This window comes from Pseudomonas sp. 05N433, assembly GCF_056396925.1.
This window is the reverse complement of record NZ_JBFTML010000031.1, coordinates 57,672-101,954: the sequence shown is the minus strand read 5'-3', so window position 1 is coordinate 101,954 and position 44,283 is coordinate 57,672. Positions and strand designations below refer to the sequence as shown.

The following is a 44,283-nucleotide window of genomic DNA, read 5'->3' as shown; positions in this document are numbered from 1 at the left end:
GCGTTAGTCGCTGCTGTCAACACCTCTTTTTCTCCGCTTTCGACCGAGAAGATCGAATCGTCAATAAGGCGACAATACCCTGCCCTACCAACTCCTTCTGGCTTCGATGAACTGAAGCGTAACCGCTGTCGAAAACTGCGTAACTCGTTGTTTACCAAGGAGTTTTCCGTTTCGACTGCGCCGGAAGTGGGGCGAATTATAGACGTCCAGGATCTGCCGTCAACCCCTGATTTCAGCTTTATTCGGATTTGAGCGTAATACGCGCAAATGCCTTCTTCCCCGCCTGGCAAACGTGGGTCGCGCCCAGCGCATATATAAAGGTGCGATCGACAACTTCACCATCTATACGCACACCACCGGAACCCAGAAGATCACGCGCCACGGCAGAGTTCTTCACCAGGCCCGCCTTATTAAGGACAGCAGCGATCGGCATGTCTTCGGTAGCGGTCAATTCGATCTCTGGCAAATCATCCGGCAGCTCGCCATCTTTCATACGGTTGCCTGCTGCACGGTGAGCATTGGCCGCAGCCTCCTCACCATGGAAACGCGCAACGATCTCTTCGGCCAACTTGATCTTGATGTCACGCGGATTCGCACCCGCCTCGACGTCAGCCCGCAAAGCATCGATCTCTTCCATGGAGCGGAAGCTGAGCAATTCGAAGTAGCGCCACATCAGCACATCAGGAATAGAGACCAACTTGCCGTACATGACACCCGGCGCCTCCTGGATACCGACATAGTTGCCCAACGACTTGGACATCTTCTTCACGCCATCCAGCCCTTCGAGCAACGGCATAGTCAGAATGCATTGAGCCTCCTGACCATAACCACGCTGCAGTTCACGCCCCATCAGCAGGTTGAACTTCTGATCGGTACCGCCCAGCTCGACGTCCGCGCGCAAAGCGACCGAGTCGTAACCCTGAACCAGCGGATAGAGGAATTCGTGAATGGCGATTGGCTGATTGGTCGTGTAGCGCTTGTCGAAGTCATCGCGCTCGAGCATGCGTGCCACGGTGTATTGCGAAGTCAGACGTATGAAGTCAGCAGGCCCCATCTGATCCATCCAGGTGGAGTTGAACGCCACTTCGGTTTTGGCCGGATCAAGAATCTTGAAGACCTGAGTCTTGTAGGTCTCGGCATTCTCGAGAACCTGTTCACGAGTGAGCGGTGGACGTGTCGCGCTCTTGCCACTCGGATCACCGATCATCCCGGTGAAGTCACCGATAAGGAAGATCACCTGATGGCCCAGATCCTGGAACTGGCGCAGCTTATTAATAAGCACGGTGTGACCCAGGTGCAAATCCGGCGCGGTCGGATCGAAGCCTGCCTTAATACGTAGCGGCTGGCCACGTTTGAGCTTTTCGATCAGCTCGGACTCGACCAACAGTTCTTCTGCACCACGTTTGATCAGCGCTAGCTGCTCTTCAACCGACTTCATAACAGACCTGCAAGACTCGAATTCAAAGGGGACCAACCATACAAGATCGGGCGTCAAATACAAGTTTTGCCCGGCGCACGGACGCCAATCCACGGACAGAGCGTCCGCAGGCTTGCTTCAGAGATGATTTGGTTATATTTTATACAGTTATTTCGTCTTCATCATGTCATTCATCTTTTCCAATTCATTTTTTCAAAGTCAAAATTACTTATGACCAAAGAATCGTCTAAAGCGCCACCGCTTTACCCGAAGACCCACCTGCTCGCAGCAAGCGGTATCGCCGCCCTTCTGAGCCTGGCGCTTCTGGTATTTCCTTCCAGTGATGTTGAAGCCAAAAAGACGACCCTGAGTCTTGAACTGGAAAGCCCTGTAGAACAACTGACACAAGATCAAGACGCCGCCGACGTCGTCCAAGCCACAAATGAGCCGGCAGCCTCCCCTTTCGCGCAGATCGAAAACAGCGCCGAAAACACTCAGGAAGCCGCCCAGGCCGCCCCCGCGCCAGTCGTCGAAGAAAAGTAGGCGCCAGGCCACAGGGAAGTGATCGTTGCCAAAGGCGACACTCTCTCGACCTTGTTTGAGAAAGTCGGCCTTCCGGCCACTTCGGTGCATGAAGTGCTGGCCAGCGACAAGCAGGCCAAGCAGTTCAGCCAGCTCAAACATGGCCAGAAGCTCGAGTTCGAACTCGGCCCGAACGGCCAACTGACCAATTTGCACAGCAAAGTCAGCGACACGGAAAGCATCAGCCTGACCAAGAACGGCAAGGGTTATACATTCAACCGCATTACCGCCAAGCCCACTGTTCGCACCGCCTACGTACATGGCGTGATCAACAGTTCGCTGTCGCAATCCGCAGCCCGTGCCGGTTTGTCCCATAGCCTGACCATGGATATGGCCAGCGTGTTTGGCTATGACGTCGACTTCGCCCAGGATATTCGCCAAGGTGACGAGTTCGATGTGATCTATGAACAGAAAGTCGTCAACGGTAAAGCCGTCGGTAACGGCCCCATTCTTTCCGCGCGCTTCACCAACCGTGGCAAGACTTACACCGCTGTGCGCTACACCAACAAACAAGGCAACAGCAGCTACTACACGGCTGACGGCAACAGCATGCGCAAGGCGTTCATCCGTACTCCGGTAGACTTCGCCCGCATCAGCTCGAAATTCTCCATGGGCCGCAAGCACCCGATCCTGAACAAGATCCGCGCCCACAAGGGTGTCGATTACGCAGCACCGCGCGGCACACCGATCAAGGCTGCCGGCGACGGCCAGGTATTGTTGGCCGGTCGCCGCGGCGGTTACGGCAATACCGTGATTATCCAGCACGGCAGTACTTACCGTACGCTGTACGGCCACATGCAGGGCTTCGCCAAAGGCATCAAGACTGGCGGCAGCGTCAAGCAAGGTCAGGTGATCGGCTACATCGGCACCACCGGCCTCTCCACCGGCCCGCACCTGCACTACGAGTTCCAGGTCAATGGTGTGCACGTCGACCCGCTGGGTCAGAAGGTAGCGATGGCCGATCCGATCTCCAAAGCTGAACGCTCACGCTTCCTTGCGCAAAGCCAACCGCTGATGGCGCGTATGGACCAAGAGAAAGCCACCCTGTTGGCTTCGAGCAAACGCTAAGCCATGGCGCTCTATATAGGTGTGATGTCCGGGACTAGCCTTGATGGCCTGGACATTGCGCTGATCGAGCAAGCCCCGGCGATCAAGCTGATCGCCACGCATTACATCCCCATGCCCGAATCCCTGCGCGCCGAGCTGCTTGGCTTGTGCGCCAGCGGTCCGGACGAGATTGCCCGCTCCGCCATTGCCCAGCAAAACTGGGTAAAACTGGCCGCACAGGGCATTCACACCCTCCTCGACCAACAAAACCTCAAGCCCGACGACATTCGCGCGATTGGCAGCCACGGCCAGACCATTCGCCACGAACCGGCACGCGGGTTCACGGTGCAGATCGGCAACCCTGCGCTGCTCACCGAGCTGACCGGCATCACCGTGGTCAGCGATTTCCGCAGCCGCGACGTAGCCGCTGGCGGACAAGGCGCCCCATTGGTTCCGGCCTTTCACGAAGCCTTGTTTGAACAGCAGCCCGGTAACCGCGCGGTGCTGAACGTCGGCGGGTTCAGTAACCTCAGCCTGATCGAACCCGGCAAGCCTGTCGCGGGTTTTGACTGCGGCCCGGGGAATGTCCTGCTGGATGCCTGGATTCACCGGCAACGCGGCGACAACTTCGATCGCGATGGCCAATGGGCCGCCAGCGGCAAGGTTGAACCGGCTCTGTTGAATGAGCTGCTCAGTGATCCGTTCTTTGTAACTCAAGGCCCGAAGAGCACTGGCCGCGAAGTGTTCAATCTGCCATGGCTGATGCAGCATCTGTCACAACTGCCAACCTTCGCAGCCGAAAACGTACAGGCCACACTGCTTGAGCTGACCGCCCTGACCATCGTCGAGTCATTGCAAAGCGCTCAATCGGATACCCGGGAGCTGCTGGTCTGCGGCGGTGGCGCACACAACGCCACGTTGATGAAACGGTTGGCCAGCCTGTTGCCGAACGCGAAAGTCAGCAGCACTGCCGCTTATGGTGTAGACCCGGACTGGGTTGAAGCCATGGCCTTTGCCTGGCTGGCTCATTGCTGCCTGGAAGGTATCGCGACCAACCGCCCAAGCGTCACCGGCGCCCGTGGCCTGCGCATTCTCGGCGCCATCTACCCCGCCTGAACCTTAACTCCAGACAGCAAAACGCCGCAGAGTCCTGAGACCCTGCGGCGCTTGTTGATGCGGTGAGTTGCGATCAGATCGAGAACGAAGAGCCGCAGCCACACGTGGTGGTGGCGTTCGGGTTTTTGATCACGAAACGCGAACCTTCCAGACCTTCCTGGTAATCCACCTCGGCACCTGCCAGGTACTGGAAGCTCATCGGATCGACCACCAGGCTGACGCCTTCGCGCTCGACAATGGTGTCGTCATCGGCCACTTCTTCATCGAAGGTGAAGCCGTACTGAAACCCTGAACAACCGCCGCCCGTAACGAATACGCGCAGCTTCAAGCGATCATTCCCCTCTTCATCGACCAGGCTCTTCACCTTGTGCGCAGCACCGTGGGTGAATTGCAAAGCCGTGGGGGTGAAGGATTCGACGCTCATGCTGACTATCTCCCGGCGTTACGCCGCCATAATGCGTGATGACGCGCATTATCCGCTTCTCCCAGAAAATCGGTCAACTATTGTTACGGTATATCAATCAACCCAATTGTCAGACCAGAATGCAAAAAGGCCCGTTCAACGGGCCTTTTTGCATTGCGGATAAAGCCTTACGGCAGCATGCCCGCATGGGAAAGGCCCAGGCGCTCATCCAGACCGAAGAGGATATTCAGGTTCTGCACAGCCTGACCCGACGCGCCTTTGACCAGGTTGTCGATGACCGACAACACCACCACCAGATCACCATCCTGCGGACGATGCACGGCGATACGACAAACGTTGGCACCACGCACGCTGCGGGTTTCCGGATGGCTGCCGGCTGGCATTACGTCGACGAACGGTTCGTTGGCATAACGCTTTTCGAACAGAGCCTGCAGATCCACCGAGCGGTCCACGACAGTCGCGTAGAGCGTCGAATGAATACCGCGAATCATCGGCGTCAGGTGCGGAACGAAGGTCAGACCAACATCCTTGCCCGCGGCACGACGCAGCCCCTGACGGATTTCCGGCAAGTGACGGTGACCTTTTACGGCGTAGGCCTTCATGCTTTCCGACGTCTCGGAGTACAGCGAACCTACCGAAGCGCCACGACCCGCACCGCTGACACCGGATTTGCAGTCAGCGATCAAACGTGTGGTATCGGCCAGACCGGCTTCGAGCAATGGCAGGAAACCCAATTGCGTCGCGGTCGGGTAGCAACCCGGTACAGCAATCAGGCGTGCCTGCTTGATCTGCTCGCGATTGACTTCCGGCAAGCCGTAGACCGCTTCCTCCAGCAGTTCCGGCGCACCATGCGGCTGGCCGTACCACTTGGCCCATTCATCGGCGTCTTGCAAACGGAAGTCTGCCGACAGGTCGATGACCTTGGTTCCGGCAGCCAGCAATTCACCCGCCAGGGCATGGGCGACACCGTGCGGCGTGGCGAAGAACACCACGTCGCAAGCCCCGAGGGTCTTGATGTCCGGAACGCTGAACGCCAGGCCGTCGTAATGGCCACGCAGGTTCGGGTACATGTCGGCCACGGCCAGGCCGGCCTCGGATCGGGAAGTGATCACCACCACTTCTGCCTGCGGATGCTGTGCCAACAGACGCAGCAGTTCGACACCGGTGTAACCCGTGCCGCCGACGATACCGACCTTGACCATAAACCTGCCCTCAACGAACCCACTGGAAAGCCGTCGATAATAGGGGCCGCGCGGCCCTGCGACAACCGTCAAGGTGACGTGCGGGCGCTCTACCCCCTACTATCTTCACTACCGTGAACCTGGGAATAACCAAAAATGCTTTATCTGTGGCTCAAAGCGCTTCACATCATCAGCATGGTCTGCTGGTTTGCCGGCCTGTTTTACCTGCCGCGCCTGTTCGTCTATCACGCGCAAAGCGAAGACACCGTCAGCAAGGAACGCTTCAGCATCATGGAGCGCAAGCTGTACCGAGGCATCATGGGGCCAGCGATGATCGCCACCCTGGTGTTCGGCATTTGGCTAATCAGCCTCAACCCGAGCGCCTATTTCGGCCAGGGCGCGTGGATGCACGCCAAGCTGACCCTGGTGGTGATCCTGATCGGCTACCACCACATGTGCGGCGCACAGGTAAAACGTTTTGCCCGTGGCGAAAACACCCGCAGCCATGTCTTTTATCGCTGGTTCAATGAAGTGCCGGTTCTGATATTGCTGGCTATCGTAATTCTGGTCGTCGTCCGGCCGTTTTAAATCCAACAGACACGCTCACCCGGGGTACTTCCAATGTCGCTGCCCGCTCTGCTCGAACAACGCTTGCGACTGCCGGTGGTGGCGGCACCGATGTTCCTGATCTCCAACCCTGAGCTGGTGCTCGCCTGCTGCCGTAATGGCGTGGTGGGCAGTTTCCCTGCGCTGAACCAGCGTGAGAGCAGTGGGTTCAAGGCCTGGCTGGAAGAAATCGAAGCAGGGTTGGCGACACTGGAAAACCCCGCGCCTTACGCGGTGAACCTGATCGTCCACCACAGCAATCCGCGATTGCAGGCGGATCTGGCGATCTGCATCGAACACAAAGTACCGATCGTGATCACCAGCCTCGGCGCCGTGAAGGAAGTGGTCGATGCCGTGCACAGCTACGGTGGCCTGGTGTTTCACGACGTGACGACCCGTCGCCACGCAGAAAAAGCCGCCGAAGCCGGTGTCGACGGTTTGATTGCCGTTGCCGCGGGGGCCGGTGGTCACGCCGGGACCTGGAGCCCGTTTTCGCTGATCGCCGAGATTCGCCAGTTTTTCGACAAGACCCTGCTGCTGGCTGGCTGCCTGAACCATGGCCACGAGATTCTTGCCGCGCAATTGCTCGGTGCGGATCTGGCCTACTTCGGTACGCGATTTATCGGCACCACCGAAAGTCATGCGCCTGACGCCTACAAGGAGATGCTCCTGACTGCCAGAGCCGCGGACATCGTCCATACTCCAGCGGTGTCTGGGGTTCCGGCAAGCTTCATGCGTCAGAGCCTGGAGGCCGCCGGTTTCGACATGGCGGCGCTGCAAAGCAAGGGCGAGGTGGACTTCGGCTCCAAGCTCAAGCCGTTGAACGATGAAGCCAAAGCCTGGAAAACCGTGTGGTCTGCGGGCCAGGGTGTCGGGGAGATCGAGGATCTGCCGAGTGTCGATCAACTGGTCGAACGTCTCGGCACCGAATACCGCAAGGCGCTGGAACTGGCGGCAGCACTGCCCAAGCGCTGGCCGCGCTGACAGGAAAGTTTGGCCAGCCCAACCCGGCCGGCCTTAAACTCCCTCTTGTTACACTTTCCATTACAACTCTCGCGACAAGGATGCCTCGGCCATGAGCGAAAACCGTTTCAAGATCGTCTTCGATGGTGCTTTGCTGCCCGGTGTTGATGCCACCACCGCCAAGCTCAATCTCGCCGAGCTGTTCAAAAGCGATGTCGCAGCCATCGAACGCCTGTTCAGTGGCCGGACGGTTGCGCTCAAACGCGAACTGTCACACGCCGACGCGCAAACTTATCTTCAGGCGCTGACGAAAACCGGCATCGATGCCCGAATCGAAGCCGAACCCTCGATCGAGCTGAACCTGTCCGACGTTCACGTCAGCCCACCGCCATCGGCAGAGCCCGATTCCCCCTACGCTCCGCCACGCGCCACGGTCGGCGAAGCGCTGCCGGAGTTCGCCACACTCAAGGCATTCAGTTTCAGTGGCCGCATCGGCCGACTGCGCTTTCTGGCCTGGACAATGGCTCTGACGCTGGTGACGTTGGGCATTGGCTCGGTGCTGGCCATTTTCGGCTTCGGCCTCATCAGCACCAACTCGACTGCCGGCCTGATTGTCGCGGGTCTGCTGGCCGTTATTCTGATCGTGATACTCGCGTTCATCAGCATTCAGTTCAGTGTGCAGCGCCTGCACGATATCGGCTGGTCTGGATGGCTCTGGCTGTTGAACCTTGTGCCGTTCGTGGGGGGCGCTTTCCCGTTCGTGATAATGATCGTGCCGGGTAACAACACTGCCAATCGATATGGCGCACCGCCGCCGCCCAACAGCAATGCAGTCAGGGTACTGGCTTCATTGTGGCTGGTGTTTATTGCGATCATGTTCGTTGGCGGGCTGACCGGAGGTCTCACGGCAATTCAGGATGAGTACGAAAGCGCCACTGATAGCGCCTATCAAAGCAGCTCCGTGACCACCGATGAAGTCGAAGCTGCGCCCGTCGAAGTCGACTCGGCAGCAGATTCAACCGACGATGCAGCCGAAGCGGCCCAGCCCCCTGTAGACTCTGCAAAAGAATGAACAGCGCTCCCCGCCCGTGACACCTGCGTCGCTGGCGCGGAGCTGTTGCGATGGAGAACTGCATGACCCGTTACGCTCTGATCACTGGCGCTTCCAGCGGCATCGGCCTGGCAATGGCCGAAGCGCTGGCCCGGCGCGGCCGCAGCCTGCTATTGGTGGCCCGACAGCGTGATCAGCTGGAAAGTATTGCGATTGAACTGACTCAACGTTTTGGCGTGGAAGTTTTGTTTCGTGCCTGTGACCTGGGTGAACCGTTGCGCCTGTCCGGATTTCTACTGGAGCTGGAGGAAGGTGAGCGGCAAATCGATCTGCTGGTCAACTGCGCCGGCATCGGTACCTGTGGCCCATTCCTGGCCCAGGACTGGATGACCGAGCAGGACCTGATCGAAGTGAACATCCTGGCCCTCACTCGCTTGTGTCATGCCATTGGTAACAGCATGGCCTTGCAGGGCGGCGGGCAGATTCTGAACGTCGCCTCGGTTGCGGCGTTCCATCCCGGCCCCTGGATGAGCACTTATTACGCCAGCAAGGCTTATGTGCTGAATTTCTCCGAAGGCTTGCGCGTCGAACTGAAAAAATGCGCGGTCAAGGTGTCGGTGCTCTGCCCCGGCCCGACCCGCACGGCGTTTTTTCGCACCGCGCAACTGAACACCGACAAGCTGGGCGAGAGCAAATTGCTGATGAGCCCAGAGGAAGTCGCGCTCTACACCGTGCGCGCCCTGGAGAAAAATCGCGCCATTATCATCCCCGGTCGCCTGAATCGCTGGTTCGCCTTCTTGCCACGGCTCGGCTCGCGCTGGCTGACCCGGACAATCGCGGGCATGGTCAATAAGGCGTACTGCCCGCGCTGACCAGCCTTCAAGGTAAAAAACTGGGCTCAGGCAGGGCCCATGCGTACACTCAAGCCAGCCAAACAACGGAGAAAACAGCTGTGGATACTCTGTTCACCAAGATCATCAACCGGGAAATCCCGGCGAAGATCATTTACGAGGACGACCAGGTACTGGCCTTCCACGACATCGCCCCACAGGCCCCCGTGCATTTCCTGGTGGTCCCGAAGAAACCGGTGCGCACCCTTAACGATCTCACCGAGGACGATAAGGCTCTGGCCGGGCATATTCTGTTCACCGCGCAGCGTCTGGCTCTGGAACTGGGCTGTGAAGAAGGTTTCCGGGTGGTCATGAACTGCAATGAATTGGGCGGGCAGACCGTTTATCACATTCATATGCACGTGCTGGGTCAGCGCCAGATGCACTGGCCTCCGGGCTAATTGCAAGCAGTACCGGTTTATGTGGCGAGGGCGCTTGCTCCCTCGCCACAGATGACCCAGCGCAAACCCTCCCCGGCCGATTGGGTTAAACTGGCCGCCGAGATTCTTCCCGGAGGTCAGCATGACTACCCAACGTCACTATTCGCCAATTGACCGTCTTCTGCTGCAAGCCGATGCCGCGATGCGTACTTTGTTGCCCTTCAGCGGTCAGCCCTACCGTCCGTCGCCTGCCATCGTGCAGCCGGATGCGCAAATGAACGACGAGGACACCCGGCACGTCGCCGGTTTGATGCGCATCAACCATACCGGCGAAGTCTGTGCCCAGGCGCTGTATCAAGGTCAAGCCCTGACCGCCAAGTTGCCGCAAGTGCGCGCTGCCATGGAACATGCCGCCGAAGAAGAAATCGATCATCTGGTCTGGTGCGAACAGCGCATCCACCAGTTGGGCAGCCACACCAGCATTCTCAATCCGCTGTTCTACGGAATGTCGTTCGGGATTGGCGCGGTGGCCGGGTTGATCAGCGACAAAGTCAGCCTGGGTTTCGTTGCCGCCACCGAGCATCAGGTTTGCAAACACCTGAACGAACACCTTGAACAACTGCCCGCCGAGGACGAAAAATCCCGGGCGATCCTTGAGCAGATGCGCATTGATGAAGAACATCATGCCGAAAGTGCGCTGGATGCTGGAGGGTTTCGTTTTCCTGCGCCGGTGAAGTTCGGGATGAGTCTGCTGGCCAAGGTGATGACCAAGAGCACATATCGGATCTGACGGTTGCGTTGTTTGATCGGGACTCTTCGCGGACAACAGCAATGAAAAAGGCGACTACCTTGCGGTAGTCGCCTTTTTTTGTACTCGGAACTCTCAGCTCGGCATGTTGCGCGCGTAGAAGATTTCAAGCATTTCGTGTTTTACACGCTCAGTCACCTGGGCACGCTGCTCAGAGGACAGGTTGCTGGTGGCGTCGCCGAACAGGTAGTTATCCAGTTCGAAGTTCTTCAACAGCATTTTGGTGTGGAACAGGTTTTCCTGATACACGTTCACGTCGGTCATCTGGTACGCGTCGCGGGTGTCTTCGGAGAGATAGTTCTGGATCGAGTTGATCTCGTGGTCGATGAAGTGTTTCTTGCCTTCAACGTCACGGGTGAAGCCGCGCACGCGGTAATCCACAGTCACGATATCCGAATCGAACTGGTGAATCAGAAAATTGAGCGCCTTGAGCGGTGAAATGACGCCACAGGTCGACACGTCGATGTCCACACGGAACGTCGCGATACCGTCCACCGGATGGATTTCCGGGTAGGTGTGCACCGTGATGTGGCTCTTGTCGAGGTGGGCCAGGATGATTTCGGGCAACGGGCCCGGAGACTCTTCAATCTGACTGTCGGTGGGGGTTACCGGCTCTTCAGAGATCAGAATCGTGACGCTGGCGCCCTGGGGTTCATAGTCCTGACTGGCGATGTTCAGGATATTGGCACCAATGATATCGACAACTTCTGTGAGGATCTGCGTCAGGCGCTTGGCGTTGTACTCTTTATTGATGTACTCGACGTAAGCCTGCTGGTCTTGCGGGGTTTCCGCGTAGCAGATGTCATAGATGTTGAAGCTCAAGGTCTTTGTCAGGTTATTGAACCCGTGGAGCTTGAGTTTGCTTTTCACCGTTAAAAACTCTCTATGTATTGCGGGCTGGCCGCGTGATCAAGCATGCCCGTCAGATGCGAACGACGCACCTGCGTAGGACGGTTAACACCTCTTCGCGATGGCGATTTTGGTTGTCTGTTCAGGCAAGCGACCTGTCGGGTGACCGATCACTGCCCTGAAAAAAGTGGCGCATTATGCAGACGTCAGCTATGGATCACCAGAGTCTGCACCGCTTTTATGATAGTTGAATGTCGATTCAACCGAGCTCGATAATCTCGTAGTCGTGGGTAATCGCCACGCCAGCCGCGCCGAGCATGATCGAGGCCGAGCAGTACTTCTCGGCCGACAGCTCGATGGCGCGCTTGACCTGGGCTTCTTTCAGCCCGCGTCCCTTGACCACGAAGTGCATGTGGATCTTGGTGAACACCTTCGGATCTTCGGTCGCACGCTCGGCTTCGAGGAAGGCTTCGCAGCTTTCGACGGCCTGACGCGACTTCTTGAGGATGCTGACCACATCGAAATTGCTGCAACCGCCAACACCCAGCAGGAGCATTTCCATCGGGCGGACACCCAGGTTGCGACCGCCGGCATCGGGCGGACCGTCCATGACCACGACATGACCGCTGCCGGATTCACCGAGGAACATGGCTTCGCCTGCCCATTGGATGCGTGCCTTCATCGCCAAGACTCCACTGTATAAAAAAGGGTCGCCAGCTTAGCACAGGGCCCTTGATTGGCAGCGCTTCGCCTTCCTAGGACATAACCGTATGGGTCGTAGGTAAATTCTCGAATCTTGAAGGAATGTGTCTGTTAAGCTGACGCCAATTCACTGGCGCTTAGCCAGCCTTGTAGCGAACAAAAAAATCCAGGCTTCACCAGCCCCCTACAAAAAACAAACACACCGTGCAGTCTTTTCGGGATACAACCATGGTTGCTATTACCCCCATATCCAAAATCAAGAACCTCGACAAACTGTTGATGCACTGCCAGCGCCGTCGCTATGCCGCCAAGAGCAACATCATTTGTGCCGGCGACCGCTCGGACACGTTGTTCTTCATCATCAAGGGTTCGGTGACCATCCTGATCGAGGATGACGACGGCCGTGAAATGATCATTGCCTACCTCAACTCCGGCGACTTCTTCGGTGAACTGGGTCTGTTCGAGCAAGCAGGACTGGAACAGGAGCGCAGCGCCTGGGTTCGCGCCAAAGTCGAATGCGAAGTCGCGGAAATCAGCTACGCGAAATTCCGCGAGTTGTCTCAACAGGATCCAGACATTCTTTACGTGCTCAGCGGACAAATCGCACAACGCCTGCGCAATACCACGCGCAAGGTCGGCGACCTTGCATTCTTCGACGTGACCGGCCGCGTGGCGCGCTGCCTGCTGGAGCTGTGCAAGCAGCCAGACGCCATGACCCACCCGGATGGCATGCAGATCAAGGTGACCCGCCAGGAGATCGGCCGGATTGTCGGTTGTTCCCGTGAGATGGTCGGCCGCGTGCTCAAGGATCTGGAAGAACGCAACCTGGTCGACGTCAAAGGCAAGACCATGGTGGTCTTCGGTACGCGCTAGGCTCTGAAAACCGAAGCCTGGAACACTTAAGCCCCGAGCACTTCTGCCAGTATTTGGCGATACAACGCATCGAGCCGTTCCAGTGCATCAGGAGCGGCAAATTTTTCATGCAGGGCAATGTGGCTTTCTGCGCGAACCCGCTGTTCCAGACCGCAGGCTTCGTTGAAACGATTGACCGCCGCGACCATTGACTCTCGCTCGTTATCGATCAGCATCGCCCCGTGCACCAGCCCGACCGGACGCTGACCGCCCTTGCTCTGCCGCCAGCGCTGAGCGGTACCGACCATCTTGCGACCATCGAGGTTGACGTTGAAACGGCCATCGCAGAACGCGCCTTCAATTTCGCCCAGGGACGACACACCACCCAACTCGTCAAGCAGCTGGCAAATCGGGTCACAGAGTCGGCGATAGGCGGTTTCGATCCGGTTCTGGTCGCCCTCGCTACGCGGTGGCGCGTAGACCAGCGCGATGTTGAGGGTCGATGCCGATTGCGGCACCGGCTCGCCGCCGGTTTCGCGCAGCAGTACCGGCCAACCGGCAGCGGCTGATATCTCGCACGCTGCCTCGAAACCCGGCAAGCGATTCAAGCGGCGCGGCATGACCAATGCCTGGTCTGTGGGTTGCCAGAACAGCAAGCCGAACTCCGAATCACCGGTGCACACATGGGCCAACAGGTCCTGTTCGGCGAGCAGGCCGGCTTCGATGGTCAGAGAGGTTGGCTGGGACATGGACGACTCCGTAAGACATGAAGTCTTTGGGGGGCTTGATGACCTACTCGCGGGCAAACCCGCTCCCACAGGGGATCGGGTTGCCTGCGAAAATGTGTTCAGTCGAGCGTAGAGCCGCTCACTGGAACACCGCGCTCAGGAAAGAACAGGCGCTGCAGTTCAGTACCCGGGCTTTCGGCGCGCATGAACGCTTCGCCGACCAGGAACGCATACACGTCGCTGATTTCCATCAGCTCGACATCGGCGCGGTTAAGAATGCCACTCTCGGTGACCACCAGACGATTACGCGGAATACGCGGCAACAAGTCGAGGGTGGTTTCCAGGCTGACCTCGAAGGTGTGCAGGTTGCGGTTGTTCACGCCCACCAGCGGCGTGTCGAGGGTTTTCAAGGCCCGCTCCAGCTCGTCGCCATCGTGGACTTCCACCAGCACATCGAGGCCGACACTTTTGGCCACGGCCGCCAGCTCGGCCATTTTCACGTCATCCAGTGCGGAGACGATCAACAGCACGCAATCAGCGCCCAGGGCGCGGGACTCGATGATCTGGTACGGATCGATCATGAAGTCTTTGCGGATCACCGGCAGCTTGCACGCCGCCCGGGCTTGTTGCAGATACGCATCCGCACCCTGGAAGTAGTCGATGTCGGTGAGCACCGACAGGCAAGTAGCCCCGCCCTTCTCGTAACTCCTGGCAATGTCCGCAGGCACGAAGTTCTCGCGAATCACGCCCTTGCTTGGCGAAGCTTTCTTGATTTCAGCAATCACCGCCGGCTGTTTCTTCTTGGCCTGATCGATCAATGCCTTGGCGAAACCACGGGGTGCATCGGCCGCCTTGGCCAGGTTTTCCAGCTCTGCCAGGCTCACACGAGCGCTACGCTCGGCGACTTCCTGGACTTTGCGGGCCAGAATTTTTTCCAGAACCGTCGGTACACTCATCCCTCATTCTCCACTTTGAATACCGCGGTAAATGCACCCAACTCCTCAAGTTTTTCCCGAGCGAGGCCTGTGTGCAGCGCATCGTGCGCCAGGGCAACGCCTTCTTTCAAACTGCTGGCATGGTCGGCGGCGTACAGCGCGGCGCCGGCATTGAGCACGATCATCTCGGCGGCTTTCTGACCGTTCTCGGTCTTGCGCTTGCCCAAGGCATCGCGAATCAGTTCCAGGGAAGCCGCCGGGCTTTCCACCGACAGACCGTGCAGGCTCTGGCTCTTCATCCCCAGATCTTCGGGCTCGACCCAATACTCGGTGATCTGGTCATTCTTCAACTCCGCGACAAAGGTCGGGGCCGCCAGGCTGAACTCGTCCAGGCCATCCTTGGAGTGCACCACCAGCACGTGCTTACTGCCCAAGCGCTGCAAGACTTCGGCCAATGGCCGGCACAACGCCTGACTGAACACACCCACCACCTGGTGTTTCACACCGGCCGGATTCGTAAGCGGGCCGAGCATGTTGAACAAGGTGCGCAAGCCCAGCTCGCGGCGCGGACCGGCGGCGTGCTTCATGGCGCTGTGATGAGTCTGGGCAAACATGAAACCGATACCGACGTTGTCGATGCAGCGTGCAACCTGAACCGGGGTCAGGTTCAGGTAGATACCGGCTGCTTCCAGCAAATCGGCGCTGCCGCTTTTGCCCGACACTGCACGGTTACCGTGCTTGGCCACGGTGCAACCAGCCGCTGCGACCACGAATGAGGAAGCAGTCGAGACGTTGAAGATATTGGCCCCGTCGCCGCCGGTGCCGACCACATCGACCACGCCGTCGAGGGTGTTGAGTTCGACCTTGTCCGCCAACTCGCGCATCGCCGTCACGGCGCCGACGATCTCGTCGATGCTTTCGCTCTTCATGCGCATGGCCATCATGAACGCACCAATCTGTGCGTCCGTGCATTGCCCGGTCATGATTTCGCGCATGACATCACGCATTTCATCGGTACTGAGGTCGAGGTGGCCGACGATACGGCTCAGGGCTGTCTTGATATCCATGGAAAGTCCTTAGCGCGTGCCGCCAGTTTGTTTGAGGAAGTTGGCGAACAGCTCGTGCCCCTGTTCGGTGAGGATAGACTCGGGGTGGAATTGCACACCCTCGATGTTCAGCGTCTTGTGACGCAGGCCCATGATCTCATCCACCGAGCCGTCTTCGAGCTGGGTCCAGGCAGTCAGCTCCAGGCAATCGGGCAGGGTTTCGCGCTTGACGATCAGCGAATGGTAGCGGGTGACCGTCAACGGGCGATTCAGACCTTCGAATACGCCCTTGTCCTCGTGAAATACCGGGCTGGTCTTTCCGTGCATGACCTGACGGGCACGGACCACATCGCCGCCAAACGCCTGGCCGATGGATTGGTGCCCGAGGCAAACGCCGAGAATCGGCAGCTTGCCGGCGAAGTATTTGATCGCTTCGATGGAAATACCGGCTTCGGTCGGGGTGCAAGGACCGGGAGACACGACGATGCGCTCAGGCTTGAGGGCTTCGATTTCGGCAATGGTGAGTTCATCGTTGCGCACGACTTTGACCTCGGAGCCTAGCTCGCCGAGGTATTGCACAACGTTGTAAGTAAAAGAGTCGTAGTTATCGATCATCAGCAACATGGCGTTAAGAACCTCTTGAATTCACTGACTTTTAATACGGCCTTCGAATGATTTACCCGCAGTGCGCTGCGCTTTGACGGGTGCTGGAGTGGCACCAGCAAAGCGGCATTTCGTACAGGTAAAGAAGGCAAAGCGGTACAGGTCCGGCCAGGCCGGCAGAAAAGATTCAGGCGCGCCAACGCCAACGGGCGTGTGCCTTGATGACTTGATCCAGGAGTTTGCTGACGATCAACACGGGAAAGGTCTCATTCATACGTCTGGGCACAGTAACGTAGCTGGGCAGAGCGTGCAATATGGCCGGAGCGACAGCTCGCGAAACAATCGAAGGGTTAGCGACAGATGGCAAAAAGCTGGAAGTTTTTTGGCGGTGTCGAGAGCGGCCGAAGCACAAGATCAAAAGATTAAAAGGGGAATGACAGGCATAAAAAAACGCGGCGCCCTCGCAGGCACCGCGTTTTCTATGTGGATCAGTTTTCCGGGGTTTGTTCGGCCAGGGCCACGGCGCGGAACATCGCGCGACGCTTGTTCAGGGTTTCTTCCCATTCCAGCGCCGGTACCGAGTCGGCGACGATGCCGCCACCGGCCTGCACATGCAGTTCACCGTTCTTGATCACGGCGGTGCGAATCGCAATCGCGGTGTCCATGTTGCCGTTCCAGGCGAAGTAACCGACCGCGCCGCCATAGACGCCCCGCTTGACCGGTTCCAGCTCGTCGATGATTTCCATCGCGCGAATCTTCGGTGCGCCGGACAAGGTGCCGGCCGGCAGGATCGCCCGCAGTGCGTCCATCGCTGTCAGCCCGGCCTTCAATTGGCCGGTGACGTTAGACACGATGTGCATCACGTTGGAATAACGCTCGATGACCATCTTCTCGGTGAGCTTCACCGAGCCGATTTCCGAGACGCGCCCAGTATCGTTGCGGCCCAGATCGATCAGCATCAAGTGCTCGGCGATTTCCTTGTCGTCCGACAGCAGGTCTTTTTCCAGCGCCAGGTCCGCCTCTTCGTTGGCCCCGCGTGGGCGAGTGCCAGCAATCGGGCGCACGGTGATCAGGTTGTCTTCGACCCGCACCAGCACTTCCGGCGAACTGCCGACGACGTGGAAGTCGCCGAAGTTGAAGAAGTACATATACGGCGTCGGGTTGAAGCAACGCAGCGCCCGGTAAAGATCGATAGGCGCAGCCTTGAAGTCGATCGACATGCGCTGGGACGGCACGACCTGCATGCAGTCACCGGCCAGGATGTATTCCTTGATGGTGTCGACGGCTTTCTCGTAATCGTCCTGGGTGAAACTCGAACGAAACACTGGATCGGCCGATTGCTGCTTGCTGAAGTCCAGGCCACGGCGCGGAGTGATTGGCTGACGGAGTTGTTCCAGCAGCGCTTGCAGACGCGCCTGACCTTGTTCGAAGGCATCTTCCTGCGACGGATCGGCCAGGACAATCGCGTGCATCTTGCCGGCGAGGTTGTCGAACACCACCACCGCATCGGACACCATCAGCAGAATGTCCGGCACGCCCAGCGGATCCGGGTTCGGGCATTTGCCCAGACGCTTCTCCACATAACGCACGCAGTCGTAACCGAAGTAACCGACCAGACCGCCGTTGAAGCGCGGCAGACCGGCAATGGTCGGCACGTTATAGCGCGCCTTGAAGGCTTCGACGAAGGCCAGTGGGTCTTCAACGTCGTGGCTTTCGATCTCGACGCCGTCGTGGGTCACGCTGACGTGGTGATCGTGAACCCGCAATACGGTGCGGCACGGCAGGCCGATGATCGAGTAGCGGCCCCACTTCTCGCCGCCCTGCACCGATTCCAGCAGATAGGAGTTCGGCTCGTCGGCCAGTTTCAGGTAGATCGACAGCGGCGTGTCGAAGTCGGCCAGGGTTTCGCAGGCAAGCGGGATGCGGTTGTAGCCGGCAGCGGCCAAACGCAGGAATTCTTCGCGGATCATGAGGTGCCTCGTGGCTTGAGGGTCTAACGGTCAGGTATGCAAACGCGCCGGTACGCCGGCCAGGAACAAGTCAGGCGCGCCAACGCCAGCGGGCCAGGGCCTTGATGACTTTCATCCAGAGTTTGCGAGTGACCACCACGATGGCGTTTCCAGCAGGGGGTTGAACAGCGTCGGGCAACGTTATCTCAGCGGCCGGATCCAGGCAACCGGGAATTAGTTTGCGCAGATCATCGATCACCAGCGCCGGCGACTCTTCGGCAATCGGCCGACCGTGGTTATAACCGTAACTGAGGGCCACGCATTTGACCCCCGCCGCTTTCGCCGCCAGCACATCGCTACGCGAGTCGCCGACGAACAATGATTGCGACGCCGGAATGTTGGCCATTTTCATCACAAAAAACAGCGCAGCCGGATCAGGTTTCTGTTGTGGCAGGGTGTCGCCACCGATGATCCATTTGAAGTAACGGCCGATCTTCATCTGATCCAGCAACGGCGCGACGAAGCGCTCCGGCTTGTTGGTGATCAGCGCCATCGCCACGCCCTGCTTGTGCAGCCATTTCAGGGTGTCGCGCACACCGGGATAGACCACGGTCAGCTCATGCCCCTCACCGTAGGCCTCCATGAAAATCTGCAATGCACCCTCGGCTTCGCCATCATCGACCGATGAATGATCGATGCCGCCGGCCAGTGCACGGCGCACCAGCACCGGCGCGCCGTTGCCGACCCACTCACGCACCGGTTCGATGCCGACCGGGTCACGCCCGAGTTTGAGCAGCATGTTATCCACAGCCGCTGCGAGGTCAGGGACCGAATCGACCAGCGTGCCATCCAGATCGAACATCACCAGCCGCGGCAGACGCCCCGGGAACAGCTGCTCAAAACCGCTCATGGGCGAGCCAGCGCCAGTTCGGAGCGCATTTTTTCAATCACTTCCTGGTAGTTCGGCGCATTGAAGATCGCCGAGCCGGCCACGAAAGTGTCGGCGCCCGCAGCGGCGATTTCGCGAATGTTGTTCACGTTCACCCCGCCGTCGATTTCCAGGCGAATGTCACGTCCGGAAGCATCGATCAGCGCCCGAGCCTCACGCAGCTTGTCGAGGGTGGCTGGAATGAACTTCTGCCCGCCGAAGCCCGGGTTGACGCTCATCAGCAGGATCATGTCGACCTTGTCCATCACGTACTTGAGCACGTCCAGCGGGGTCGCCGGGTTGAACACCAGGCCCGCCTTGCAGCCGCCTTCGCGGATCAGTTGCAGGGAACGGTCGACGTGCAGCGTGGCTTCCGGGTGGAAGGTGATGTAGGTCGCACCGGCTTCGATGAAGTCACCGACGATGCGGTCCACCGGGCTGACCATCAGGTGCGCGTCGATCGGCGCGGTCACGCCGTACTTGCGCAGCGCGGAGCAGACCATCGGGCCGATGGTCAGGTTCGGCACGTAGTGGTTGTCCATGACATCGAAGTGCACGAAGTCGGCGCCGGCGGCCAGGACGTTGTCCACTTCCTCGCCCAGGCGGGCGAAGTCGGCGGAGAGAATCGACGGAGCAATAACGAAGGGCTGCATGACGCACCTTTTCTGAGCAGAATCACGATGGCGCGCATTGTATACCTCATGCTTTGACGCGCGCACCGTGCTGCGATGATTGGGGCAAGTCCTAGTAGGCCGCTCGGTAGATCTTCTCGATATCGGTGGCGCTCAACTTGCGCGGATTGTTGCGCATCAGGCGTTCGGTGCCAGCGGCTTCCACGGCCATGGCCGGGATCGCCTCCTCGGGCACCCCGAAACTGCGCAGACCTCGCGGGATCTCCACGGCGGCGCACAGCTCGGTCATCGCCTCCACGGCTTTATCCGCCGCCTCACTGGCGCTCAGATGAGCGGTCTTCACCCCCATGGCCTCGGCAATATCCTGCATGCGTTCCACGCAGGCCATCTTGTTCCAGGTCATGACATACGGCAGCAGCAAGGCATTGCTGACACCATGGGCAATGTTGAAACGCCCACCCAGCGGATACGCCAACGCATGCACCGCACCGACCCCGGCATTGCCGAACGCCATGCCGGCCATCAGGCTGGCGGTGGCCATGTCTTCGCGGGCTTGCAGGTGGGCGGGATTGGCGTAAGCCTTGGGCAGCGCCTTGGTAATCAGCTTGATCGCGCCAATGGCCAAGGCATCGGTGATGGGCGAGGCGTTGAGCGACAGGTAGGACTCGATGGCGTGCACCAGCGCATCGACGCCACTGGCGGCGGTGACACTGCGCGGGCAGGTCAGGGTCATTTGCGGGCTGACCAGCGCCACGTCCGGCAACAGGTAATCGCTGATGATGCCCATCTTCAGCTGCGCGACCTTGTCGGAGAGGATGGCCACGTTGGTCACTTCCGAACCGGTGCCGGCGGTGGTCGGGATGGCGATCAGCGGCGGGCCTTTGCGCGGCACCTGATCGATGCCGAACAAATCCTCCAGCGCACCGTGATAACCGGCATAGGCGGCAACACTCTTGGCGATATCGATGGCACTGCCGCCGCCGAGGCCGATCAGCCCGTCATGCCCACCCTCACGGTAAACCCGCATGCAATCTTCGACGATGGCGATTTCCGGGTCCGGCAACACCCGGTCGAAAATCTCATAACTGCGCTCGCCCAGCTGCGCCAGCGCCAGCTCCACCGTGCCGGACTTGACCAGCGCGGCATCGGTGACGATCAGCGGGTTGTCGATGTCCAGACGTGTGAGCTCGGCCGCCAGTTGCTCGATGGCACCTGCGCCGGTGATCAGTTTGTGAGCGATTTTGAAAGAGGAAAGACTCATGTGCGCAGCCTCTTATAGATAGGGGAGCTGGGCACAATAGTAGCTGGGGATTGGGGTTTGTCTGCTATTAAGTTGGTGAATGATCGAGGTGCTTCTGTCGATCGTTCCCACGCTCGCGCGGGAACGATCACAGTTGGCGTCAGGCTTGGGCGGTGCGCAGTTTTTCGCTGCGCCCACGCAGCCATTCCAGGGTCAGCAACAGGATCACCGAGAATGCGATCAGCAGCGTCGCGGCAGCGGCGATTGTCGGGCTGAGGTTTTCGCGGATGCCGCTGAACATCTGCCGAGGCAAGGTCGCTTGTTCGGGACCGGCGAGGAACAGCGTCACCACCACTTCATCGAACGAGGTAGCGAAGGCAAACAGCGCACCGGAAATCACCCCCGGCGCAATCAACGGCAAGGTCACCCGGCGGAACGTCGTCAGCGGCGAAGCTCCCAGGCTGGCCGCGGCCCGCACCAGGTTCTGGTTGAACCCCTGCAAGGTCGCCGATACCGTGATGATCACGAACGGCACGCCCAGCACGGCGTGCACCACGATCAACGAGGTATAGCTGTTGCCGAACCCCAGTGGCGCGAAGGTCAGGTAACTGGCCACACCAATGATCACCACCGGCACCACCATCGGCGAAATCACCAGCGCCATCACCAGCGCCTTGCCCGGGAAGTCGCCACGGGTCAGGCCGATCGCCGCCAGCGTACCGAAGATCATCGCCAGCACGGTCGCTGCCGGAGCCACGATCATGCTGTTCTTCAACGAACGCATCCATTCCGCCGAGGCAAAGAAGTCCTGATACCAGTGCAGCGAGAAGCCTTGCAGCGGGTAGACCAGAAAACTCCCTGAGTTGAACGACAGCGGAATGATCACCAGCACCGGCAAGATCAGGAACAACAAAATCAAGCCGCAGAGAATCCGCAAGCTGTAGAACCACACCCGTTCGATGGGCGACATATAAGGACTCAGCATTTCACTCTCCCCTTAGCTCAGGCGCAGGCGACTGGCGCCCACCAGCCAGCTGTAAATCAGATAAAGCACCACGGTCGCCAGCAGCAACAGTCCACCGAGCGCGGTCGCCATGCCCCAGTTGATGCTGGTGTTGGTGTAGAAGGCGACGAAGTAACTGACCATCTGATCGTTCGGGCTGCCCAGCAACGCCGGGGTGATGTAGTAGCCGATGGCGAGGATGAACACCAACAGGCAACCGGCGCCAACACCGGCATAGGTCTGCGGGAAGTACACCCGCCAGAAACTGGCGAACGGGTGGCAGCCCAGGGAAATCGCCGCACGCATGTAAGTCGGCGAGATACCTTTCATCACGCTGTAGATCGGCAGAATCATGAACGGCAGCAGGATGTGCACCATCGAGATGTAGACCCCGGTGCGGTTGAACACCAGTTCCAGCGGCTTATCGATGACGCCCATGGCCATCAGGCCGCTGTTGATCAAGCCGCCCGATTGCAGCAACACGATCCACGCCGCGACCCGCACCAGAATCGAGGTCCAGAACGGCAACAGCACCAGAATCATCAGCAGGTTGCTTTGGCGCGAGGGCAGGTTCGCCAGCAGGTAGGCCAGCGGATAAGCAAGCACCAGGCAGATCATGGTGATGATCAGGCCCATCCAGAACGTACGGGCAAAGATGTCGAGGTAGATCGCCTGATCGGGAGTGGCCCGGGCCAGTTCGCCGAGGTCGTCGATACGGTGATCGACGGCGGCCAGCAGGTAATAAGGCGTCACGCCACTGGTGTTGCGGCGCACCACCTGCCAATAGGCCGGATCGCCCCAGCGTTCGTCGAGTCCTTCCAGCGCTTCTTTATAAGAAGCAGGCTCCGTGGCGAACGGCAAGGCGCGCGCGGTTTTGGTCAGCAGGCTGCGGTAGCCGGCCAACTCCATGTTCAAGCGCTTGGACAAATCACCCAAGGTCTGATTCTTGCGGGCTTCGGCGAGGTCTTCGCTGGCGGCCTTGTACACAGGCTCTGCCGGCAGGCCTCGGCCATCCCAACTGGCGATGGCTGCCACAGTGCGCGGCATCACGCCGACCACTTCCGGGTTACCGACGCTTTTGTAGAGCAGCGCCACGATCGGCACCAGGAACACCAGCAACAGAAACAGCACCAACGGCGCGATCAAGGCTTGTGCTTTCCAGCGGTTGATTCGCTCGGCGTGCTTTAGCCGCTGCTTCAAGGTGGGGTCGGTGCCCGCGTTCACGGGAACGGCGATAGCCATGGCGTACTCCGGAAATCTTTGATCGTTACAGAGGGTGGCACTCCATAACTGGGAGGCCACCTCTGTTCTTGTTAGCTACACATCAGCCCCTGTAGGAGAGGCAAGCCCACAGTGTTGTGGTTACTTGGCAGCCCAGGAATTGAAGCGCTGCTCCAGTTGCTCGCCGTTGTCAGCCCAGAAGCTGACGTCGATCTGCACCTGGTTGGCGATGTTTTCCGGGGTGGTCGGCATGTCTTTCAGGACATCCTTGGACAGCAATGGCACTGCCTGGGTGTTGGCCGGGCCGTAGGCGATGTTTTCCGAGTAGGTCTTCTGCTGTTGCGGCTGTACCGAGAAGGCGATGAATTTCTTCGCAGCTTCGGCACGGGTCTTGTCCAGACCTTTTGGAATCGCCCACGCGTCGAAGTCGTAGATGCCGCCGTTCCACACCACTTTCAGGTTGCTTTCTTTTTGTACCGCGGCGATCCGGCCGTTGTAGGCCGAGCTCATGACCACGTCACCGGAGGCGAGGTATTGCGGCGGTTGTGCGCCGGCTTCCCACCACTGGATGCTTGGCTTGAGTTCATCGAGTTTCTTGAACGCGCGGTCCTGGCCATCTTTGCCGGCCAGCACTTTGTAGACGTCTTTCGGCGCAACGCCGTCAGCCATCAGTGCGAATTCCAGGGTGTACTTGGCGCCTTTACGCAGGCCGCGCTTGCCCGGGAATTTCTTGGTGTCCCAGAAATCAGCCCAACTGGTCGGAGCGGTTTTCAGCTTGTCGGCGTTGTAGGCCAGCACGGTCGACCACACGAAGAAGCCCACGCCGCAAGGCTGGATAGCGCCTTTGACGTAGTCTTCAGACTTGCCGAACAGCTTCGGATCAAGCTGCTCGAACATGTCTTCGTCGCAACCACGGGACAGTTCCGGCGATTCAACTTCCACCAGGTCCCAGGACACGCTCTTGGTGTCGACCATGGCTTTGACCTTGGCCATTTCGCCGTTGTATTCGCCAGCGACGATTTTGCCGTGGCCCGCCGCTTCCCATGGTGCGTAGAAGGCTTTGACCTGCGCCGCCTTGTTCGCCCCGCCAAAGGACACCACGGTCAGGTCCGGGCCAGCCGCCATCGCGTGCGCCGCGCCGATCATGCCGACGACCAGGGCGGTGAATTTCAGGGATCTCAACATTTATTGTTCTCTCCACGTGCAGGGTTGGTGTTGGTGAAGCAGGGGGCGATCAATGCGCCTCTAGAAGTGGGTCGAGCGCGCGAACGTGTTCGACCTGCCAGCCAAGCGGTACCACGTCGCCGACAGCCAGCGCAGGATCGAGCTCGGCAATCGGTTGTTTCACGAAGAAGTCGGTCTTGCCGCAGACTTCCAGGCGAACCCGGACGTGGTCGCCCAGATAGATGAATTCCGCCACCCTTCCCGAGAAGCGGTTGACACAGGACTCGCTCGAGCCATTGAGGCTCACGCGCTCCGGACGAATCGACAGTGTGACGGGTTCGCCGGTCTTGCCGACGTTGACCGCCAGTGCTTCAACCTTTTCACCACGACCGAGCTCGACCACGCAGCGATCACCGGTGTGGCTGTGCAAGCGGCCGTTGAGGCGGTTGTTCTCGCCGATGAAGTTGGCGACGAAAGTATTTTTCGGCTCTTCGTAGAGCGTGCGCGGTGGCGCGATCTGCTGGATCTCGCCCTGGTGGAATACGGCGACGCGGTCGGACATGGTCAGGGCTTCGCCCTGGTCGTGGGTCACGTAGACCACGGTCACGCCGAGGCGCTGGTGCAGGTGTTTGATTTCCATCTGCATGTGTTCACGCAGTTGTTTGTCCAGTGCGCCGAGGGGTTCGTCCATCAGCACCAGTTGCGGTTCGAACACCAGGGCACGGGCCAGGGCCACACGCTGCTGCTGACCGCCGGACAGTTGCGCCGGATAGCGCTGGGCGAAGGTGTCGAGCTGAACCATGCTCAGCACACGCTTGACCCGGTCACTGACGTCGCTTTTGTTCAAGCCGCGCACGGTCAGCGGGAACGCCAGGTTCTCGGACACGGTCATGTGCGGAAACAACGCGTAGTTCTGGAACACCATGCCGATGTCGCGCTTGTGCGGTGGCACGTTGTTGATGGAACGCCCGGCCAGTTGAATCTCCCCGGCGGTCGGGGTTTCGAAGCCGGCGAGCATCATCAGACTGGTGGTTTTGCCGGAACCGGACGGCCCGAGCAAGGTCAGGAATTCGCCTTTGCGAATTTCCAGGTTGAGGTCTTTGACGATCAGGTTCTCGCCGTCGTAGCTCTTTTGCACTCCACGAAAGCTGACCAGAATATCGCTGGCCCCTGCACTTGAATCAACCTGGCTCATACCCACACCTTTGTTATTGATGACTGCTGTGGACTAAGCCTAGTGGACGCTGGGAGCCGCGCAAATCGGGGCGCAGGAGAGAATCGCCTCAGCCGGATGGAAGGTTGGGGGTAGGGATTGCCCTACAAGGATGGCGGGGATGGATATTCTTTCTGTCGGTGCGAGGCTGGCCCGCGACGGCGATCTCACTGGCGCCAAAAGCTTCGCGGGCAAGCCTCGCTCCTACAAAATCCACAGTGAACCCTGGATCACAGGAGTTTGTGTTCCATCGCGTACTTCACCAGTTCGGCCAGGGAGGTGATGTTGAGTTTCTGCATCAGCCGCGCCTTGTGGGTACTGATGGTTTTGCTGCTCAAGGCCAGTTGCTGGGCGATGTCGTTTACGTTGGCGCCCTGGGCCAGGCGTTCGAATACCGAGAATTCACGCTCCGACAGCAGCGAATGCAGCGGCCGCGTGTCGGTCAGGCCGACTTCGAAAACCATGCGGTCGGCCAGGTCCGGATCGATGTAGCGCCCGCCCGCCGCGACCTTGCGAATCGCCGTCAGCAACAATGCCGGATCACTGTCCTTGGTCGCGTAACCCGCAGCGCCGACCTTCAACGCCCGAGCGGCCATCTGCGCTTCGTCGTGCATCGACAGCACCAGAATCGCCGGCGGATTGCTCATGGCGCGAATCCGCGGGATCGCCTCCAGGCCGTTGACCCCGGGCATGGAGATGTCCAGCAACACCACTTCGCAGGGAACATGGCGCAAGGTATCGAGCAACTGCTCGCCATTGCTCGCCTCCCCGACCACCAGCAAGTCCTTGGCCAGGCCGATCAATTGCTTGATGCCTTCGCGAACGATGGTGTGGTCTTCGGCTACCAATACACGGATCACGTTCTTCTCCATTCTTCTTATGTCAGAACCAAGATCTATCGCAGGCTTGCCTGCAAAGGCGCCAGCTCAAACAACACAAAACCATCAGGCTTCATCCAGCGGCACTCGCACCGTCAGGGTCGTGCCCTCCCCCGGCTCACTCTCAAGCGACAATTGCCCGCCCATGATCAACACCCGCTCACGCATGCCAACCACGCCGAAGGATGTCGGCCTGCCAGGCGCAGCGACAAATCCTACGCCATCATCGCTGACAGTCAGACAAAGCTCATCGCCCTCAAGGGCCAGCGTCAGTTCAACAGTATGCGCCTGGGCGTGGCGCATGACATTGGTCAGCGCCTCCTGAAGGATCCGGAACAGGCCGATGGCCTTGGCATCGCTGAGCACCGGCAAGTTATCCGGCACTTGTACCAGACACGGAATATGCGTGCGCGCCTCGAACCGTCGGGCCTGCCACTCGATGGCCGAGGCGATCCCGGCATCGAGAATCGGTGGCCGCAGCGCCGTGGCCACATCACGCACCAGTTGAAACAGCTGCGCGATCAAACGCTTCATGCTGTTCAAGCGCTCGTGCAGGCCCGGATCGAGCTGCGCATACGCCAACTCGCACATGGACGTTTCCAGCTTCAACACCGTCAACATCTGCCCCAGCTCGTCGTGAACTTCCCGGGCAATCCGCGCCTTCTCCTCTTCCCTCACGCTCTCCAGGTGCGCAGACAACTCGCGCAACTGCTCACGGGAGCTGGCCAGCTCCAGCTCGATGCGCTTGCTCTCGGTGATGTCCCAGACGATCCCGTCCCAGACATAGGCGCCGTCTTCCAGTCGGCGGGTAATGGCCTTGATCTCAGCCCAGCGTTGTTCGCCCTGACGGGTCAGAATCCGTCCCTGCCACGACCAGTCGCTGTCGGTGTCCAGTGCATGGTCCTGGGTCTGGTGATAACTGGCCTTGTCATCCGGATGCACCAGGCTGCGCAGGCCTTTGTCCCGTTGGGCCAGGGTGGCCGGCGAGTAGCCCACCAGGCTCTCGCTGCCTTCACTGATGTAGGCAAAGTCGATCTGCCCGGTTACTGGTGCGCGCTCCAGACGAAAGACCAATCCGGGGACGTTGGCGGCGATGCCCTGCAGCCGCGCTTCGCTTTCCTGCAAGGCGGCCAGGGCGCGACGACGCTCGGTGACATCATTGAGGTAAACCACCAGGTATTCGCCCTCGCGAAAACGCAAGAAGCTCAACGAGACATCCGCCGGCAGAATACTGCCATCGGCCCGCACACAATTGGTTTCGAAACTTAGCGGCCCTTCCTCACTGGCCCGGGCGCGTTTCCACAGGCTCAGCCAGCGGTCCATGTGCAAACCGGGCTCGAAATCGATCAAGGGTCGATCAATGATCCCGCCCGCCGGATAGCCGAGCATGCTTTCGGCGGCACGGTTGGCGTAGCGCACATGGCTGTCCCAGTTGACCCAAAGGATGCCGACGGTGCTTTGATCGATGGAAAACTGCGTGAGACGCAAGGCTTCTTCGCTGGCCTCGCGCAGGGCAATGTCTTCGCGCGCCGCCAGCAAACGTTGCTCCAGACTGTGTTGCTGACGACGCTGCCAGAACACAATGGCCATGCTGCTCAGCAATAACACCAGCAACAGCAGGCATAGGTTTTTCCAGAAAACCGGTGAATCGGACAGCCGCGGGTACTTGGGTTGCAGCCATTGATCGTGCAGTCGCTCGAGGTCTTTGGCCGGAATCGCGCGCAGCGCGTTTTCGACGATGCCGGCCAACTCCGGCCAGTCCCGACGCGTGGCCACTCGCAACAGTTGCGGGAAACCGATGTCGCCCACCACGGCCAGCCCGGCAAACTCGGGTTCGGCTGACAGACGCCCGAATTGCGCTTCATCGACCACCGCGTAACCGGCCTGCTGACTCAACAACAGTTGCAGCGCCTGGCGCTCCAGAGGCACGCCCTGCAGGTTCAAATGCGGATAGGTACTACGCAAGAAATCGGCGGTGACGCTGGGCATGCGCACGGCGACGCGGGTCTGACTGTCGAGTTTTTCCAGCTCCACCACCCCCGTACTCTTCTGGTCGCTGACCACCAGTTGCGGCACCCGCATGTACGGATCGGAAAATTGCCAGAGTCGTAAACCGGCGGGAGTCTGGGTCAGTCCCGGCGCGATATCGATATCGCCTTCGCGCGCGGCGGCTTCCAGTTGCGCAAGATCAGGATAATTACGCCAGCTCAGCTCGACCTTGAGCGACTTGGCCAGCCACTTCATCAACTCGATGTTGACCCCGGACAGGCGCTGCAAGCGGCGATCGTATTGGGCATAGGGCACTTGCAATACAACCCCGACCCGCAACTCTTCATGCTGCGCCAGCCATTGCTGTTGCGCCGAAGACAATGACACGACATGCGCCGGTGGCGCGGGAGCCGCCCAGCCCATCAAGGGAAACCACAAACAGCCGATAACCCACAGGCAGCGAAAATGCATCATCGAAGTCTCACACACTGACAAATACTGACCAACCCATTAGGCTGCCGGAATTAACTTCTGGCCTGGAATATCCGATGCCCCCTGTCTACCGCCTGGCACTGCCAGCATTGTGCCTGTCGCTGATCCTGCCGTGCGCCTTTTCCGTCGAGGCGGCCGACCCGGCACCTGCCACTGCGGAAAAGCCCGCCGAAGAAAAACCGGTCGAACGCCAGCCGCTGCTTGAGCGTAGCCAGGAAGAATCGACGGCACTTGAGCGAAAAATTCCTGCGCAGGAACAGCAGCAACTGCAAGCCGGTACCGACAGCTTTCTCGCCTTGTGGAAACCGGCCAATACCGCCGAGCCCAAAGGTGCGGTGATTATCATCCCGGGTGCCGGTGAAACCGTTGACTGGCCGCAAGCAATCAGCCCATTGCGCCGCCAATTGCCGGACGCCGAGTGGAGCAGCCTGAGTATCACCTTGCCGGACCTGCAAAGCGAAGCCATTGCGCCACGTATCGTCGAAGTGGCGCCAGCGCCCAAAGCGCCTGATACCGGCAACAAAGACTCGACCACCGCGGCGCCCATCGAACAGGCCGCCGGCGGCGAAGCGGAGGTGGCCGACAAGGCTATCGCCGAAACCACCGAAGAACACGCCAAAGCCGACGCCGAGCGAATTTTCGCCCGCATCGACGCGGCCATCGCTTATGCCGAACAGCAAAGCGCTCGCAAAGTCGTCGTGCTGGGGCATGGCACCGGCGCTTACTGGGCCGCGCGCTATCTGAGCGAGAAGCAGCCATCGCAAGTCGAGAAGTTCGTGATGGTCGCCGCCCAGACGCCTGTTACGGCGAAGCCTGAGCTTGCCGAGTTGACGCCGACGATCAAGCTGCCGACTGCCGACATCTTCTATATGGACAAACCACTGGATCGCAACGCGGCACTGGAACGCTTGCAGGCCAATAAACGTTTGAAGACATCGGCGTTCAGCCAGGTCTCGCTCAAGGCACTGCCGGGTAATGCCAAGGCTGAGCAAGAGCAGTTGGTTCGCCGGGTGCGGGGATGGTTGAATCCGCAGCCTGCGGCGGACTGATGGATCGCGTCGCCCCATTCGCGGGCGACACAACTCTGCCCTGCTATCGAAAGTCCCGCCGTTCACGAATCAACGTGTAGGCGTTGTGCAATTCACGAGTCTTGTCCGTCGCCTCACGAACCTGCAACGCCGTCGCACCGCTGCCGGCAATCTTGTCCGGATGATGGCGACTGAGCAGGCGTCGATAGGCGCGTTTGATCTGTGCTGGCTCGCTGGTCGCCGACACTCCCAATAACCGCAAGGCGTCCTGATACGTAATCGCGCTGCTGACCAATGGTCGCTTCGGCTCGTAGTCACTCGCCAGTGCCTGTACCTGTTGCGGCGTCCAGCCCAACCATTTGCCCCACTGGGCAATCAGTTCGCGCTCGCTGCTACCGGCGCGGCCATCGGCCCAGACCATCCGCCAACAGGCACGCAACACGCCTTCCGCGGCATGGGGCTGAGCACTCAAGCGTCGCAGATAGCCACGCAACCGATCACGCCCCGACTTGCCGCGGTTGAACGCCGCTATCGCCCGACGTTGCGCCGACTCGGTCATCTCCAGCGCACGCATTTCCTGTCGCGCCTGCTGAATGTGGCCATCCACTACCCGCCCATCACTCTTGGCCAATCGGCCCAGCAACACGAACAGCAGTTCATCGTTGCGCAGCACCGAGCGACCACCGAATTTTTCCCATAAATGCGCCCAGCTCTGCAGGTGCAAGCGCCGATCCAGCGCCTGTCCCAATAAAGCACCGAGCATGGCCCCCGGAATGCTGGCTATGGCAAAGCCCGCTCCGGCTCCAATCAGAGTCCCTGGCCACAACATGTCAGCGTCTCGCTTCTATCAAGGTTTCTACTTCAGCCAGGCGCTCGTGAGTGCCGACATCTACCCAATGTCCATTCAGGCGCTCGCCCGTCACTTGTCCATCGGCCATGGCTTTGCGCAACAATGGCGCAAGCTTGAAGGCCCCGGCCGAGCAACCGTCAAACAGCTGCGGGTGCAGCACGGCGATGCCGCTGTAGGTCAGGGTTGGGGTATCCGGCTGACCGTCCTGCACATGGCCATCGACCAGAGTGAAGTCCCCGCTCGGGTGATGCGCCGGGTTGTCCGCCAGGATCAAATGGGCGAGCCCGACGATGGGCTGGTGCAACACGCTGAAGTCGTAGTCGGTCCAGATGTCGCCGTTGACCACCACAAAAGCCTCATCACCCAACAACGGCAACGCGCGGAAAATACCACCACCGGTTTCCAGCGGTTCACCTTCCGGCGAATATTGAATGCTCACGCCATATTTCGAGCCATCGCCCAGATAATCTTCGATCTGCTGACCGAGCCAGGCATGGTTGATCACGATCTCGGTAAACCCCGCAGCCGCCAGCGCGTGCAGGTGATACTCGATCAAGGGCGCTCCGCCGGCACGAACCAGTGGTTTTGGCGTGGTCAGGGTCAGCGGACGCATGCGCTCGCCTTTACCCGCCGCCAGAATCATTGCCTTCATGCCTTCACTCCAGCACGCAGACTGGCCAGCAACACATCCAGCTCAGCCAGTTCAGGACGACGGGCAATGACCGCGTCTATATAAGCAAAGAAACGCGGCACATCGCCGAGATAGCGTGGCTTGCCGTCGCGATGGCAAATGCGGGCGAAGATGCCGATGACTTTCAAGTGACGCTGCACGCCCATCAGGTCGCTGGCGCGCAGAAAGTCTTCAAAGTCCGGCTGAACCGGGATGTCGAGCGCACCGGCTTGCTGCCAGTAATCCTCCAGCCAGCCGCGTACGCGTTCTTCAGGCCAGCTGAGGAAGGCGTCCTTGAACAGGCAGGTCACGTCATAGGTCACCGGCCCGTAGACTGCGTCCTGGAAATCCAGCACGCCGGGATTCGGCTCGCTGATCATCAGGTTGCGCGGCATGTAGTCGCGATGCACCAGGACTTTAGGCTGAGCCAGAGCGCTGTCGATCAGCAGGTCGCTGACCTGCTGCCAGAGCACCTGCTGCGCAGCATCGAACTCGATACCCAGTTCGCGCTTCACGTACCACTCGGGGAACAGTTCGAGCTCGCGACGCAGCAGCGCGACGTCATAACTCGGCAGCGGCGCCACCATCGGCAATTGCTGGAAAGCCAACAACGCTTGCAGGGCATCCTTGAACAAATCGTCGGCATTTTCGCTGTCGATCACGTCCAGATAAGTCTTGTTGCCCAAGTCATTGAGCAAAAGGAAACCGCGCTCGAGGTCCTCGGCATAAATTTTCGGCACGTTTATGCCGGATTTCGCCAGCAGAAAAGCGATATCCACAAAGGGTTTGCAGTTTTCCTGGGGCGGTGGCGCGTCCATCACGACGAAACTTCTGCCTGCGCCTTCCCAGCGGAAATAGCGCCGAAAACTCGCGTCGCTACTGGCCGCGGTCAACGTGGCCGGGGGCACGGCGCCCCAACCTTGTTCTGCAAAGAGGATAGCCAACTGTTCATCGAGCCAAACTTTCAGGTGTTGCAAGCGTACATCTTGGTCAGGCATTGCAAGGGTCTCCGACGGCGCTAGCCGTCAAGCGGGTCATGCTTTATTATCCAGCATCTTTTTCAGACCATCGAGAGGCGTGCGGCCCACACCGCGGGCAGATGGCACGCAGGAAGCCCGGACTAATAAGATGGCATTGAAATCCCCCGCGTTTCGTAAAAAATTTCCGTTGTTGGTTACCGGCAGTCTGCTGGCCCTGCAACCCCTGGCCACGTCGTTCGTGGTCGCCGCGGAACAGTATGACTGCTCAGTATCTGCTTCGGGTGCCTGGGACTGTGCGCCAAAGGCACCGGCCGCTGCATTGCCGCCGCGCCCCGTGCATGAAGGCAGCGCAGTTTCCGCTACTGGAGAAACCCCGGCAGGCACCGCCTCCAGCGAAGACACCGGTGCCAAGCCTGTGCTGGTAACCGAGTCCAAGGGCCGCGGCCTGAAGTCGCGTAGTGAAGACTACAGCCACCTCGACTGGGTTCCGCGCGAGAAGCTCACCGCAGCGCAATTGGCCGAAACCGGTCCTTACTGCTCTGGTTCCTATATCGAACCGATTCGTCCTGGCATGAACGACAAGACGAATAAAAGTGACGCTCCAACCTTTATCGGCGCCAAGGCCTCCCGCTATAAGCAGGAAGAGCAGGTCGCGACCCTGGCCGGTGACGTGGTCATGCGTCAGGGCAGCATGCAGGTCGAAGCCGACGAAGCGAACCTGTACCAGGCCGAGAGCCGTGGCGAACTGGCCGGCAACGTGCGCATTCGCGACAATGGCGCGCTGATCGTGGGCGATCACGCCGACGTACAGCTCGACACCGGTGAAGCCAAGGTCGACAACGCCGAGTACGTGATGCACAAGTCGCGTATCCGCGGTAACGCGCTATATGCCAAACGTGCCGAGAACGCGATCATCCGCCTCAAGGATGGTACATACACCACGTGCGAACCGAACAGCAACGCCTGGCAGCTCAAGGGCAACAACATCACCTTGAACCCGGCCACCGGTTTCGGTACCGCGACCAACGTGACGTTGCGGGTCAAGGACATTCCGGTTCTGTACACGCCGTACATCTATTTCCCGATCGACGACCGCCGCCAATCCGGCTTCCTGCCGCCGACCATCGGCGCCGGCAGCGATACCGGCTTCCTGCTTGTCACCCCGTATTACTTCAACCTGGCGCCGAACTACGACGCCACGTTGTACCCGCGCTATATGAGCAAGCGCGGCCTGTTGATGGAAGGCGAATTCCGTTACCTGACCAAGTCCAGCGAAGGTCAGTTCGGCGCCGCGTACCTCAACGACGAAGATACTGAACGCAGCAAGCAGACCGACTACGAAAAAAACCGCTACATGTACAACTGGCAGCACAAGGGTGGCCTCGACTCGCGCGTCTTTACGCAAGTCGACTACACCAAGATCAGCGATCCGTATTACTTCCAGGATCTGCAGACTAACCAGATTGGCGTGAAAAGCGCTGACTACGTGAACCAGCAGGGCTCCGTCACCTATCGTGGCGACAGCTACGTCGCTCGCTTGAACGCCCAGGCTTATCAGCTGGCGACCGTTTCGAACATCACGCCGTATGACCGTTTGCCGCAGATCACCTTTAATGGTCAGCTGCCGTATCATCCGGAAGGTTTGGACTTCGATTACGAGACAGAGATCGTTCGATTTGACCGGGATCTGAAGACTGGAACATTCGTCCAGCAGGACGGGATTACCACTGAGTCACGTCTGGATAACAACATCTTTGGTCTGGCACGCGCCAACGGCGACCGTTTGAATCTCAAACCAGGTGTCAGCCTGCCGCTGTACTGGACCTATGGTTTCTTCAAGCCATCGCTCAAGTACCAGTACACACAGTATCAACTGGATCTGGACGGCCGCGGCAAAAGCGAAATCGCTTCGCAAAGCGCGGAGCAGGACAGGCTCAACGGCACATTCAGCAGCAACCAGAACCGTGGGGTACCGATCGCCAGCATCGACAGCGGTCTTTACTTTGACCGCAACACTTCCTGGTTCGGAAAAAACTACCGTCAGACCCTGGAACCGCGTCTGTTCTACCTCTATGTACCTGAGGAAGACCAGAAGGATATTCCAGTGTTCGACACCAGCGAATACACCTTCAATTACGCGTCGCTCTTCCGTGACAACCGTTTCTCCGGCTCCGACCGTGTCGGCGACGAGAACAAACTGTCCCTGGGCGTGACCAGCCGCTGGATCGAAGACAATGGTTTCGAACGTCAACGCATCAGCGTCGGCCAGGCCTTGTACTTCAAGGACCGTAAAGTCCAACTGCCAGGCATTGCTTTCGATGATCGTGACGATGCCAAGGCCAACGTTTCGCCATATGCACTGGAATACGAATACCGCTGGAACCGCGACTGGCGTACCACGGCCGACTACAACTGGGACCCGGACAGCCGCAGCCCTCGCTCGGGCAGCGCGATGTTCCACTACCAGCCTGAAGACAACCCGAACAAGGTCATCAACGCCGGCTATCGCTATCGCAATGACCAGGTCCGTTATGACCAGAACACCGGTAAATGGTCGGTGGGCGGTGGCGATTACGGCACCCCGGGCCAACCTGGCTACGTGAAGGACTACTACAAGATCAAACAGCACGACTTCTCGGTGATCTGGCCGATCGTGCCGCAATGGAACGCCATCAGCCGCTGGCAGTATGACTACAACCGCAACCGTACCCTGGAAGCCTTTGGTGGTTTCGAGTACGACAACTGCTGCTGGAAACTACGCCTGATCAACCGTTACTGGGTTTCCTATGACGAATTCAGTCAGGAAGCTCCACAAAACGAAAAAGGCGACCACGGCGTCTTCCTCCAAATTGTTCTGAAGGGACTCGGCGGCCTCACCGGCGCCAAAGTAGAGAGTTTCCTCGACAAAGGCATCCAAGGTTATCGTGAACGTGAAGACCAAGCTTTCTGATTGTCTGCGCCCGCTGATGCTGGGCGCGCTGTTCCTGGGTACCGCGGCCAACGCCGCGGTACAGTCCATCGATAAAGTGGTGGCCATCGTCGACAATGACGTGGTCATGCAGAGCCAACTGGACCGGCGCGTTCACGAAGTTCAGCAAACCATCGCCAAACGCGGTGCTGCCGTACCGCCTACCGGCGTACTGGATCAGCAGGTGCTCGAGCGTCTGATCGTCGAAAACCTGCAATTGCAGATCGGCGAGCGTTCCGGCATCCGCATTACCGATGAAGAGCTGAACCAGGCTGTCGGCACCATTGCCCAGCGCAACAACATGTCGATCGAACAATTCCGCGCCGCTTTGGCTCGCGACGGCCTGTCTTATGACGATGCCCGTGACCAGATCCGCCGCGAAATGATCATCAGCCGTGTGCGTCAGCGCCGTGTGGCGGAGCGCATCCAGGTGTCCGAGCAGGAAGTGAAGAACTTCCTGGCATCCGATCTGGGCAAAATGCAGCTGTCCGAAGAGTTCCGCCTGGCCAACATCCTGATTCCTACGCCGGAAAGCGCCAACTCCGATGCGATTCAGAATGCCGCCAAGCAAGCCGATGCGGTTTACCAGCAACTCAAGCAAGGCGCTGACTTCGGTCAGTTGGCAATCGCCAAGTCCGCCAGCGAAACCGCGCTGGAAGGCGGCGACATGGGCTGGCGTAAAGCCGCTCAACTGCCACCTCCGTTCGATCGTTTGCTCGGCACCATGGCCGTTGGCGACGTGACCCAGCCAATGCGCACCCCGGGCGGCTTCATTATCCTGAAGATCCTCGACAAGCGTGGCGGCGAATCCCAGGTGCGTGACGAAGTCCACGTGCGGCACATCCTGGTCAAACCGAGTCCGATTCGCGACGAAGAAAAAACCAAGGCCCTGGCTCAGTCGCTCTATACCCGTATCGCAGCGGGCGAAGATTTCGGCGAGCTGGCGAAAAGCTTCTCGGAGGATCCGGGTTCCGCCCTCAACGGTGGCGACCTGAACTGGATCGACCCGAACGCGCTGGTGCCTGAATTCCGCGAAGTGATGGCCAAGACCCCCCAAGGTCAGCTGTCCAAGCCGTTCAAGACCCAATATGGCTGGCACGTACTGGAAGTTCTTGGCCGCCGCGCCACCGACAGCACCGCCCAGGCCCGTGAGCAGCAAGCGATGACCGTACTGCGTAACCGCAAATACGACGAAGAGCTGCAAACCTGGCTGCGTCAGATCCGTGACGAAGCGTACGTAGAAATCAAACTCCCTGGTGCAGACCAGGCAGCGCAGTGAAACCCAAGCGTTTCGCGCTGACCCCCGGCGAACCAGCCGGCATAGGTCCCGACCTGTGCCTGCTGCTCGCCTCGCAAGCCCAGCCACATCCCCTGATTGCCATTACCAGCCGCGACCTGCTCCTTGAGCGGGCCGCGCAGCTGGGCGTGGTTGTCGATCTGCTGCCGGTAACGCCGGACAGCTGGCCGGATGCTCCTGCACCCGCCAACAGCCTGTATGTGTGGGATACGCCCCTCAACGCCAAGGTCACCGCCGGGCAACTGGACAAAGCCAATGCGGCTTTCGTTCTGGAAACCCTGACCCGTGCTGGCCAGGGCTGTCTGGATGGGCATTTCGCCGGCATGATCACCGCGCCGGTGCACAAGGGCGTGATCAACGAATCCGGGATCGCCTTTTCCGGGCACACGGAGTTTCTCGCTGACCTGACCCACACCGCGCAAGTGGTGATGATGCTCGCCACCCGCGGTTTGCGCGTGGCGCTGGTCACCACTCACCTGCCTCTTCGCGAGATTGCCGACGCGATCACGCCGGAGCGGCTGGAGCGGGTCACGCGGATCCTGCACACCGATCTGAAAGAAAAATTCGGCATCGCCCAGCCACGCATCCTGGTTTGCGGGCTCAACCCGCACGCCGGTGAAGGCGGTCATCTGGGCCATGAAGAAATCGACATCATCGAACCTACATTAGAGCGCCTGCGCGGCGAGGGCATGGACCTTCGCGGCCCCCTGCCCGCCGACACTCTGTTTACCCCCAAATATCTGGAGCACTGCGACGCGGTGCTGGCGATGTACCACGACCAGGGCTTGCCTGTGCTGAAATACAAAGGCTTCGGCGCGGCAGTCAACGTGACCCTCGGCTTGCCGATCATCCGCACATCGGTCGACCACGGCACCGCCCTGGACCTGGCCGGCAGCGGCAACATCGACACCGGCAGCCTGCAAGTCGCCCTGGAAACCGCCTACCAGATGGCCGAGACCCGTTTATGACCGAGCATTACCAACACCGGGCGCGCAAGCGCTTCGGCCAGAACTTCCTGCACGATGCCGGCGTTATCGATCGCATCCTGCGCTCCATTCACGCCAAACCTGAAGACCGCCTGCTGGAAATCGGTCCGGGCCAGGGTGCATTGACCGCCGGCCTGCTCAACAGCGGCGCTCAACTGGACGTCGTAGAGCTGGACAAGGACCTGATCCCGATTCTCAATCAGCAGTTCGCCGGCAAGAGCAACTTCAACCTGCATCAGGGTGACGCGCTGAAGTTCGACTTCAACAGCCTGAACGCTGCGCCAAACAGCCTGCGAGTGGTCGGTAACCTGCCGTACAACATCTCGACGCCGCTGATCTTTCATCTGCTGAACAACGCCAACCTGATTCGCGACATGCACTTCATGCTGCAAAAGGAAGTGGTCGAACGTCTGGCGGCGGGTCCGGGTGGCGGTGACTGGGGTCGCCTGTCGATCATGGTTCAGTACCATTGCCGGGTCGAGCATCTGTTCAACGTCGGCCCGGGCGCGTTCAATCCTCCGCCGAAAGTCGACTCCGCGATCGTGCGCCTGGTGCCCCACGCGGTACTGCCGCACCCGGCCAAGGATCATCGCCTGCTGGAGCGCGTTGTGCGTGAAGCCTTCAACCAGCGCCGCAAGACCCTGCGCAACACACTGAAACTTTTGCTGAGCAATGCCGAAATCGAAGCTGCCGGCGTCGATGGCAGCTTGCGCCCCGAGCAACTCGACCTGGCCGCCTTCGTACGCCTGGCCGACAAGCTCAGTGAACAAGCCCTACAAAAGCCTGCCACTGACTGACAGGCGATGAGCGCTATCGGGTAGGACGCCACTCTGGTTTACTACCCGATACTTGGCCTAGACTGAGTTCTATCAGCTACGCCCCGCGTTCCGCTTCGTTTCTAAGGCCTTTTGCATGTCCGATCCTCGTTACCAGGTCGACGTCAGCGTCGTCACCCGCTATCTGGCAGAACAATCGCAACCCGAGCAAGACCGCTTTGCCTTCGCCTACACCATCACCGTGCAAAACAATGGCCTGCTACCCGCCAGACTGCTTTCACGGCATTGGGTCATCACCGACGGTGACGGCCATGTCGAGGAGGTTCGCGGTGCGGGCGTCGTCGGCCAGCAGCCGTTGATCGAGGTGGGCAAGAGCCACACGTACAGCAGCGGCACCGTCATGACATCCAAGGTCGGCACGATGCAGGGCACCTACCAGATGCTCGCCGAAGACGGTAAGCACTTCGACGCCATCATCGCGCCGTTCCGTCTGGCGGTTCCCGGGGCGTTGCACTGATGGCGACGTATGCCGTCGGTGATGTGCAAGGTTGCCTTGAACCGCTCAAATACCTGCTCGAGCAAGTGGCCTTCGACCCTGCCCGAGATCGCCTGTGGCTGGTGGGTGATCTCGTCAACCGTGGCCCACAGTCGCTGGAAACCCTGCGCTTCCTCTATGGCATCCGCGAGTCGCTGGTATGCGTACTCGGCAACCATGACCTGCACTTGCTGGCCGTCGGGCAAAACATCGAGCGCCTGAAGAAAGCCGATACATTGCGTGAGATCCTCGAAGCACCCGATAGCGCGGACCTGCTGGAGTGGGTTCGCCAGCAAAAGCTCATGCACTACGATGAACAACGCGATATCGCCCTGGTCCATGCTGGTATCCCGCCGCAATGGTCGCTGCGCAAAGCCTTGAAGTGCGCCACCGAAGTCGAAGAAGCCCTGCACGATGACAACCGCTTCGCGCCTTACCTTGACGGCATGTACGGCAACGAGCCGGTGAAATGGAATAGCGACCTCAAAGGCGCCGCCCGCCTGCGAGTCATCACCAACTATTTCACCCGGATGCGTTTTTGCACCAGCGACGGCAAACTCGACCTCAAGGGCAAGGAAGGCATCGACACCGCACCGCCGGGCTATGCACCGTGGTTCGCGCACAAGGAGCGTAAAACCAAAGGCCTGAAGATCATCTTCGGCCATTGGGCGGCGCTCGAAGGCCAGTGCAACGAACCGGGGCTCTTTGCCCTCGACAGCGGTTGCGTCTGGGGTGGTGCCATGACCCTGATGAATGTCGACACCTTTGAGCGCCTGCAATGCAAATGCGACGCCCATGGCCACCTTCGACCGGCAGTCGCCACCTCTATTCCCGAACAAACGTCAGCCAGCGCCCCGCGCTAGACTGCGCTTTCAGCCGAGCCACAGGAGCCCGCCATGAGCGAATTCAAACGTATCCCCCCAGAACAGGCCCAGGCCCTGCGCGAACAAGGCGCGGTGGTGGTCGATGTCCGCGACCCGGCAACATTTGCCGCGCTGCACATCACCGGTTCGAAGCATCTGGACAACCATTCTCTGCATGCTTTCATCCAGGGCGCCGATCTGGATGCGCCAACGGTAGTGGTCTGCTATCACGGAAATTCCAGCCAGGGCGCAGCTGCTTATCTGATCAGCCAGGGCTTTTCCGACGTCTACAGCATGGACGGCGGTTTTGAGCTGTGGCGTACGACCTATCCTTCGGAAACGGCGCAAGGCACTTCCGAATAATTATTTTGTAATGCGCAAGCCCCGGCCCCCGTGGGCTCGCGCGATTACAGACGAACGGTCTGCCACAACTAATTACGTATCTTGCCTTTACCTCCCAAATTCCCAACTATCCTTAAGCGCAGGCCATCCAAAACAGGGGAGAGCCGGTACACCGGCGCACGGGTCATCGGGAGTAGCTTTCGGAGTAGTCAGCTCCGGAAGAGTTCTGGGGGGTAAACAGCAACTGCCTGTTCGGTTGCTGCCAGCATCGACTGAGTGATCCGGCGTCGGCTCCACGTATCGAGCGAGGTGACGTCATGAGTATCTTTAGCCACTTCCAACAACGCTTCGAGTCCACGCGCCAGGAAGAACTCTCGCTGCAAGAGTATCTTGAACTGTGCAAAAAGGACCGCAGCGCCTACGTTTCCGCGGCCGAGCGTCTATTGCTGGCCATCGGCGAACCGGAACTGCTCGACACCTCAACCAACTCGAGGCTGTCGCGCATCTTTTCCAACAAGGTGATCCGCCGCTATCCGGCCTTTGAAGACTTCCACGGGATGGAAGAATGCATCGACCAGATCGTGTCGTATTTCCGCCATGCCGCTCAGGGTCTGGAAGAAAAGAAACAGATCCTCTACCTGCTTGGCCCAGTCGGTGGCGGTAAGTCATCTTTGGCCGAAAAGCTCAAACAGCTGATCGAGAAAGTGCCCTTTTACGCAATCAAGGGCTCGCCGGTTTTCGAGTCGCCCCTGGGTCTGTTCAACGCCACTGAAGATGGCGCGATCCTCGAGGAAGACTTCGGCATTCCCCGGCGCTACCTCAACACCATCATGTCGCCATGGGCCACCAAGCGCCTGGCCGAATTCGGCGGCGACATCAGCCAGTTCCGCGTGGTGAAACTCTACCCGTCGATCCTCAACCAGATTGCAGTTGCGAAAACCGAGCCGGGCGATGAAAACAACCAGGACATCTCGGCACTGGTGGGCAAGGTCGATATTCGCAAACTGGAAGAGTTCCCGCAGAACGACGCCGATGCCTACAGCTATTCGGGCGCGCTGTGCCGGGCCAACCAGGGCCTGATGGAATTCGTCGAAATGTTCAAGGCACCGATCAAGGTGCTGCACCCATTGCTGACGGCCACTCAGGAAGGCAACTACAACAGCACCGAAGGCTTGGGGGCAATTCCGTTCACCGGGATTCTGCTGGCCCACTCCAACGAATCGGAATGGCACACTTTCCGGAACAACAAGAACAACGAAGCCTTCATCGACCGGATCTATATCGTCAAAGTGCCGTATTGCCTGCGCGTCAGCGACGAGGTGAAGATCTACGACAAGCTGCTGTTCAACAGCTCTCTGGCCAAGGCCCATTGCGCACCCGACACGCTGAAAATGCTCGCTCAGTTCACCGTGCTCTCGCGCCTTAAAGAGCCGGAAAACTCCAACATCTACTCCAAGATGCGCGTGTATGACGGCGAAAACCTCAAGGACACCGATCCGAAGGCCAAGTCGATCCAGGAATACCGCGATGCTGCAGGTGTCGACGAAGGCATGAACGGTCTGTCGACCCGCTTCGCCTTCAAGATCCTGTCGAAGGTCTTCAACTTCGATCCGCACGAAATCGCCGCCAACCCGGTGCATCTGCTCTACGTGCTGGAACAGCAGATCGAACAGGAACAATTCCAGGCCGAGACCCGCGAACGCTATCTGCGCTTCCTGAAAGAGTACCTGGCGCCGCGTTACATCGAGTTCATCGGCAAGGAGATCCAGACTGCCTATCTCGAGTCTTACAGCGAGTACGGCCAGAACATCTTCGATCGCTATGTGCTGTACGCCGACTTCTGGATTCAGGATCAGGAATACCGCGATCCGGAAACCGGCGAGATCCTCAACCGCGTAGCCCTGAACGAGGAACTGGAGAAAATCGAGAAACCGGCCGGCATCAGCAATCCGAAGGATTTCCGCAACGAAATCGTCAACTTCGTACTGCGCGCCCGTGCCAACAACAACGGCAAGAACCCAACCTGGCTCAGCTACGAAAAACTGCGGGTGGTCATCGAGAAGAAAATGTTCTCCAACACCGAGGACCTTCTGCCGGTCATCAGCTTCAACGCCAAGGCCAGCAAAGAGGACCAGCAGAAGCACAACGACTTCGTCACACGGATGGTCGAGCGGGGCTACACCGACAAACAGGTACGACTGCTGTCCGAGTGGTACTTGCGGGTCAGAAAATCACAGTAACCCGCTGCCGGTCAGACCGGTTGTCGTTAGCCAGAGGCCTGTGTACGCATTTTCTGTTACACAGACCTCTGGGAGGTGTTCGAAAGTCGGTAACGAGGTTCAGGCAGCATCCAGAAGCGCTTGGGGGAGCGTGAACATCCCTCGGCACAGGTCGATGCTGCATAACCGCTCGCCCCTTTCAGGACAGCTTCTAAGGAGCAGTCATGAGCTATGTGATCGACCGACGTCTCAATGGCAAGAACAAGAGCACGGTAAACCGTCAGCGGTTTCTGCGGCGCTACCGTGATCACATCAAAAAGGCCGTCGAAGAGGCGGTAGGCCGGCGTTCCATTACCGATATGGAACACGGCGAGCAAATCAGCATTCCCGGCCGCGACATCGACGAGCCGGTGCTTCACCATGGCCGGGGCGGCAAGCAGACCATCGTGCACCCGGGCAACAAGGAGTTCACCAGCGGCGAGCACATTGCCCGTCCGCCCGGAGGTGGCGGCGGCAGAGGCCCCGGTAAGGCCGGTAACTCGGGTGAAGGGATGGACGAGTTCGTCTTCCAGATCACCCAGGAAGAATTCCTCGAATTCATGTTCGAGGACCTTGAACTGCCTAACCTGGTCAAACGTCACCTGACCGGCACCGACACTTTCAAGACCGTACGCGCGGGCATCAGCAACGAGGGCAACCCGTCACGGATCAACATTATCCGTACGTTGCGTTCGGCCCATGCCCGGCGAATCGCCCTGTCCGGCAGCAGCCGGGCAAAACTGCGCGAAGTCAAAGAGGAGCTCGCCCGGCTTAGACGGGAGGAGCCGGACAACTTCGGCGACATCCAGGAACTCGAAGCGGAAATCGAGAAGCTCAGTGCGCGCATTCACCGAGTGCCATTTCTCGACACCTTTGACCTCAAGTACAACCTGTTGATCAAACAGCCGAACCCGAGCTCCAAAGCAGTGATGTTCTGCCTGATGGACGTGTCCGGCTCCATGACCCAGGCGACCAAGGACATCGCCAAGCGCTTCTTCATCCTGCTGTACCTGTTCCTCAAGCGGAACTACGACAAAATCGACGTCGTGTTCATCCGCCACCACACCAGTGCCCGCGAAGTGGATGAGGAGGAGTTTTTCTACTCCCGGGAAACCGGCGGTACCATCGTTTCCAGCGCCCTTAAACTGATGCAGGAGATCATGGCCGAGCGTTATCCGAGCAATGAGTGGAATATCTATGCCGCCCAGGCGTCCGACGGCGATAACTGGAACGACGACTCGCCGATCTGCCGCGACATTCTGATCAATCAGATCATGCCGTTCGTGCAGTACTACACTTATGTAGAGATTACCCCGCGCGAACACCAGGCCCTGTGGTTCGAGTACGAACGCATCGCCGAAGCCTTCTCTGACACTTTTGCCCAGCAGCAACTGGTCTCGGCCGGGGATATCTATCCGGTCTTCCGTGAACTCTTCCAGCGCAGGTTAGTGACATGACCGCCAAAGAGCAAAAGCGCCAACCCATTTCCACCGGCTCCGAATGGACGTTCGAGCTGATCCAGGCCTACGACCGCGAAATCAGTCGTCTCGCGGCCCGCTATGCGCTCGATACCTACCCCAACCAGATCGAAGTCATCACTGCCGAACAGATGATGGACGCCTACGCCTCTGTGGGCATGCCCCTGGGTTATCACCATTGGTCCTATGGCAAACACTTCCTAAGTACCGAAAAATCCTACAGCCGCGGCCAGATGGGGCTGGCCTACGAGATCGTGATCAACTCGGACCCTTGCATCGCCTATCTGATGGAAGAAAACACCATCTGCATGCAGGCCCTGGTGGTGGCTCACGCCTGCTATGGCCATAACAGCTTCTTCAAGG

Annotated in this window: 42 protein-coding genes and 1 pseudogene (1 of these 43 cut by a window edge); 21 read left to right on the top strand and 22 right to left on the bottom strand. The window is 59.3% G+C overall.

What is annotated here, in order from left to right:
* On the top strand, positions 1–252 hold a 252-nt coding region (locus AC1DIS_RS17485; protein ID WP_477780989.1), incomplete at its 5' end, for a hypothetical protein.
* Here the strand turns inward: AC1DIS_RS17485 and tyrS are convergent.
* Positions 239–1,438 carry a tyrosine--tRNA ligase gene (gene tyrS / locus AC1DIS_RS17480; protein WP_064620726.1) on the bottom strand — a complete coding sequence of 400 codons (1,200 nt, stop codon included), beginning with the start codon at positions 1,436–1,438 and terminating at the stop codon, positions 239–241. The two genes, AC1DIS_RS17485 and tyrS, sit on opposite strands and share 14 nt — an antisense overlap.
* A 210-nt stretch (positions 1,439–1,648) precedes the next feature.
* Here tyrS and AC1DIS_RS17475 point away from each other — a divergent pair.
* Both AC1DIS_RS17475 and AC1DIS_RS17470 read left to right on the top strand, forming a co-directional pair.
* A pseudogene (locus tag AC1DIS_RS17475) lies at positions 1,649–3,067 on the top strand (peptidoglycan DD-metalloendopeptidase family protein).
* 3 nt (positions 3,068–3,070) lie between these two features.
* Positions 3,071–4,162, top strand: a complete 1,092-nt coding sequence (locus tag AC1DIS_RS17470) for an anhydro-N-acetylmuramic acid kinase (RefSeq protein ID WP_026286625.1) — start codon at positions 3,071–3,073, stop codon at positions 4,160–4,162.
* A gap of 73 nt (positions 4,163–4,235) precedes the next feature.
* Here the strand turns inward: AC1DIS_RS17470 and erpA are convergent, their stop codons facing one another.
* Positions 4,236–4,586, bottom strand: coding sequence for an iron-sulfur cluster insertion protein ErpA (gene erpA / locus AC1DIS_RS17465; protein ID WP_007906865.1), 351 nt, complete (start codon positions 4,584–4,586; stop codon positions 4,236–4,238).
* 167 nt (positions 4,587–4,753) lie between these two features.
* Positions 4,754–5,788: an N-acetyl-gamma-glutamyl-phosphate reductase gene (argC, locus tag AC1DIS_RS17460; RefSeq protein ID WP_007941665.1), complete on the bottom strand. Its 1,035-nt coding sequence runs from the start codon at positions 5,786–5,788 to the stop codon at positions 4,754–4,756.
* Positions 5,789–5,923: 135 nt separating this feature from the next.
* On the opposite strand from argC, the gene hemJ reads away from it, so the two are divergent.
* The 6 genes from hemJ (at position 5,924) to coq7 (ending at position 10,447) form a co-directional block, all read left to right on the top strand.
* Entirely contained in the window at positions 5,924–6,355 is a 432-nt protein-coding gene (hemJ, locus tag AC1DIS_RS17455; protein ID WP_018928879.1) for a protoporphyrinogen oxidase HemJ, read from the top strand.
* Between the two features lie 33 nt (positions 6,356–6,388).
* Positions 6,389–7,357: an NAD(P)H-dependent flavin oxidoreductase gene (locus AC1DIS_RS17450; RefSeq protein WP_019650353.1), complete on the top strand. Its 969-nt coding sequence runs from the start codon at positions 6,389–6,391 to the stop codon at positions 7,355–7,357.
* Between the two features lie 91 nt (positions 7,358–7,448).
* Positions 7,449–8,408: a DUF805 domain-containing protein gene (locus tag AC1DIS_RS17445; protein WP_018928877.1), complete on the top strand. Its 960-nt coding sequence runs from the start codon at positions 7,449–7,451 to the stop codon at positions 8,406–8,408.
* Between the two features lie 62 nt (positions 8,409–8,470).
* A complete protein-coding gene (locus AC1DIS_RS17440) occupies positions 8,471–9,259 on the top strand; it encodes an SDR family NAD(P)-dependent oxidoreductase (RefSeq protein WP_018928876.1) in 789 nt (262 codons plus the stop codon).
* A gap of 80 nt (positions 9,260–9,339) precedes the next feature.
* Positions 9,340–9,678 carry a histidine triad nucleotide-binding protein gene (locus AC1DIS_RS17435; protein WP_007906873.1) on the top strand — a complete coding sequence of 113 codons (339 nt, stop codon included), beginning with the start codon at positions 9,340–9,342 and terminating at the stop codon, positions 9,676–9,678.
* Between the two features lie 121 nt (positions 9,679–9,799).
* Positions 9,800–10,447 (top strand): 2-polyprenyl-3-methyl-6-methoxy-1,4-benzoquinone monooxygenase, encoded by a 648-nt coding sequence (coq7, locus tag AC1DIS_RS17430; protein ID WP_018928875.1) that lies wholly within the window; start codon positions 9,800–9,802, stop codon positions 10,445–10,447.
* Positions 10,448–10,540: 93 nt separating this feature from the next.
* On the opposite strand, the gene speD is transcribed toward coq7, so the two are convergent.
* Complete coding sequence (speD, locus tag AC1DIS_RS17425) at positions 10,541–11,335, bottom strand: adenosylmethionine decarboxylase (RefSeq protein WP_018928874.1); 795 nt, start codon at positions 11,333–11,335, stop codon at positions 10,541–10,543.
* A 238-nt stretch (positions 11,336–11,573) separates the two neighbouring features.
* Complete coding sequence (locus tag AC1DIS_RS17420; protein WP_007941657.1) at positions 11,574–11,996, bottom strand: OsmC family protein; 423 nt, start codon at positions 11,994–11,996, stop codon at positions 11,574–11,576.
* 248 nt (positions 11,997–12,244) lie between these two features.
* Between AC1DIS_RS17420 and crp the strand changes: the two genes are divergently transcribed.
* Entirely contained in the window at positions 12,245–12,889 is a 645-nt protein-coding gene (gene crp / locus AC1DIS_RS17415; RefSeq protein ID WP_018928873.1) for a cAMP-activated global transcriptional regulator CRP, read from the top strand.
* A 26-nt stretch (positions 12,890–12,915) separates the two neighbouring features.
* Here the strand turns inward: crp and AC1DIS_RS17410 are convergent, their stop codons facing one another.
* The 14 genes from AC1DIS_RS17410 to AC1DIS_RS17345 form a co-directional block, all read right to left on the bottom strand.
* A complete protein-coding gene (locus AC1DIS_RS17410; protein ID WP_064620739.1) occupies positions 12,916–13,617 on the bottom strand; it encodes a lipoate--protein ligase family protein in 702 nt (233 codons plus the stop codon).
* A 98-nt stretch (positions 13,618–13,715) separates the two neighbouring features.
* On the bottom strand, positions 13,716–14,552 hold the full coding sequence (gene trpC / locus AC1DIS_RS17405; protein ID WP_018928871.1) for an indole-3-glycerol phosphate synthase TrpC: 837 nt from the start codon (positions 14,550–14,552) through the stop codon (positions 13,716–13,718).
* Positions 14,549–15,598: an anthranilate phosphoribosyltransferase gene (gene trpD, locus AC1DIS_RS17400; protein WP_018928870.1), complete on the bottom strand. Its 1,050-nt coding sequence runs from the start codon at positions 15,596–15,598 to the stop codon at positions 14,549–14,551. The genes trpC and trpD overlap by 4 nt, the downstream gene beginning before the upstream one ends.
* Positions 15,599–15,607: 9 nt before the next feature.
* Positions 15,608–16,201: an aminodeoxychorismate/anthranilate synthase component II gene (locus AC1DIS_RS17395; protein ID WP_018928869.1), complete on the bottom strand. Its 594-nt coding sequence runs from the start codon at positions 16,199–16,201 to the stop codon at positions 15,608–15,610.
* A 467-nt stretch (positions 16,202–16,668) separates the two neighbouring features.
* Complete coding sequence (trpE, locus tag AC1DIS_RS17390) at positions 16,669–18,150, bottom strand: anthranilate synthase component I (protein ID WP_018928867.1); 1,482 nt, start codon at positions 18,148–18,150, stop codon at positions 16,669–16,671.
* A 70-nt stretch (positions 18,151–18,220) separates the two neighbouring features.
* A complete protein-coding gene (locus AC1DIS_RS17385) occupies positions 18,221–19,039 on the bottom strand; it encodes a phosphoglycolate phosphatase (protein ID WP_018928866.1) in 819 nt (272 codons plus the stop codon).
* The gene (gene rpe / locus AC1DIS_RS17380; protein ID WP_007941649.1) at positions 19,036–19,710 is read right to left on the bottom strand and encodes a ribulose-phosphate 3-epimerase; all 675 of its coding nucleotides are present in this window, start codon (positions 19,708–19,710) and stop codon (positions 19,036–19,038) included. Before rpe ends, AC1DIS_RS17385 begins: the two co-directional genes overlap by 4 nt.
* A gap of 91 nt (positions 19,711–19,801) precedes the next feature.
* On the bottom strand, positions 19,802–20,950 hold the full coding sequence (locus AC1DIS_RS17375; RefSeq protein ID WP_019580746.1) for an iron-containing alcohol dehydrogenase: 1,149 nt from the start codon (positions 20,948–20,950) through the stop codon (positions 19,802–19,804).
* A gap of 139 nt (positions 20,951–21,089) precedes the next feature.
* Positions 21,090–21,914 (bottom strand): ABC transporter permease, encoded by an 825-nt coding sequence (locus tag AC1DIS_RS17370; RefSeq protein WP_018928864.1) that lies wholly within the window; start codon positions 21,912–21,914, stop codon positions 21,090–21,092.
* Between the two features lie 12 nt (positions 21,915–21,926).
* On the bottom strand, positions 21,927–23,174 hold the full coding sequence (locus AC1DIS_RS17365) for an ABC transporter permease (protein ID WP_018928863.1): 1,248 nt from the start codon (positions 23,172–23,174) through the stop codon (positions 21,927–21,929).
* Positions 23,175–23,294: 120 nt separating this feature from the next.
* Positions 23,295–24,338 (bottom strand): ABC transporter substrate-binding protein, encoded by a 1,044-nt coding sequence (locus tag AC1DIS_RS17360; protein ID WP_018928862.1) that lies wholly within the window; start codon positions 24,336–24,338, stop codon positions 23,295–23,297.
* Positions 24,339–24,387: 49 nt separating this feature from the next.
* Positions 24,388–25,512, bottom strand: coding sequence for an ABC transporter ATP-binding protein (locus AC1DIS_RS17355; RefSeq protein WP_018928861.1), 1,125 nt, complete (start codon positions 25,510–25,512; stop codon positions 24,388–24,390).
* 248 nt (positions 25,513–25,760) lie between these two features.
* Positions 25,761–26,402, bottom strand: a complete 642-nt coding sequence (locus AC1DIS_RS17350; RefSeq protein ID WP_177325199.1) for a response regulator — start codon at positions 26,400–26,402, stop codon at positions 25,761–25,763.
* Between the two features lie 72 nt (positions 26,403–26,474).
* Positions 26,475–28,871, bottom strand: coding sequence for a PAS domain-containing sensor histidine kinase (locus tag AC1DIS_RS17345; RefSeq protein WP_477748476.1), 2,397 nt, complete (start codon positions 28,869–28,871; stop codon positions 26,475–26,477).
* A gap of 74 nt (positions 28,872–28,945) precedes the next feature.
* Between AC1DIS_RS17345 and AC1DIS_RS17340 the strand changes: the two genes are divergently transcribed.
* Positions 28,946–29,938, top strand: a complete 993-nt coding sequence (locus tag AC1DIS_RS17340) for an alpha/beta hydrolase family protein (protein WP_477743659.1) — start codon at positions 28,946–28,948, stop codon at positions 29,936–29,938.
* 43 nt (positions 29,939–29,981) lie between these two features.
* Here AC1DIS_RS17340 and AC1DIS_RS17335 read toward each other — a convergent pair whose 3' ends face one another.
* From AC1DIS_RS17335 to AC1DIS_RS17325, 3 genes are read right to left on the bottom strand one after another with little or no spacing between them, the layout of a single operon-like run.
* Complete coding sequence (locus tag AC1DIS_RS17335) at positions 29,982–30,746, bottom strand: TerB family tellurite resistance protein (protein WP_064620755.1); 765 nt, start codon at positions 30,744–30,746, stop codon at positions 29,982–29,984.
* A gap of 1 nt (position 30,747) precedes the next feature.
* Positions 30,748–31,419, bottom strand: coding sequence for an N-acetylmuramate alpha-1-phosphate uridylyltransferase MurU (gene murU, locus AC1DIS_RS17330; protein ID WP_018928856.1), 672 nt, complete (start codon positions 31,417–31,419; stop codon positions 30,748–30,750).
* Positions 31,416–32,435, bottom strand: a complete 1,020-nt coding sequence (locus tag AC1DIS_RS17325; protein WP_019650340.1) for a phosphotransferase — start codon at positions 32,433–32,435, stop codon at positions 31,416–31,418. Before AC1DIS_RS17325 ends, murU begins: the two co-directional genes overlap by 4 nt.
* A 130-nt stretch (positions 32,436–32,565) precedes the next feature.
* Between AC1DIS_RS17325 and AC1DIS_RS17320 the strand changes: the two genes are divergently transcribed.
* The 10 genes from AC1DIS_RS17320 to AC1DIS_RS17275 all read left to right on the top strand — a co-directional run.
* The gene (locus AC1DIS_RS17320) at positions 32,566–35,367 is read left to right on the top strand and encodes an LPS-assembly protein LptD (protein WP_477743658.1); all 2,802 of its coding nucleotides are present in this window, start codon (positions 32,566–32,568) and stop codon (positions 35,365–35,367) included.
* The gene (gene surA / locus AC1DIS_RS17315) at positions 35,348–36,664 is read left to right on the top strand and encodes a peptidylprolyl isomerase SurA (protein ID WP_138866396.1); all 1,317 of its coding nucleotides are present in this window, start codon (positions 35,348–35,350) and stop codon (positions 36,662–36,664) included. The genes AC1DIS_RS17320 and surA overlap by 20 nt, the downstream gene beginning before the upstream one ends.
* Positions 36,661–37,650 carry a 4-hydroxythreonine-4-phosphate dehydrogenase PdxA gene (gene pdxA / locus AC1DIS_RS17310; RefSeq protein ID WP_019580736.1) on the top strand — a complete coding sequence of 330 codons (990 nt, stop codon included), beginning with the start codon at positions 36,661–36,663 and terminating at the stop codon, positions 37,648–37,650. The genes surA and pdxA overlap by 4 nt, the downstream gene beginning before the upstream one ends.
* Positions 37,647–38,465: a 16S rRNA (adenine(1518)-N(6)/adenine(1519)-N(6))-dimethyltransferase RsmA gene (gene rsmA, locus AC1DIS_RS17305; protein ID WP_018928851.1), complete on the top strand. Its 819-nt coding sequence runs from the start codon at positions 37,647–37,649 to the stop codon at positions 38,463–38,465. Before pdxA ends, rsmA begins: the two co-directional genes overlap by 4 nt.
* A gap of 115 nt (positions 38,466–38,580) precedes the next feature.
* Positions 38,581–38,961 carry a Co2+/Mg2+ efflux protein ApaG gene (apaG, locus tag AC1DIS_RS17300; RefSeq protein ID WP_018928850.1) on the top strand — a complete coding sequence of 127 codons (381 nt, stop codon included), beginning with the start codon at positions 38,581–38,583 and terminating at the stop codon, positions 38,959–38,961.
* Positions 38,961–39,842 carry a symmetrical bis(5'-nucleosyl)-tetraphosphatase gene (locus AC1DIS_RS17295; RefSeq protein ID WP_477748753.1) on the top strand — a complete coding sequence of 294 codons (882 nt, stop codon included), beginning with the start codon at positions 38,961–38,963 and terminating at the stop codon, positions 39,840–39,842. The genes apaG and AC1DIS_RS17295 overlap by 1 nt, the downstream gene beginning before the upstream one ends.
* Positions 39,843–39,875: 33 nt before the next feature.
* Positions 39,876–40,205, top strand: coding sequence for a thiosulfate sulfurtransferase GlpE (gene glpE / locus AC1DIS_RS17290; RefSeq protein ID WP_018928848.1), 330 nt, complete (start codon positions 39,876–39,878; stop codon positions 40,203–40,205).
* Between the two features lie 296 nt (positions 40,206–40,501).
* Positions 40,502–42,424 carry a PrkA family serine protein kinase gene (locus AC1DIS_RS17285; RefSeq protein ID WP_007904259.1) on the top strand — a complete coding sequence of 641 codons (1,923 nt, stop codon included), beginning with the start codon at positions 40,502–40,504 and terminating at the stop codon, positions 42,422–42,424.
* A 203-nt stretch (positions 42,425–42,627) separates the two neighbouring features.
* Positions 42,628–43,899 carry a YeaH/YhbH family protein gene (locus AC1DIS_RS17280; protein WP_018928847.1) on the top strand — a complete coding sequence of 424 codons (1,272 nt, stop codon included), beginning with the start codon at positions 42,628–42,630 and terminating at the stop codon, positions 43,897–43,899.
* A protein-coding gene (locus AC1DIS_RS17275; protein WP_018928846.1) for a SpoVR family protein crosses the window boundary here: on the top strand, positions 43,896–44,283 show its beginning. The gene runs 1,175 nt beyond the window's last position; the window shows 388 of its 1,563 coding nt (coding positions 1–388); it begins with the start codon at positions 43,896–43,898; its stop codon lies off the right edge, out of view. Before AC1DIS_RS17280 ends, AC1DIS_RS17275 begins: the two co-directional genes overlap by 4 nt.

Excerpts from the sequence above, each read along its gene's own strand:
- tyrS (WP_064620726.1), bottom strand. The coding sequence starts at position 1,438 with ATGAAGTCGGTTGAAGAGCAGCTAGCGCTGATCAAACGTGGTGCAGAA.
- AC1DIS_RS17470 (WP_026286625.1), top strand. The coding sequence starts at position 3,071 with ATGGCGCTCTATATAGGTGTGATGTCCGGGACTAGCCTTGATGGCCTG.
- erpA (WP_007906865.1), bottom strand. The coding sequence starts at position 4,586 with ATGAGCGTCGAATCCTTCACCCCCACGGCTTTGCAATTCACCCACGGT.
- argC (WP_007941665.1), bottom strand. The coding sequence starts at position 5,788 with ATGGTCAAGGTCGGTATCGTCGGCGGCACGGGTTACACCGGTGTCGAA.
- hemJ (WP_018928879.1), top strand. The coding sequence starts at position 5,924 with ATGCTTTATCTGTGGCTCAAAGCGCTTCACATCATCAGCATGGTCTGC.
- AC1DIS_RS17450 (WP_019650353.1), top strand. The coding sequence starts at position 6,389 with ATGTCGCTGCCCGCTCTGCTCGAACAACGCTTGCGACTGCCGGTGGTG.
- AC1DIS_RS17445 (WP_018928877.1), top strand. The coding sequence starts at position 7,449 with ATGAGCGAAAACCGTTTCAAGATCGTCTTCGATGGTGCTTTGCTGCCC.
- AC1DIS_RS17440 (WP_018928876.1), top strand. The coding sequence starts at position 8,471 with ATGACCCGTTACGCTCTGATCACTGGCGCTTCCAGCGGCATCGGCCTG.
- coq7 (WP_018928875.1), top strand. The coding sequence starts at position 9,800 with ATGACTACCCAACGTCACTATTCGCCAATTGACCGTCTTCTGCTGCAA.
- AC1DIS_RS17420 (WP_007941657.1), bottom strand. The coding sequence starts at position 11,996 with ATGAAGGCACGCATCCAATGGGCAGGCGAAGCCATGTTCCTCGGTGAA.
- crp (WP_018928873.1), top strand. The coding sequence starts at position 12,245 with ATGGTTGCTATTACCCCCATATCCAAAATCAAGAACCTCGACAAACTG.
- AC1DIS_RS17410 (WP_064620739.1), bottom strand. The coding sequence starts at position 13,617 with ATGTCCCAGCCAACCTCTCTGACCATCGAAGCCGGCCTGCTCGCCGAA.
- trpC (WP_018928871.1), bottom strand. The coding sequence starts at position 14,552 with ATGAGTGTACCGACGGTTCTGGAAAAAATTCTGGCCCGCAAAGTCCAG.
- trpD (WP_018928870.1), bottom strand. The coding sequence starts at position 15,598 with ATGGATATCAAGACAGCCCTGAGCCGTATCGTCGGCCACCTCGACCTC.
- AC1DIS_RS17395 (WP_018928869.1), bottom strand. The coding sequence starts at position 16,201 with ATGTTGCTGATGATCGATAACTACGACTCTTTTACTTACAACGTTGTG.
- trpE (WP_018928867.1), bottom strand. The coding sequence starts at position 18,150 with ATGATCCGCGAAGAATTCCTGCGTTTGGCCGCTGCCGGCTACAACCGC.
- AC1DIS_RS17385 (WP_018928866.1), bottom strand. The coding sequence starts at position 19,039 with ATGAGCGGTTTTGAGCAGCTGTTCCCGGGGCGTCTGCCGCGGCTGGTG.
- rpe (WP_007941649.1), bottom strand. The coding sequence starts at position 19,710 with ATGCAGCCCTTCGTTATTGCTCCGTCGATTCTCTCCGCCGACTTCGCC.
- AC1DIS_RS17375 (WP_019580746.1), bottom strand. The coding sequence starts at position 20,950 with ATGAGTCTTTCCTCTTTCAAAATCGCTCACAAACTGATCACCGGCGCA.
- AC1DIS_RS17370 (WP_018928864.1), bottom strand. The coding sequence starts at position 21,914 with ATGCTGAGTCCTTATATGTCGCCCATCGAACGGGTGTGGTTCTACAGC.
- AC1DIS_RS17365 (WP_018928863.1), bottom strand. The coding sequence starts at position 23,174 with ATGGCTATCGCCGTTCCCGTGAACGCGGGCACCGACCCCACCTTGAAG.
- AC1DIS_RS17360 (WP_018928862.1), bottom strand. The coding sequence starts at position 24,338 with ATGTTGAGATCCCTGAAATTCACCGCCCTGGTCGTCGGCATGATCGGC.
- AC1DIS_RS17355 (WP_018928861.1), bottom strand. The coding sequence starts at position 25,512 with ATGAGCCAGGTTGATTCAAGTGCAGGGGCCAGCGATATTCTGGTCAGC.
- AC1DIS_RS17350 (WP_177325199.1), bottom strand. The coding sequence starts at position 26,402 with ATGGAGAAGAACGTGATCCGTGTATTGGTAGCCGAAGACCACACCATC.
- AC1DIS_RS17345 (WP_477748476.1), bottom strand. The coding sequence starts at position 28,871 with ATGATGCATTTTCGCTGCCTGTGGGTTATCGGCTGTTTGTGGTTTCCC.
- AC1DIS_RS17340 (WP_477743659.1), top strand. The coding sequence starts at position 28,946 with ATGCCCCCTGTCTACCGCCTGGCACTGCCAGCATTGTGCCTGTCGCTG.
- AC1DIS_RS17335 (WP_064620755.1), bottom strand. The coding sequence starts at position 30,746 with ATGTTGTGGCCAGGGACTCTGATTGGAGCCGGAGCGGGCTTTGCCATA.
- murU (WP_018928856.1), bottom strand. The coding sequence starts at position 31,419 with ATGAAGGCAATGATTCTGGCGGCGGGTAAAGGCGAGCGCATGCGTCCG.
- AC1DIS_RS17325 (WP_019650340.1), bottom strand. The coding sequence starts at position 32,435 with ATGCCTGACCAAGATGTACGCTTGCAACACCTGAAAGTTTGGCTCGAT.
- AC1DIS_RS17320 (WP_477743658.1), top strand. The coding sequence starts at position 32,566 with ATGGCATTGAAATCCCCCGCGTTTCGTAAAAAATTTCCGTTGTTGGTT.
- rsmA (WP_018928851.1), top strand. The coding sequence starts at position 37,647 with ATGACCGAGCATTACCAACACCGGGCGCGCAAGCGCTTCGGCCAGAAC.
- apaG (WP_018928850.1), top strand. The coding sequence starts at position 38,581 with ATGTCCGATCCTCGTTACCAGGTCGACGTCAGCGTCGTCACCCGCTAT.
- AC1DIS_RS17295 (WP_477748753.1), top strand. The coding sequence starts at position 38,961 with ATGGCGACGTATGCCGTCGGTGATGTGCAAGGTTGCCTTGAACCGCTC.
- glpE (WP_018928848.1), top strand. The coding sequence starts at position 39,876 with ATGAGCGAATTCAAACGTATCCCCCCAGAACAGGCCCAGGCCCTGCGC.
- AC1DIS_RS17285 (WP_007904259.1), top strand. The coding sequence starts at position 40,502 with ATGAGTATCTTTAGCCACTTCCAACAACGCTTCGAGTCCACGCGCCAG.
- AC1DIS_RS17280 (WP_018928847.1), top strand. The coding sequence starts at position 42,628 with ATGAGCTATGTGATCGACCGACGTCTCAATGGCAAGAACAAGAGCACG.